The sequence below is a fragment of the Rhodopseudomonas pseudopalustris genome (genome assembly GCF_900110435.1).
Lineage (GTDB): Bacteria > Pseudomonadota > Alphaproteobacteria > Rhizobiales > Xanthobacteraceae > Rhodopseudomonas > Rhodopseudomonas pseudopalustris.
In genome coordinates this window covers 1-56,470 of sequence record NZ_FODT01000009.1, presented here as the reverse complement: position 1 = coordinate 56,470, position 56,470 = coordinate 1, and the positions used below count along the sequence as shown (strand labels likewise).

Annotated in this window: 53 protein-coding genes and 3 pseudogenes (1 of these 56 cut by a window edge); 45 read left to right on the top strand and 11 right to left on the bottom strand. The window is 63.8% G+C overall.

All coding sequences use genetic code 11. The features are described from left to right. From BMY71_RS17440 to BMY71_RS17420, 5 genes are all read left to right on the top strand, one after another. Positions 1-188 carry the final stretch of a TetR/AcrR family transcriptional regulator gene (locus tag BMY71_RS17440; protein ID WP_092685423.1) on the top strand. The gene continues 463 nt to the left of window position 1, outside the view, so only the last 188 of its 651 coding nucleotides appear in the window; its start codon lies off the left edge, out of view; the stop codon is at positions 186-188. Positions 189-405: 217 nt separating this feature from the next. Next, positions 406-1,131, top strand: coding sequence for a Spy/CpxP family protein refolding chaperone (locus BMY71_RS17435; RefSeq protein WP_092685595.1), 726 nt, complete (start codon positions 406-408; stop codon positions 1,129-1,131). 261 nt (positions 1,132-1,392) lie between these two features. After that, positions 1,393-2,709: a tetratricopeptide repeat protein gene (locus BMY71_RS17430; RefSeq protein WP_202190397.1), complete on the top strand. Its 1,317-nt coding sequence runs from the start codon at positions 1,393-1,395 to the stop codon at positions 2,707-2,709. An 11-nt stretch (positions 2,710-2,720) separates the two neighbouring features. After that, positions 2,721-4,466, top strand: a complete 1,746-nt coding sequence (locus tag BMY71_RS17425; protein ID WP_092685419.1) for a FecR family protein — start codon at positions 2,721-2,723, stop codon at positions 4,464-4,466. A gap of 287 nt (positions 4,467-4,753) precedes the next feature. Beyond that, complete coding sequence (locus BMY71_RS17420) at positions 4,754-7,030, top strand: CHASE2 domain-containing protein (protein ID WP_092685417.1); 2,277 nt, start codon at positions 4,754-4,756, stop codon at positions 7,028-7,030. Positions 7,031-7,143: 113 nt separating this feature from the next. On the opposite strand, the gene BMY71_RS17415 is transcribed toward BMY71_RS17420, so the two are convergent. The 5 genes from BMY71_RS17415 to hemP form a co-directional block, all read right to left on the bottom strand. Next, entirely contained in the window at positions 7,144-8,559 is a 1,416-nt protein-coding gene (locus tag BMY71_RS17415) for a sensor histidine kinase (protein ID WP_011502761.1), read from the bottom strand. A gap of 342 nt (positions 8,560-8,901) precedes the next feature. Next, on the bottom strand, positions 8,902-9,687 hold the full coding sequence (locus BMY71_RS17410; protein WP_092685415.1) for a heme ABC transporter ATP-binding protein: 786 nt from the start codon (positions 9,685-9,687) through the stop codon (positions 8,902-8,904). Beyond that, complete coding sequence (locus BMY71_RS17405) at positions 9,684-10,769, bottom strand: FecCD family ABC transporter permease (protein WP_092685413.1); 1,086 nt, start codon at positions 10,767-10,769, stop codon at positions 9,684-9,686. The genes BMY71_RS17410 and BMY71_RS17405 overlap by 4 nt, the downstream gene beginning before the upstream one ends. Beyond that, positions 10,766-11,737, bottom strand: coding sequence for a heme/hemin ABC transporter substrate-binding protein (locus tag BMY71_RS17400; RefSeq protein ID WP_092685411.1), 972 nt, complete (start codon positions 11,735-11,737; stop codon positions 10,766-10,768). Before BMY71_RS17400 ends, BMY71_RS17405 begins: the two co-directional genes overlap by 4 nt. Next, the gene (gene hemP, locus BMY71_RS17395) at positions 11,734-11,931 is read right to left on the bottom strand and encodes a hemin uptake protein HemP (protein WP_244526102.1); all 198 of its coding nucleotides are present in this window, start codon (positions 11,929-11,931) and stop codon (positions 11,734-11,736) included. Before hemP ends, BMY71_RS17400 begins: the two co-directional genes overlap by 4 nt. 331 nt (positions 11,932-12,262) lie before the next feature. Between hemP and hutW the strand changes: the two genes are divergently transcribed. From hutW to BMY71_RS17355, 8 genes are all read left to right on the top strand, one after another. Next, the gene (gene hutW / locus BMY71_RS17390) at positions 12,263-13,705 is read left to right on the top strand and encodes a heme anaerobic degradation radical SAM methyltransferase ChuW/HutW (protein WP_092685407.1); all 1,443 of its coding nucleotides are present in this window, start codon (positions 12,263-12,265) and stop codon (positions 13,703-13,705) included. Positions 13,706-13,766: 61 nt separating this feature from the next. After that, on the top strand, positions 13,767-14,438 hold the full coding sequence (locus BMY71_RS17385) for an SDR family oxidoreductase (RefSeq protein WP_092685406.1): 672 nt from the start codon (positions 13,767-13,769) through the stop codon (positions 14,436-14,438). Between the two features lie 212 nt (positions 14,439-14,650). Then, positions 14,651-16,987 carry a TonB-dependent hemoglobin/transferrin/lactoferrin family receptor gene (locus BMY71_RS17380; RefSeq protein ID WP_092685404.1) on the top strand — a complete coding sequence of 779 codons (2,337 nt, stop codon included), beginning with the start codon at positions 14,651-14,653 and terminating at the stop codon, positions 16,985-16,987. A gap of 79 nt (positions 16,988-17,066) precedes the next feature. After that, on the top strand, positions 17,067-17,402 hold the full coding sequence (gene hmuQ / locus BMY71_RS17375) for a heme-degrading protein HmuQ (protein WP_092685593.1): 336 nt from the start codon (positions 17,067-17,069) through the stop codon (positions 17,400-17,402). Between the two features lie 20 nt (positions 17,403-17,422). Next, a complete protein-coding gene (gene hutX / locus BMY71_RS17370; protein ID WP_092685402.1) occupies positions 17,423-17,950 on the top strand; it encodes a heme utilization cystosolic carrier protein HutX in 528 nt (175 codons plus the stop codon). Then, a complete protein-coding gene (gene exbB, locus BMY71_RS17365; RefSeq protein ID WP_092685400.1) occupies positions 17,943-18,740 on the top strand; it encodes a tonB-system energizer ExbB in 798 nt (265 codons plus the stop codon). The genes hutX and exbB overlap by 8 nt, the downstream gene beginning before the upstream one ends. Positions 18,741-18,749: 9 nt before the next feature. Then, entirely contained in the window at positions 18,750-19,187 is a 438-nt protein-coding gene (exbD, locus tag BMY71_RS17360; protein WP_092685398.1) for a TonB system transport protein ExbD, read from the top strand. Beyond that, positions 19,184-20,020 (top strand): TonB family protein, encoded by an 837-nt coding sequence (locus BMY71_RS17355; protein WP_092685396.1) that lies wholly within the window; start codon positions 19,184-19,186, stop codon positions 20,018-20,020. Before exbD ends, BMY71_RS17355 begins: the two co-directional genes overlap by 4 nt. Before the next feature lie 40 nt (positions 20,021-20,060). Here BMY71_RS17355 and BMY71_RS17350 read toward each other — a convergent pair whose 3' ends face one another. Continuing rightward, positions 20,061-20,852 (bottom strand): IclR family transcriptional regulator, encoded by a 792-nt coding sequence (locus BMY71_RS17350; protein ID WP_092685394.1) that lies wholly within the window; start codon positions 20,850-20,852, stop codon positions 20,061-20,063. 174 nt (positions 20,853-21,026) lie between these two features. Between BMY71_RS17350 and BMY71_RS17345 the strand changes: the two genes are divergently transcribed. From BMY71_RS17345 to BMY71_RS17290, 13 genes are all read left to right on the top strand, one after another. Then, the gene (locus tag BMY71_RS17345) at positions 21,027-22,178 is read left to right on the top strand and encodes an ABC transporter substrate-binding protein (RefSeq protein ID WP_175557704.1); all 1,152 of its coding nucleotides are present in this window, start codon (positions 21,027-21,029) and stop codon (positions 22,176-22,178) included. A 64-nt stretch (positions 22,179-22,242) separates the two neighbouring features. Next, the gene (locus BMY71_RS17340) at positions 22,243-23,118 is read left to right on the top strand and encodes a branched-chain amino acid ABC transporter permease (RefSeq protein WP_092685390.1); all 876 of its coding nucleotides are present in this window, start codon (positions 22,243-22,245) and stop codon (positions 23,116-23,118) included. 4 nt (positions 23,119-23,122) lie between these two features. Next, positions 23,123-24,100 carry a branched-chain amino acid ABC transporter permease gene (locus tag BMY71_RS17335; RefSeq protein ID WP_092685388.1) on the top strand — a complete coding sequence of 326 codons (978 nt, stop codon included), beginning with the start codon at positions 23,123-23,125 and terminating at the stop codon, positions 24,098-24,100. Then, positions 24,097-24,834 (top strand): ABC transporter ATP-binding protein, encoded by a 738-nt coding sequence (locus BMY71_RS17330; RefSeq protein WP_092685386.1) that lies wholly within the window; start codon positions 24,097-24,099, stop codon positions 24,832-24,834. Before BMY71_RS17335 ends, BMY71_RS17330 begins: the two co-directional genes overlap by 4 nt. Then, entirely contained in the window at positions 24,821-25,528 is a 708-nt protein-coding gene (locus BMY71_RS17325; RefSeq protein WP_011502779.1) for an ABC transporter ATP-binding protein, read from the top strand. The genes BMY71_RS17330 and BMY71_RS17325 overlap by 14 nt, the downstream gene beginning before the upstream one ends. Before the next feature lie 20 nt (positions 25,529-25,548). After that, complete coding sequence (locus BMY71_RS17320) at positions 25,549-26,865, top strand: aspartate aminotransferase family protein (RefSeq protein ID WP_092685384.1); 1,317 nt, start codon at positions 25,549-25,551, stop codon at positions 26,863-26,865. Between the two features lie 85 nt (positions 26,866-26,950). Next, positions 26,951-28,612, top strand: a complete 1,662-nt coding sequence (locus tag BMY71_RS17315; protein WP_092685382.1) for a hydantoinase B/oxoprolinase family protein — start codon at positions 26,951-26,953, stop codon at positions 28,610-28,612. 11 nt (positions 28,613-28,623) lie between these two features. Continuing rightward, complete coding sequence (locus tag BMY71_RS17310; RefSeq protein ID WP_092685591.1) at positions 28,624-30,666, top strand: hydantoinase/oxoprolinase family protein; 2,043 nt, start codon at positions 28,624-28,626, stop codon at positions 30,664-30,666. A gap of 52 nt (positions 30,667-30,718) precedes the next feature. Next, on the top strand, positions 30,719-30,874 hold the full coding sequence (locus BMY71_RS24975; RefSeq protein WP_175557703.1) for a hypothetical protein: 156 nt from the start codon (positions 30,719-30,721) through the stop codon (positions 30,872-30,874). A 623-nt stretch (positions 30,875-31,497) separates the two neighbouring features. Next, a complete protein-coding gene (locus BMY71_RS17305; protein ID WP_092685380.1) occupies positions 31,498-33,711 on the top strand; it encodes a DUF1522 domain-containing protein in 2,214 nt (737 codons plus the stop codon). 72 nt (positions 33,712-33,783) lie between these two features. After that, positions 33,784-34,350 (top strand): flagellar biosynthesis repressor FlbT, encoded by a 567-nt coding sequence (locus BMY71_RS17300; RefSeq protein ID WP_244526092.1) that lies wholly within the window; start codon positions 33,784-33,786, stop codon positions 34,348-34,350. A gap of 130 nt (positions 34,351-34,480) precedes the next feature. After that, a complete protein-coding gene (locus tag BMY71_RS17295) occupies positions 34,481-35,227 on the top strand; it encodes a helix-turn-helix transcriptional regulator (protein ID WP_011502786.1) in 747 nt (248 codons plus the stop codon). 324 nt (positions 35,228-35,551) lie between these two features. Beyond that, the gene (locus BMY71_RS17290; protein ID WP_244526091.1) at positions 35,552-36,190 is read left to right on the top strand and encodes a helix-turn-helix transcriptional regulator; all 639 of its coding nucleotides are present in this window, start codon (positions 35,552-35,554) and stop codon (positions 36,188-36,190) included. Between the two features lie 327 nt (positions 36,191-36,517). On the opposite strand, the gene BMY71_RS17285 is transcribed toward BMY71_RS17290, so the two are convergent. Next, on the bottom strand, positions 36,518-37,480 hold the full coding sequence (locus tag BMY71_RS17285; protein ID WP_139202668.1) for an MBL fold metallo-hydrolase: 963 nt from the start codon (positions 37,478-37,480) through the stop codon (positions 36,518-36,520). Positions 37,481-37,795: 315 nt separating this feature from the next. Here BMY71_RS17285 and trxC point away from each other — a divergent pair, with 315 nt between their 5' ends. From trxC to BMY71_RS25320, 15 genes are all read left to right on the top strand, one after another. After that, on the top strand, positions 37,796-38,227 hold the full coding sequence (gene trxC, locus BMY71_RS17280; RefSeq protein WP_092685587.1) for a thioredoxin TrxC: 432 nt from the start codon (positions 37,796-37,798) through the stop codon (positions 38,225-38,227). Positions 38,228-38,349: 122 nt separating this feature from the next. Continuing rightward, positions 38,350-38,931, top strand: a complete 582-nt coding sequence (locus tag BMY71_RS17275) for a Tll0287-like domain-containing protein (protein ID WP_092685374.1) — start codon at positions 38,350-38,352, stop codon at positions 38,929-38,931. Positions 38,932-39,193: 262 nt separating this feature from the next. Further along, positions 39,194-41,473, top strand: a complete 2,280-nt coding sequence (locus BMY71_RS17270) for an ATP-binding protein (protein ID WP_092685372.1) — start codon at positions 39,194-39,196, stop codon at positions 41,471-41,473. Between the two features lie 80 nt (positions 41,474-41,553). Beyond that, positions 41,554-43,281: a potassium channel family protein gene (locus BMY71_RS17265; protein ID WP_092685585.1), complete on the top strand. Its 1,728-nt coding sequence runs from the start codon at positions 41,554-41,556 to the stop codon at positions 43,279-43,281. A gap of 185 nt (positions 43,282-43,466) precedes the next feature. Continuing rightward, positions 43,467-43,691 (top strand): hypothetical protein, encoded by a 225-nt coding sequence (locus tag BMY71_RS24970; RefSeq protein WP_175557702.1) that lies wholly within the window; start codon positions 43,467-43,469, stop codon positions 43,689-43,691. 45 nt (positions 43,692-43,736) lie between these two features. Further along, on the top strand, positions 43,737-44,183 hold the full coding sequence (locus BMY71_RS17260; protein WP_175557701.1) for a hypothetical protein: 447 nt from the start codon (positions 43,737-43,739) through the stop codon (positions 44,181-44,183). 364 nt (positions 44,184-44,547) lie between these two features. Next, positions 44,548-45,864 (top strand): NAD(P)/FAD-dependent oxidoreductase, encoded by a 1,317-nt coding sequence (locus BMY71_RS17255; protein ID WP_092685583.1) that lies wholly within the window; start codon positions 44,548-44,550, stop codon positions 45,862-45,864. 12 nt (positions 45,865-45,876) lie between these two features. Beyond that, positions 45,877-46,251, top strand: coding sequence for a DUF5368 domain-containing protein (locus tag BMY71_RS17250; protein ID WP_092685370.1), 375 nt, complete (start codon positions 45,877-45,879; stop codon positions 46,249-46,251). 140 nt (positions 46,252-46,391) lie between these two features. Next, positions 46,392-46,865, top strand: coding sequence for a PaaI family thioesterase (locus BMY71_RS17245; RefSeq protein WP_011502795.1), 474 nt, complete (start codon positions 46,392-46,394; stop codon positions 46,863-46,865). Positions 46,866-47,290: 425 nt separating this feature from the next. After that, positions 47,291-47,548 (top strand): hypothetical protein, encoded by a 258-nt coding sequence (locus BMY71_RS24965; protein ID WP_175557700.1) that lies wholly within the window; start codon positions 47,291-47,293, stop codon positions 47,546-47,548. A 179-nt stretch (positions 47,549-47,727) separates the two neighbouring features. Further along, complete coding sequence (locus BMY71_RS17230; protein WP_092685367.1) at positions 47,728-48,363, top strand: PadR family transcriptional regulator; 636 nt, start codon at positions 47,728-47,730, stop codon at positions 48,361-48,363. Positions 48,364-48,714: 351 nt separating this feature from the next. Beyond that, positions 48,715-49,179 carry a tol-pal system-associated acyl-CoA thioesterase gene (gene ybgC / locus BMY71_RS17225; protein ID WP_244526099.1) on the top strand — a complete coding sequence of 155 codons (465 nt, stop codon included), beginning with the start codon at positions 48,715-48,717 and terminating at the stop codon, positions 49,177-49,179. After that, a complete protein-coding gene (locus tag BMY71_RS17220; protein WP_092685363.1) occupies positions 49,173-49,547 on the top strand; it encodes a NifB/NifX family molybdenum-iron cluster-binding protein in 375 nt (124 codons plus the stop codon). The genes ybgC and BMY71_RS17220 overlap by 7 nt, the downstream gene beginning before the upstream one ends. A 227-nt stretch (positions 49,548-49,774) precedes the next feature. After that, entirely contained in the window at positions 49,775-50,260 is a 486-nt protein-coding gene (locus BMY71_RS17215; protein WP_011502799.1) for a hypothetical protein, read from the top strand. A 189-nt stretch (positions 50,261-50,449) separates the two neighbouring features. Next, positions 50,450-50,629, top strand: a complete 180-nt coding sequence (locus BMY71_RS25320; protein ID WP_244526089.1) for a hypothetical protein — start codon at positions 50,450-50,452, stop codon at positions 50,627-50,629. Between the two features lie 118 nt (positions 50,630-50,747). Here BMY71_RS25320 and BMY71_RS17205 read toward each other — a convergent pair whose 3' ends face one another. Beyond that, positions 50,748-51,137 carry a hypothetical protein gene (locus BMY71_RS17205; RefSeq protein ID WP_092685361.1) on the bottom strand — a complete coding sequence of 130 codons (390 nt, stop codon included), beginning with the start codon at positions 51,135-51,137 and terminating at the stop codon, positions 50,748-50,750. 167 nt (positions 51,138-51,304) lie between these two features. Between BMY71_RS17205 and BMY71_RS17200 the strand changes: the two genes are divergently transcribed. Beyond that, entirely contained in the window at positions 51,305-53,152 is a 1,848-nt protein-coding gene (locus BMY71_RS17200; protein ID WP_092685359.1) for an ABC transporter ATP-binding protein, read from the top strand. Between the two features lie 66 nt (positions 53,153-53,218). Here BMY71_RS17200 and BMY71_RS17195 read toward each other — a convergent pair. Then, a pseudogene (locus BMY71_RS17195) lies at positions 53,219-53,507 on the bottom strand (IS3 family transposase); the annotation flags it as partial. A gap of 525 nt (positions 53,508-54,032) precedes the next feature. On the opposite strand from BMY71_RS17195, the gene pufB reads away from it, so the two are divergent. From pufB to BMY71_RS17180, 3 genes and pseudogenes are all read left to right on the top strand, one after another. Then, on the top strand, positions 54,033-54,188 hold the full coding sequence (gene pufB, locus BMY71_RS17190) for a light-harvesting antenna LH1, beta subunit (RefSeq protein WP_011443307.1): 156 nt from the start codon (positions 54,033-54,035) through the stop codon (positions 54,186-54,188). A gap of 12 nt (positions 54,189-54,200) precedes the next feature. Further along, positions 54,201-54,398 (top strand): light-harvesting protein, encoded by a 198-nt coding sequence (locus BMY71_RS17185; RefSeq protein WP_011502805.1) that lies wholly within the window; start codon positions 54,201-54,203, stop codon positions 54,396-54,398. A gap of 294 nt (positions 54,399-54,692) precedes the next feature. Further along, positions 54,693-55,094 (top strand): annotated as a pseudogene (locus tag BMY71_RS17180) (response regulator); the annotation flags it as partial. A 159-nt stretch (positions 55,095-55,253) separates the two neighbouring features. On the opposite strand, the pseudogene BMY71_RS17175 reads toward BMY71_RS17180, so the two are convergent. Together BMY71_RS17175 and BMY71_RS17170 are read right to left on the bottom strand one after the other, a co-directional pair. After that, positions 55,254-55,441 (bottom strand): annotated as a pseudogene (locus BMY71_RS17175) (IS5/IS1182 family transposase); the annotation flags it as partial. Between the two features lie 367 nt (positions 55,442-55,808). Then, positions 55,809-56,246, bottom strand: coding sequence for a hypothetical protein (locus BMY71_RS17170; RefSeq protein ID WP_092685355.1), 438 nt, complete (start codon positions 56,244-56,246; stop codon positions 55,809-55,811). Between the last annotated feature and the right edge of the window lie 224 nt (positions 56,247-56,470).

Below are 56,470 nucleotides of genomic sequence, written 5' to 3'. Positions count from 1 at the left end.
TGCTCGCCGAGGCGCTACGCCGCGTCGCTCCGCTGGCGCCGGAAGCGGCGCTTCGGGATTTCGCGCAGCTGATGATCGTCCTGATCGCCGCGACCGTCCGCCACGCGATCACGCTGCCGCCGCGCGAAGCAAAGCGTGTTCTGGCGCTGTTCAAGCGGACGCTGCCGAAGGATTTCGCGGCGCTTTAGGGGCTGATCCCGAAAAGCGGATACGGGTTTTCGGACGATGATCATGCTTGAACGACGATCTGGAGCAGGATGAGGGTTCGACGATCCGTCCTTCTGCTCCGAACGCTTTGGGGGGCGGCGGCTTCACCGCGGTGCTGCGCTCTGCCAGACTGTCGGCCGAATCGACCTGCATGATCCATCCGTGCCGCGCAAAGGCGCGGACGACGGAGAATTTGAAATGCCCGGACTTGCCAAGCGTCGCCGCTTTGTTCCCCTGGCCGTCCTGTCGGTCGCCGCGCTGGTCGGGCTTGCCGCGTTGCAACCGCCCGCGCAGGCCCAGGGGCTGGTGCAGGGGGTGGAGCAGGGCGCCCGCGCCGGCAACAAGGCGGCGGGGCCGGTCGGCGGCGTGCTGGGCGGGGCCATCGGCGGCGTGGTCGGGGTGGTCGGCGGGGTGCTGACCGGCGTCACCGGCGGCAACACCGCGCGTGGGCCGGTCGGCGCTGCGCGCGAGCAGACCGCGCCACCGCGCTCGGCCAAGGAGGCCCGCAAGCAGGAGAGGGAGGCGAAGCGCAAGGCGAAATCCGGAACGGCTGCGCCGGTGGTGCAGCTCACCGCCGAGCAGATGGTCGCGAACTCCGACGCCCATATCGAGCGGATCAAGCGCGAATTGAGCCTGACGCCGGAGCAGGAAAAGCACTGGGGTCTGTTCTCCAGCGCAATGCACTATCTCGGCCAGCACGGCGCGGAACGGCTCACCCTGCGTAAGGCGCGCGCGCAGCGTGATCCGCCTGACGACATCGTCGAGCAGATGCGCAACGAGGCGCAATTCCTCTACGACCGCGGCGCAGACCAGCGCGCGGTGGCCGACGCGGCGGAGCCGCTCTACGCTTCGCTCGACGACAAGCAGAAGGCGTTCTTCGTCGCCGAGATGGTCCGACTCAGCACCGAGCGCGGGCTGGATTAAGCCTGCGCGCCTGCTGGACTACGCCCGCGCGCCTGCACAATCGCGCGGCATTTTGTGTGATCTCGTTCAATTTCAGGACATTTCCCTGGCTGCGGCGTGACACAAAAGCCACGACGGCCTCCAATCGCGTCGCGTCGGCGCAGAAATGGGTACCGCTGTCCGAACGTTGCCCGCAAAATCCCGACCAATTAGCTCGGACCACCGAGCAATCAGTTTCGAGATTATTTGATTTCGGGGTGCAGCGTGACGTTTCGAGTGACGATGCTTGTCTTGTTGGCGGCGATCGGCCTCACCGTTCCGGGGGCCTCTGCGCAGCAAGGCGCCGGCGGGCCGGTGCCGGCTTCGGCCGTGCAGCCGGACTACGACGCGCTGTTCAAGGAGATGTATCAGCGCCCGACCGATCTCGACATCAGCTTCAAATTCGCGCATCAGGCGGTGGAGCGTGGCGACTACGAAGCAGCGATCGGCGCGCTCGAGCGGATGCTGTTCTTCAATTCCGATCTGCCGCGGGTCAAGCTCGAACTCGGCGTGTTGTACTTCAAGCTGGCCTCGTACGAAATCGCGCGGGGCTATCTGATCGACGCGATCAAGGGCGGCAACGTTCCGGACGATATCCGCGCCCAGGTGATGGCCTATCTCGCCGAGATCGACCGCCGGCTCGCGACCTACGAATACAGCGTGTTTCTCCACGCCGGGATGCGCTATCAGACCAACGCCAATATCGGCCCCAACGGCCTGCAGGTGCGCGCGCTCGGCCAGGACGCCATTCTCGACGGCCGCTACGGCCGCAAGCCGGACTGGAGCACGTTCCAGACCGTCGCGGCGAGCTACGCCTACAAGCTCAATCTTCGCGGCGACGCGATCGAGACCACTTTCCTCGGTCTCAACTCGCGGCAGATGACGCTGAGCCAGTTCAACCTCGGACTGGTCGAAGTCACCCTCGGCCATCGTGTCGGCCTCGGGCAGAATGCGTCGTTCAAGTATTACGGCATCGGCGACAAGGTCTGGCTCGGCGACTACAGCTACTTCAGCGCGCTCGGCGGCGGCCTGTCGGCGCGCACCACGCTCGGCAATCTCGGCCTCGTCGAAGGCTATGTCGAGACCCGGCACCGCCGCTTCAGCGACTCGACCTACTTCCCGACCGCGGGCGACCAGACCGGCGATCTGCTGAGCGCGGCGATTCTCACCGACTTCCGCTGGGGCGGGGTGCACTTGACCACGCGGGCCGGCTATGACGGCAACAAGGCGATCGCCGACTACAACAACTACAAGCGCTATTCGATCGACGTCGCGCTGCCGATCGAGTTCGTGCTGCCGGTGTTTGGCGCGCCGCGCGCCTTTGTGTTCGCGCCGACTGCGGGCTTCAGCCAGGCGAATTATGAGACGCCGAATTTCATCGTCGATCCGGTCATCATCCGCCGCGACCAGGAATATCGCTACGGCGCGATCTTCGACGCGCAGATCGTCGACAATGTCGGGCTGCGCACCCAGGTGACCTACACCAAGATCGATTCCAATCTGCCGAACTATCGCACCAACAACCTGTCGGCCTCGATCGGCCCGACGCTGCGTTTCTGAGGAGATCGGCGATGCGACGGTTGTCAGGACAGCGGATCGGACAAAGTGTGATGGCGGCGCTGGCCGTGGCGATGTTCAGCGCCAGCGCTTTGGCGCAGGAAGTCGGCAAGGCCTCCGCGGTCAATCCCAATGCGACCGCGAATTTGCGGACGATCACCATCGGCGCATCAATCACGCACAAGGAGCGGATTCAGACGACCTCGGCCGGTTCGGTGCAATTGCTGTTTCTCGACAAGACGTCGATGACGGTCGGTCCGAACAGCGATCTGACGATCGACGAATACGTCTATGATCCGAACGCCGGCAGCGGCAAGCTTGCGGCGACGCTCGGCAAGGGCGCGTTGCGCTTCGTCGGCGGCCAGATCAGCCACACCGGCGACGCCGAGATCAGGACGGCATCCGCGACCGTCGGCATCCGTGGCGGCGTCGCGTTGATCGGGACGCATCACGTCTATGCCGGCTACGGCAGTTCGACGGTCTCCTCCGGCGGATCGACGGTGACGCTCGGGGCCGGCGAATACACTGCTCTGCAGGGTGGCCAGCCGCCGTCGCCGCCCGGCCCGCCGCCGCCGAATTTCGTCCTGAACCAGATCCAGCTGTTCCAGAGCGGCAGCGGCCAGTTCGGCGGCGTCGCGCGGGGGGCTGCATCGCAGGGCAACGTCCAGCGCGCCGAGAACCGCGCCACCGGCACGCCGGGCGGCTCGGTCGCGGGATCTCTCACGCCGCAGCCTCCGCCGCCGCCGACCCCGCGGATCAATCCTGTGGTCTCGACGCTGAACCAGACCATTCAAACCTCGACGCAGCAGTCCGCAGTGCAGCCTGTGGCGCAGCAAATTCAGCAAGAGCAGGCCGCCAACGCGCGGCCGTCGCTGACGCTGACCGGCTTCGTCGGCGGGTTGATGACCAGCGTGTTCAACGCCTCCACCTATTACGCGCCGTCTTCGACCGGCGTGGCCGGCGGCACCGCCAGCGTCGCGCTCGACGCGACGACGGGGCGGATGCAGGCGAATTTCAACGGCGATGTCGCGCACGGCCCGAATTCGTATTATCTGCCGACGACGTTCAACTATCAGTTTGGATCGACCGATCCGAATCTCGACGCGCAGGGCGCCTATGGTGACTACAATCATTTCGGCGGGGCGGCCGCGGAGGACAAGACTGGCAAACCATTGTCGACCATCAACGGCCTGCCGGTCACCAACCAGGTCGGCGCGATGCTGACGGTCACGCGAGAGCAGGCGCGACAACTGACGTCGGAGGACGGCTCGGCAGCGGCGACCAATTTCTGCCAGTGCGACTACACGCGCTGGGGGCTATGGGCCAATCAGAGCGCGCGATCTTCGTACGCCGATACGATCCTCGGCTTCTGGGTCGCCGGCCGCCCGACCACGGCGACCGAGGTGCCGACTTCGGGGCAGGCGACCTATGCGGGGCATGTCATCGCCGCGATCGACAACCAGGGCACCCAGTACGTGTCGACCGGCAATTTCAGCAACACGGTGAACTTCGGAACGCGTAGCGGGCAGGTGACCGTGACGGGTCTCGACAGCACCAACTATACGGGACAGGTGCAATTCCTGCCCGACCCGCGCAACTTTGCCGGCTCGCTCGCGGGCGACACCGGGGCGCGGCAGATGGCGCTGACCGGCAGCTTCTTCCGCGGCGCGAACAGCCCGGTCGGCGAGATGGGCGGCGCCGTGGCGATTTCCGGCGCCAATTATCTCGGCGGCGGCATTTTCGCGGCGCAGAAGAAATAGGCGCTACGCGCCGCCTATCCGAGGTCGGTCTTTTGTGGGGCCTCGTGGGCGGGAGGACGTTTTCGCGTCGGTTCGAAGCGCGGGTTCGCGGCGGGACTCCGGTGAAATCAGTAGCGAGAACCGGCTGTTCTTTCTAGCATTGCGGCGTCCACCGCCGCTGTCCGGCGACGTCTGGTCCACCAACGAAGCGACGTTCCGCCGATGTGTCAGTTCCATCTCTCTCAGAGGCCGCTGCCGTGGAGCCGGGTGGTTCCGCGTGACGTTCGTGGAACGGCCGAGGCTGCGCCGTGCGGCGGCTGAGCCGTGCCACGCATCCGATCCTCAGCCGGGCCGCATTGTCGTGGCTGCGGCTGCGGCGGTCGACGCGCGGCAAGTCGATCCGCGCCGTCGCCGCGGCGCTGCTGACGCTGATCGCACTGACCGGGCTGCGTACCTACGACCCGCGGCTGGTGAACGAGACCAAGGAGCGCGCGTTCGACGCCTATCAGCGATTGTCGCCGCGGCCCTACGCCGATCTGCCGGTGCGGATCGTCGATATCGACGAGGCATCGCTGGCTGCCTACGGGCAATGGCCGTGGCCGCGTACGCGCCTGGCGGCCCTGACCAAGCGGCTCGGAGAACTCGGCGCAGGCGTCGTCGCCTACGACATCATCTTCTCCGAGCCTGACCGCACGACGCCCGGACGGCTCGCCAATGAACTCGGCGACGCCGATCTGCCGGACCGCGATCTCACGGTCGCGCTGCTGAAGAGCCTGCCGGATCACGATCAGAGTTTCGCGCAGGCGATGCGGAAGACGCCGACTGTGCTCGGCTTCGCCGCCCACCGCTTCGCCAACGCCACGCGACCGTCCGTGAAAGCCGGGCTCGCCGCGGTCGGCGTCACGCCGAGCGCGGTGCTGCCGCCGTTCCAGGGCGCCGTCTCCAATCTTCCGCTGCTCGATGAAGCCGCCGCCGGCGTCGGCGCGATCAATCTGTCGGCGCGCGACAGCGGCGTGGTCCGCCGATTGCCGATGCTGATGTCGGACGGCGCGCAGGTGTATCCAAGCCTCGCGATCGAGGCGCTTCGCGTGGCGCAGAACCAGAAGGGCATCGTCGTCCGCGGAACCGGCGCCAGCGGCGACGCCGACACCGGCAAGGCCGCGCTGCTCGACATGCGGGTCGGTCAGTTCAAGCTGCCGCTGACGCCGGACGGCGAGGCCTGGGTGTACTTCAACCGCGACCGCCCGGATCACTACGTCTCGGTCAAGGACGTGCTCGATCCCGCCAAGGATGCCGAGATGCGCGGACGGCTGGAGGGCATGATCGTCCTGGTCGGCACCTCCGCGTCGGGCCTGCTCGACGCGCGCGCCACGCCGCTCGGCCAGGTGGTGCCCGGCGTCGCGATCCAGGCGCAGATGATCGAGCAGATCATTGCGCAGGATTTCATCGAGCGACCGGATTGGGCGGATGGTTTCGAAATCGTGTTGACGCTGCTGCTCGGCTCGCTGGTCGCGGCGCTGCTGCTGATCGCCGGCGCGCGATTCTCGCTGATCGCCTGCGGCGTTGTGTTTCTCTGCGCGATCGGCGGGTCGTGGTTCGCATTCTCGCATTTCCGGCTCCTGATCGATCCGGTGTATCCGTCACTGGCGACGCTCGCGACCTATGTGGCGGTCGAGCGCGTGCTGCACATGGCGACCGACCGCGAGAAGAAATTCGCCCGCCAGGCGTTCGGGCAATATCTGGCGCCGGAGCTTCTGGCCAAGCTCGAGCAATCACCGGACGGGATGCGGCTCGGCGGCGAGACCCGCGACCTCAGCGTGATGTTCATGGACGTCCGCGGCTTCACGCCGATCTCGGAGACGCTGAGCGCGACCGAACTGGTCGATTTCATCAACACGCTGCTGTCGCCGCTGTCCGACGTGATTCAGGACGAGTTCGGCACCATCGACAAATACATCGGCGACTCGATCATGGCGTTCTGGAACGCGCCGGTCGACGTGGCCGATCACGCCGCGCGCGCCTGCCGCGCCGCGCTGAAGATGCGCGCGGTCGTCGAGCAGCTCAACGACGGTGATATGTTCGGATTCGTGGCGAGGGGCATCGCCGACCCGGTGGTGCGGATCGGCGTCGGCATCAATACGGGTTCAGCCTGCGTCGGCAATATGGGGTCGGCGAAGCGGTTCAACTACTCGGCGATGGGTGACGTGGTGAACGTCGCGGCGCGGATCGAATCCGCGTCGAAGAGTTTCGGCACGGATTTGTTAGTCTCCGAAGACGTCGCGCGCGCAGCGCCGGGCATTGCGCTGCTCGAAGCCGGCGAAATCTTGCTGAAGGGCAAGTCGCGCCCGACACGGCTCTATGCGCTCGTCGGCGACGAGACGGTTGCGGCGACGCCCGAGTTCGCCGAGCTGAAGCGGCTGCACCGCCGGTTGCTCGATGCGCTGGCTGGGGGCGACAACAAGGCTGCTGCCGATGCGTTGGCGGAGTGCTGCGCTGCCGCGCCTCAGGCGCTGCAAGGGTTGTACGATCATTTCGCCGAGCGGGTGGGTGCGAAGGACGGTGTGCAGACGCTGGGCGTGGGGTAGGGGGTGGCGCTTGCTACGGCGCGATGATGACGGTTCGGATCGTCATCCTGCAGTCGATTTTTGTTTGAGCATGATCGTTTCGAAAACCGGGATCTCGTTTTCGGGATCATGCTCTATACGGCTGCGGCGGTCTGAACCTCGGACAGGGCGAATTCTGCCTGCGGGAGTGTGAACCGGAACAGCGTGCCACCGCCCGGCGCGGGTTCGGCCTTGATCGAGCCGCCATGGGCCTGAATGATAGTCTGTGAAATCGACAGGCCGATGCCCATGCCTTCGGGCTTGGTGGTGGTAAACGGCTGAAACATCCGATCGGCGATCTGCGGATCGAGCCCGGGGCCCGAGTCGGTGACCACGACTTCGATCAGGCCATCGGCGGCGGCGCTGCCGTCGATCGTGAGACGGCGCTCCGGCTGTTCCCGCATCGCCTCGAAGGCGTTGCGGATCAGATTGAGAAAGACCTGCTGCAATTGCACCTTGTCGACCAGAACGCGATCGACCGCGGGGGCGATCGCGAGTTCGACGTCGACCGGGCAATCGCGGGTGACGACCGATGCGAGCGCCAGCGCGTCTTCCGCGATCGCGCGCAGGCTTTCGATCGTCTTGTCGGTCTCGCCACGGCCGACGAATTCGCGCAGGCGCTGGATCACCTCGCCGGCGCGCAGCGTCTGCTGCGCGGCCTTGTCCAGCGCCGCGCCGATCCTGGTCTTGTCGGGATGGTTGCTGGCGTCGACCAGGCGGCGCGAGCCTCGCACATAATTGGTGATGGCCCCGAGCGGCTGGTTGAGTTCGTGGGCCAGCGCGCTCGACATTTCGCCCATGGTGCTGAGCCGGGCCACACGCATCAGCTCGGCCTGCAAGGCCTGCAGCCGTTGGTCGGCCTCCTGCTGCCGCGACACCGCGCGTTGGTGCTCGAGCAGGAACGCGGCGATCGCGGCGCTGGCGACGGCGAGGATCAGCAGGCAGGCGGTGATCAGCGCCGCGGCAAGACTTTCCTGGTCGTGCCGGGACATCCGCTCCGCGAGCAGACCCTGTTCGGTCTGGGTCAAGCCCGCCAGACTGGCTTCGACGCGTTCGGTCAGCCGGTCGGTGCGGGCCTGTTCAAGAATGTCGAGCGCCTCGCGCAACCGCTCGGGCCCGAGTTCGATGACGCGACCGAGCTGTGCGGTTCGCATGTCGATCAGTTGACGTAGTTCGTCGATACGCGCGGCATGCTCCGGATTGTCGGCGGCGGTGGAGCGTAGGTTGTCGAGCCGGGACGCCAGATCGTCTCGCTTACGGCTATAGGTTTCGCGGTAGCTGTCGATGCCGGTGAGCAGGTAGCCGCGCTCGTTTGTCTCCGCTTCCAGCACCGCCTGCTGAATGCCGGAAATCGAAAGCAGCACGTCGTTGGTGTGCTGCACCCAGGAGAAGCTGTCGCGCAGCCGCATCAGATTGAGGAACAGGGCGCCGGCGATGACAATGAATAGCAACAGGGTGGCGCCCAGCAACCAGGGCGCCAGAGTTGCGTTTGCGAATGATTTTCGATTCATCTGTATCGTCAAGAAACTGGACCGGGCCAATCTGGGTCGCGTGATAGTTCAGCTCCGCTTGTGAGCCGGCGATCGCGTAAGCGCAATCGCTGTGGGGCACGTCAGCAACTGGAGCCGACGACCTATGCTTCGGGCAAGACACATGAAATCCCGCGGAAGCAGCGGGAAGGGCTGCCACTTTAGCGCAAGATATTGATTTAACCGCACAATGTGCAGATTTCATTTGTTGTCGGGTGAAGTTGATGTCCCATTTTCAGGGCGAATGTCAACAATCGCGCCCGCAGTGACGGGGTGCGGAAACGACTGCGCGAGGCAGTTTCCGTCAGACACTCAGGGGAGCTGTCACCGCTTCGCCAATTGCGGCAGCACGAAGGGGGCTCCTGTCGAGTCTCGGCTCACCGACAGCTCGACATCGAACACCCTGGCGAGCAGGTCTGGGCGGATCACGGCGGACGGCGTACCATCGGCGGTCAGCGCGCCTTGATGCATCATCAGGATGCGATCAGCGAAGCGGGCCGCCAGATTGAGGTCGTGCAGGATTGCGATCACCGTGGTGCCGTCTCGCGCGCAACGCCGCGCCATCTCCGCGAGATCGAGCTGGTGACGGATGTCCAAGCTCGACGTCGGCTCGTCGAGCAGCAATAGCCCCGGACCATAGGAGGCTTCGCCGCACCACAGTTGCAGCAGGACGCGCGCGAAATGCGTGCGCTGCTGTTCGCCGCCGGACAGGGTGGTGACGTCGCGATGGCGGAATGCTTCGAGCCGAACTTCGCGGATGGCGCGATCGAACAGCGGTGCAGCCTTGCGGCGATCGATGTCGGCGCCCATCCAGACGATCTCCTCGACCGAGAACGGAAAGCCGACATTGGTGTGCTGCGCCAGCACCGCACGCCGCCCGGCCAGTTCACGCGGCGAGTAGGTGGAAAGATCGCGGTTCGCCATCCGGACCGCGCCGGCCGTCGGCCGAACGTCACCGGACAACATCCGCAACAGTGTCGATTTTCCGGCGCCATTCGGGCCGACGATGGCAATCAGTTCACCGGGTTCGACGCGGAGGTCGACGCGCTCGACCAGCGCGACGCTACCGATCGCAAACGACGCGGCATTTGCCGTCAGTGCAGCGCTCATAGGCCGACCAGCTTGCGCTGCCGCAGCAGGATGGCGAGAAAGAACGGTGCGCCGATCGCGGCCGTGAGAATGCCGATCGGCATCTCGGCCGGCGCGACGATGGTACGCGCGACGGTGTCGGCGGCGACCAGCATCACGGCGCCGAGGCAGGCGGAGGCGGGCAGCAGCAGCCGATGCGACGGGCCGATCACCAGACGCAGCAGATGCGGCACCACGATCCCGACGAATCCGACGACGCCGCAGACCGAGACCGCGACGCCGGTCATCGCCGACACCAGCACGATCGATAGCAGCTTCATCCGCTCGACGTCGACGCCGGTGTGGAACGCCTCCGACTCGCCGAGCACCAAGAGATCGAGATGCCGCGCGACCTTGACGAAGACCAACAGCGCGATCAGCAGCACCAGCGCGGTCGACGACGCCTTGGCCCAGTTCGCGCCGCTGAGCGATCCCATCATCCAGAAGGTGATATCGCGCAACTGCCGGTCGTCGGCGAGGAACACCAGAACGCCGATCCCGGCATTGGCGATGGCGGCGATCGCGAGACCCGCCAGCAGGAACAATGCGATCGAGGTGTTGCCCGCGCGGCTGGCGATCCGGAACAGAATGATCGTGGTGACCAGCGAGCCGCCGAAGGCGGCGATCGGCAGCAGATGGTCCTGCAGGAAACGCAAGTTATGACCGAGCGTGTGATCGAGCAGCACGATCGACGCCGCGGCCGCGAGAGCGCCGCCGCTGGAGACGCCGACCAGCGCCGGATCGGCGAGCGGATTGCGGAACAGCCCCTGCATCAGCGCGCCCGACGCCGCCAGAAGGCTGCCGACGATCGCGGCGGTGAGGATGCGCGGCAGGCGGATCGACCACAGTACCAGCTGATCGCGCGCCGCCAGCGGCCCTGCGTCGGCATCGGGCAGCAGCCGTAGCGCGGCGGGCAGTCGCGAGAGCGGAATGCCCGCCGCGCCGACCGTCAGAGCGAGCGCAAGACAGATCGAGAGCAATGAGAGCAACACGGCGATGGTCACGCCGGACCGCGGCCGAAACGACCGTGCGACCCGCCTGCGTCCGATGTCCATGACGGTCATGAGCGGCAATCGGCGGACGCCGCCTTCGGTTTGAAATTGCCGGCTGGAGTTGCGAGCTGTGGATACAGCGTCGCCGCGACGTCGCGCGCAGCCGCCGGGGTGCGCGGCCCGAAGCCGAGCAGATAGAGGCCGTCCATCGCCACGAAGGAGCGGGTCTTGGCCGCCGGCGTCAGGGCAAAGCCCGGATGGGCGTAGAACGCATCGGCCTCGAACGTGTCCCGGCTGCGTTGGATCGTCAGCACGGCGTCCGGTTTCGCGGCGACGATCGCCTCGTCGTTGATCGACTTGTAACCCTCGTAGCTGTCGATGGCGTTGACGCCGCCGGACAGTTCGATGATCTCGTTGGCCGCGGTGTTGCGGCCGGCCGCCATCGCCTGGCCGTTGACCAGCGACATCACGAACATCACCCGCATCGGCCTGGTGATCCTTGCCCTGAGCTGCCTGAGCTGCTCGAAATCCTCCGCCACGGCGGTCGCAAGACATTTTGCGGCCGCGTCGGCGTTCATCACGTGGCCGATCAGACGGATCTTCTCCAGGAGTCCCTGCTCGGTGAAGTTCTCCGGGATCGACACCATCGGGATTTTCGCCGCCTCGATCGCCTGCATCGTCTGCTTCGGACCGGCGCTGTCCATCGCGAGGATCAGCGTCGGGTTCAATCCGATCACGCCTTCGGCAGAGAGCTGCCGCAGATAGCCGACATTCGGCTTGTCCTTGACGACGGCGAGCGGATAGGTGCTGGTCGAATCGACGCCGGCGATCCGTTGGTCGAGGCCGAGCGCAGCCAGCACTTCCGTGATCGCGCCGCCGATCGACACCGTGCGCGAGCTGTCGTTGATCACGACGTTCCGTCCATGCGCGTCGCGCACTGCGATGTCGCCGGCAAAGCCGGGGCTCGCTGTGAGAGCGGTCACCGCGAGTATCGAGACGATCGTGCGGCGCACGGGCTTTGAAAGAGCTGAGGCGATCATTTCGTCAGGATCAGCTTGTTCTGAGATGTCAGGCGCAACCGGTATCTGTCGCCGCCGTGGGCAATGACGATCTCTCGCCCCAGCGAAAACAGATCGCGACTCTCGACTTGATTGCCGATCACATGGATGGCGCGTGCGGTCGCTGAGTCCGCCGCTTCGTCAGCGGTGTCGTTGTTATCAGTGTATGCCGTCATTTTACCCGTCATGATCTTCGAACTGTTAGCTGACGTCGTTATAAGTGCTCCCGTCGGAATGTGTATTATAATCACTTTAAAGCGGGACGCTTCGGCTTGACGCGCGGCGGCCGTGGCGTCAGGTTCAGGTGACGGCGATCCGCGTCGCGGTCGTCATGTCCGTTTTCGCCAGCCAGCTCCCTGCATCTGCAGCGCCCGCCAGCCCATCACCGATAATCTGATTGGAATTCAGAATGGTCGTGCTGGTCAGTTACCTGCGCGCGCTGGCGCGCGCCCCGGTGTTGCGGCCGATGTCGATCGGCTGCGTCGCTTCCGAACGAGGGCGCTTCCGATGACGATGGCGAAGGCGAGGATGAGCGGCGGATCGGCGCATGGCGCGCACGACCATCATGGCGCGCAGGGGCGCCATCCGGCGCCGGCCGCGGCGGCGCGGGTCAGCGATTACTTCGTACGGATCGGTTGCGATCCGCTGACAGGGGCGTTCGAGAGGCGGTCGTTCTCGCCGCCGTGGCGCGGCAGCCGGCCGGTCGACACCGAGGATGTCGACGCAGTGTTCAAGAGGATCTTCGCGACACCGCGGCAGGAGACGGCCGTCGCCTACGTCCACGTGCCCTTTTGTCAGACGCGCTGCCTGTTCTGCGGCTTCTTCCAGAATGCCTGGCGTCCGGAGGCCGGGGCCGCTTATGTCGACGATCTGCTCGCCGAACTCGCGACCAGATCCACCACTGCGCTGGTGTCGTCGGCGCCGATCGACGCGGTCTATATCGGCGGCGGCACGCCATCGGCGCTCGCAGCAGACGATCTCGCACGTCTCGTCGAGGGCCTGCGGCATTATCTGCCGCTGACGAGCGATTGTGAGATCACGCTCGAAGGACGGGCGTTCGGATTCGATCTGGCGAAGGCTGTGAAGGTGGCGGATGCCGGCGTGACGCGGCTGTCGATCGGGGTGCAGACGTTCTCGACCGAGGTGCGGCGTCGGCTCGGCCGCAAGCTCTCCGGCCCGGAGGTGAAGTCGTTTCTGGCCGATCTGGTCGCGCTCGGCCGCACGGCGGTTGTCTGCGATCTGATCTATGGGCTGCCGGGGCACGACCGGGCGGAATGGTGTCGCGACATCGAGATCGTCGACCAGATCGGAATCGACGGCGTCACGCTCTATGCGCTCAACACGTTTCCCGGCGGGCCGTTGGCGAGCGCGATCGAGAAGGGCAAGCTGTCGCCGCCTGCGACACCTGGCGAACAGGCGCGCGCTTATGCTGATGCGGTAGAGCGACTCGCTGCGCTCGGCTGGCTGCAGGTGTCGCAGTCGCATCTGGTTCGCTCGGTGCGCGAGTTCAACCGCTACAACGCCGCGATCAAGCGCGGCGTCACGTGTCTGCCGTTCGGCGCCGGCGCCGGCGGCCAGGCGCACGGCTATCGCTGGCGCAACGTGATCGAGATCGCGCAACGTCGCGAGATGATCGCACAGCATCGCGAGCCGGTTGAAGCGCTGGCGCTGGTGCCGCCCGATCACGCCGCCCATGCGATGATTGCTGCAGGACTTGAAACCGGACGGCTCGACCTCGTCGCGATCGAGGCGCTGCGCCCCGGATTCCGCGTTGCGGTGGCGCCGCTGCTCGCGAACTGGGCGGCGGCCGGCCTCGGCGAGTTGAGCGGCGACGGCTTCAAACCCAATCATGCCGGTGCGTTCTGGATCGGCAATTTGACCAGCGGCCTGTCCGCTGGTTTGCAGTCCGCGACGCAGGCGGAATCAAACGCCTGCTGCGGTTCGGTGTGAGGTCGGCTATGCTGAGATCGCTCGCGCGGGCAGACCGCCTTTTGAATGTGGATGGGGCTGTATGAAGATTCTGGTATTCGGCGCGACCGGTCGGACCGGTCGGCATCTGGTGTCTCAGGCCGCGGCCATCGGCTGGAGCGTACACGCCGCCGGCCGCAACGGGGAACGCCTGCAGGACCTCGGCGACGCGGCGGCGATCTCCATTGTCGATCTCGCCGATGCTGATCAGGTCGCCGATGTCGTGACGCGCGTCGCGCCGGATGCGATCATTGCAACGGTCGGCGGCGCTCTGCCGGATGGGCAGCTGGTCGACGAATTCGGTAACAACGCGATTTCCGATGCCGCAGTGATCGGTGGCGTGCGGCGCCTGGTGCAGATTTCGTCGCTCGCCTGCGGCGACAGCCGGCCGTTCGCCTCCGAGCGGATCATCGCCGCGATCGGCCCGGTGCTCGAGGCCAAGACCCGCGCGGAGGATCATCTGCGCCGGCTCGATCTCGACTGGACCATCATTCGTCCCGGCGGGTTGACCGACGGCGAGGCGACCGGCGCCGGCGCGCTGTATGACGATCCCCGTGTGCATGGATGGATCGCCCGAATAGATCTCGCAGCGCTGGTGCTGCGTTCGGTCGCGGCCGCTGCTACGCACCGCCTAACACTGTCGGCCGTCAATCGGACGACGTTGCCGGCAGAGCCTTCCGATCTGCGTGAGTTCGCCCTGCCGCCGAGCGCTTGATCGTTGTTCATCATCAGCGCTGCGTCGTCGCGCTGGTGATCTGAGGCGCGTCTTCCTTACAATTACTTTAATCGGCGATCGCGCGACGTTGACCGCCTGTTTCCGTTCCGTTACCAAATCGCAATCCGTTGGCATTTGCCGACGGTCTCTGCCAGCCAGCTGCCCTCGGGCGAGCCCGCCAGCCGCAATCAACAAACTCGATCGGGGTTGTCATGGTGGGGCTGAACTCGCGCATCTGTGCGCTGTTGCTATCCGTATCCGTTATTGCGCTGGCGGCCACGCCGAGCGCGGCGCAAACCGCGGTGCTGTCGCCGCAATCCAAAAAGCAGAAGCCGGTCACGCGAGACCAAGTAGCAAAGCCGGCTCTACAGATGCCGGCGACTGACCCGCTAGACGCCTATGCGCAAGCTGGTCCATCGACCCAGTCGCTCGATGCGATCACCGTGGTCTCCACCAAAACCGAAGAGCGCGCGATCGACGCGCTTGCGCCGGCGAGCGCGATCACTGTCGACCAGATCCAGCGGCTTCAGCCGAACCGGCTGCAGGACATCTTCGTCGCCACGCCGGGCGTATCGTTCCAGGATCGCGGCGACGATCCGTCGACCGCGATCAACATCCGCGGTCTGCAGGATTTCGGCCGGGTCGGCGTCGTGGTCGACGGTGCGCGGCAGAACTATCAGCGCTCCGGCCACAATGCGCAGGGCTCGTTCTTCCTCGATCCTGAAATGATCGGCGGCGTCGATGTCGTGCGCGGTCCGAGCGCCAACATCTACGGCTCGGGCGCGATCGGTGGCGTGGTCTCGTTTCGGACCAAGGACATTGACGACGTATTGCGGGCCGGTGAACGCTGGGGCGTCGACATGACGGGCTCCTATGGCAGCAACAATTCCCGTGGGCTCGGCTCGGTGTTCGGCGGCATCCGGGTCGATCCGACCGTCGACGTGTTCGGCGGCGCGCTGTACCGCACGCAGGGCAACTACAAGGACGGCGCCGGCACCGAGATCGGCAATACCGGCAACGACCTCGCCGGCGGGTTGCTCAAGCTCACGGTGCGGCCGGCCGAGGGCCACGAGGTCAAGATAGGCGGCCTGTTCCAAGACTACAATTACAACATCGGCCAGTTCAACCGCGGACCGGTGCTGACCGCGGCGCAGCGCGCACTTTACCAAGGCTCGTCGGTCTACGACTCCAACGTGCGGAATTCGACCGGAACGTTGAGCTGGAAGTACTCACGGCCGGACGACATGCTGTTCGACTGGAACATCAGCCTGTACGGCAACCGCACCGACAACGACCAGACCAAGACCTATCACAATTCCACCAGCGGTTCGGCCTATTGCGGCGCCGGAAACTACGGCAACAACATCTCGGGTTGCATCGGCGACAAGCGCGGCTACCGGCTCGATACGATCGGCATCGACGCCAACAACACCACGCGGTTCGACTACGGCGACTGGCGCACCGCGGTGACCTACGGCTTCGACGCCTTCAACGACAAGGTCACGACCGCGGATTCGCGGGGCAACTCCAACATCACGACCCCGAGCGGCGAGCGCACGGTGTCCGGCGGATTCGTCCAACTCAAGAACAATTATGCGAGCTGGCTCGAGGTGATCGGCGCGGCGCGGTTCGATCATTACGAACTCAATTCGCAGACCAACTCCGCGAGCGGTAGCCGGCTGTCGCCCAAGATCACGCTCGGCGTTACCCCGCTGGCGGGCCTCACGCCCTATCTCAGCTATGCCGAAGGCTACCGCGCGCCGTCGATCACCGAGACGCTGATCGCGGGCTCGCACGCCACCGGCGGCGGGCCGGCGCTGTTCGCCTGTGCGGACGGCGCGACCGGTCTGTTCTGCCTGATCCCGAACACCGGGCTGCGGCCCGAAGTCGGCAAGAACAAGGAAGTCGGCATCAACCTCAAATACAACGACGTGTTCATCGCGGGTGACAGCTTCCGGGGCAAGATCAACGCCTTCCGCAATGATATCGACAACTACATCGACCTGGTCGGGTCGCCGCCGCAGGCGTCGCGGCTGGGGGCTGCTTACGGCCTCTATAGCAAGAATTACCAGTACCAGAATATCCCGCACGCGCGGATCGACGGCGTCGAACTCGAGACGTCCTACGATGCCGGGCTATGGTTCGTCGGCGTCAGCGCTTCTGCGCTGCGCGGCACCAACCCCGATACCGGAATCGGTCTCGCCGCGGTTCCGTCGCGAAAGGTCGTCACCTCGGGCGGCGTCCGCTTGCTCGACCGTCAATTGACGATCGCGGCGCAATGGGCATCTTATGCGGGCAACTCCAATCTTCCGACCGGCTATCTGCCGGCGACATCCTATGATCTGGTGAATCTCAACGTGTCGTACCGGCCGACGTCGGACGTCACCGTGAACTTCTCGATCGATAATCTGCTGAACAATTACTATCGTCCCTATGCGATCCCGGGATCGTCGTCGGACGGAACCACGCAGAACGACGTTCTGTTCAGCAGTCCCGGGCCGGGCATCGTGTACAAGGGCGGGATCAAGGTGCACTTCGGAGGTGCATAGCAATCCGCCGCGAGCCGGGGCGTCGGCAACGGCGCCGCGGGTGGCGGCCTATCAGGTAAACAAAGGCAAGGGAGATGAAATGTTCATAGCTATGAATCGGTTTCAGGTGAAGCGTGGCGCAGAGGCGTCGTTCGAGGCGATCTGGAGCGCGCGGGAGTCCTATCTTGGCGAGATGAAAGGGTTCATCGAGTTTCATCTGCTCAAGGGACCGGTGAGCGACGACCACACGCTGTATTCGACCCACACGACCTGGGCCGACAAGGCGGCGTTCGAGGCCTGGACCACGTCGGAGCAATTCCGCCGATCGCACGCGCGCGCCGGCAATGACACCGGGCAGAGCCTGTATCTCGGCCATCCCCGCTTCGAAGGATTTGAAGTCCTTCGCACCGAACGCAAGTCCGAAGCGGCCGCCTGAGCGGCAATGGAGTGAGGTTGATGGTGACGTCCGAGTTGAAGTTGAAGCCCGCCGATCTTCGGGCCCAGATGGCCGAGAACCCGGCCGCGGTGATCGAGGACGTCGCGCGGCAATGGAGTGTGTCGCCGCGCGACGTGATCGAGGCGCTGCCGCCGGGGATGGTGCGGCTCGGTCCCGGTGACGCCTTCGTCCCGGCGATGAACGACATCGCGACCTGGGGCGAGGTGACGCTGATCGTGCACACCGAGGACGCCATCTTCGAATTCACCGGAGAGGTGCCGGCCGGCGAGATCGGTCGCGGTTACTTCAATCTGATCCAGCCCAAGGGGCTGCACGGCCATCTGAAGCACGACAATTGTGCCGCTGTGGCTTTCGTCGAGCGGCCGTTCATGGGCAAGGCCAGCGCGTTCGTGGCGTTCCTCAACCGCAATGGCGGCATCATGTTCAAGGTGTTCGTCGGCCGCGATTCCAATCGCCAGTTGCGCGCCGACCAGATGGTGCGGTTCAACTCGCTCGCCCGCCGGTTCAGTGGGGAACCCGTTGACTAGGCCTCGCCAAAACGGCGTCACGCGTGGCGCGCTCGCCGCCGCGTGGCTGGCTGCTGCCTCGCTGCTATCGACGAATGCCGCCATCGCGGCGAGCGCGGACATGGCGGCGCTGCCGCGCGACCTGTCGCCCTGGGGCATGTTCGTCAACGCCGACATGGTGGTCAGAACCGTGATGATCGGTCTGGCGCTTGCGTCGCTCGCCGCCTGGACGGTGTGGCTGGCGAAATCGATCGAACTGCGCCGCAACGTCACGTTGGCGCGGCGCGGGCTCGACCTGCTCGACAATGGCGCCACGCTGGCGCAGGTCGAAGCGGAATGCGGCGAGGATAGCGACACCGTCGCGCAGATGATCCGCTCGGTGGCGCGCGAGGCGAGCCTGTCCGGCGGGATTCAGGACGATGGCTTCGCCGATCGCGTCAGCTTGCGGCTGGAGCGCGTCGAAGCCGCCGCGGTGCGCCGGGCCGCGATCGGCACCGGCCTGCTCGCGAGCATCGGCGCAGTGGCGCCGTTTGTCGGGCTGTTCGGCACGGTGTGGGGCATCATGAACGCCTTCATCGGCATCTCGAAAGCCAACACCACCAATCTCGCCGTGGTCGCGCCGGGCATCGCCGAGGCGCTGCTGGCGACCGCGCTCGGTCTGGTCGCAGCAATCCCGGCGGTGGTGATCTACAATCATCTGTCGCGGCGGATCGGATCCTATCGGGCGCTGCTCGGCGACGCATCCGCGCAATTGCTGCTGCTGATCGGCCGTGAGGCGGCCCGCCAGCGCTGCGGCCGGCGCGCGGCGTGAGATAAGGCCATGGCGGTGAAGCTCGGCGCAAAGCGGGCAGGCGGCGACGACGATCTCGCCGAGACGCACGAAATCAACGTGACGCCGTTCATCGACGTGATGCTGGTGCTGCTGATCATCTTCATGGTGGCCGCGCCGCTCGCCACCGTCGATCTCGGCGTCGATCTGCCGACCAGTACGGCCGAGCCGCAGGCCCGCCCGGACAAGCCGATCTTCATTTCGCTGAAACCCGATCTGTCGCTGGCGCTCGGCGAACAGGTGATCGCGCGCGAGGCGGTCGGCGCGGCGCTCGACGCAGCGACAAGCGGCAACAAGGACGAGCGGATATTTCTGCGTGCCGACAAGGCGGTGAGCTACGGTGAATTGATGGCGGTGATGAATCTGCTGCGCGACGCCGGCTATCTCAAGGTGGCGCTGGTCGGGCTCGACGGCAGGAGTGCGCCATGAACGCCTGGTCGCTGCATGGCCGTTCCGAGCGCGGCGCTGCGTCGCGTTGGCTGCTGTCGGCGGCGGTGATCGTCGGCGTCCACGCCGCGGCAATCGCGGCGGCGCTGGCTTACTACGCGCAGACACCGCCGCCGGGCGAGACAATGCCGACGATCATGATCGACATGGCCCCCGCCACTGCGGCGCCGCAGCCGAGCCGGTTCGATCTGCCGTCCGGCCCCGAGATGCAGGAGGCGGAGACGCCGGATGCCGAGCCCGAGCCTCGGGAAAGCGCCGCCGCGCCGCCTGAGATCGCGGCAACGCCGCTGCAGCCTGCACCGCAGGCGCCGATACCGCCCGAATCCAAGTCGAGCTCGGACGCCGACAAAGCCGAACCGACGCAGGCAAAGGCCGAGCCGGTGCGGGCAAAGCCGGTCAAGCGCCAAGTCGCCAAGCTGCATCCGTCGGATACGCCGCCGGCGCCGCGAAGCAGCGCGCCCCAGCGCGCCGAACGCCGCGCCATGACCGAGACGGCAGCACTCGCCGGCGCTGACGCAGCCGCTGCGCTACCGACCTATCGGCAACGCGTCGCCGCGCATCTGCAGCGGTTCAAGCGTTACCCGGCGAATGCGCGCGCCGCCGGCGAGCAGGGCACCGCGACGCTGGCCTTCACCGTCGGACGATCCGGGCAGCTGCTCGGCGCGCGGCTGGTGCGATCGTCCGGAGACGCCGGGCTCGACGCCGAGACATTGTCGATGGTTCGCCGCTCAGAGCCGCTGCCGCCGTTCCCGCCTGAGTTGCCGCAGGCCACTCTCAGCTTCAGCGTACCGGTGAACTACTTTGTGCGGCAGTAGCCGTGAACGTTGAACTCCGGCCGGAAGCGGGCGTTTTCGATCAGGAGGAACTCCGCTGCTTGATCGTCGAGCCGAGCGCCAGCGCTTTTGCCAAGGTCGCGGCCGTGGCCCGCAGTGCAGCCAGTCTTGTGGACAACTGCTTGTTCATGATGCGCTCCAGCGGGCCTGTCATGCCGACCGAATGAAGCACCGCTCCGTTCGGCAGCCTCACCGGCACGGCGATCGCGGCGAGTCCTTCGTCGATCTCCCCGATACAAGTCGCGTAGCCGTTGGTCCTGACCTTGGCGAACTCCTGCTCGATCCATTTCCTGCTGGTGTGTGAATTGATCGTGGGCTTTGGCAATTCGTGCGAGAGCGCTTCCGCGATCAACGCCTTGCTCTGGAACGCCATGATCGCCTTGCCAGTGGCGGCGGCATTGACCGGCATTTCGATGCCCGGCTGCACATAGCCGCGCCATCTGACATCCGGCGAGTAGGAGAGGGCGACGACCACGCGGGATCCGATCAGCCGTGCGAGATAGCAGGTTTCCGTCGAAGCCTCCGTCAGCGCGCGTAGATGCGGCCCGGCGAGCGAGGCGTACCAGCCGTCGTCGGCTCCGGCATGCAGCAGTCGCGTCAAGCGTTCGCCGACGTAATAGCTGCGGCCCGCATCGCCTTCGACCGCAAGCCCCGCGCGCACCAGCCCCTTGAGAAGCCTGTGCGCCGTCGTCTTCGGCAGATCGAGAATGGACGACACGTCAGCCAGCGTGATCGCGCCGGAAAACGCCGCGATCACCTCCAGGACGTCGATATAGCGTGCGAGCGGACCGGGCGAGGCATCATCTGTGGACATCGGGCTGACCAATTGCTGGGCGGGGGTGCGCCGATTTGTTCGGCTTGACTCTTGGTATCGTCGCCGATTACCGTTTCAGTAATCGGAATAATGTTCCGAAAAACGGAATGGCTTGTCAAGAGGCCTCGGATCGCCGGGGCCGGGAACACGCAATTTCTCTGGAGGAGGCGCAACGTGGGTATCACACGGAAAGAGTTTCTGAGTTCGATGGTGGCGGCGACGGTGTTGTCGTTCGTCGGAGCGGCGAATGCGCAGCAGGCGGGACCGATTCTGATCGGCGCGACAGTCCCGATCACGGGGCCGCTGTCGTTGACCGGCAAGCAATATCAGAACTCCCTGGCGATGGCCGAAGAGGACATCAACAAGGCAGGGGGCATCAACGGCCGCCAGATCAAGGTCGTGTTCGAGGACACGCAGGCGTCCAACGGCACTGCCGTCAACGCCTTCGTGAAGCTCGCCCAGGAAACCAAGCCGGCGTTCTTCTTCCTGTCGAGCTATTCGACGCAGAATCTCGCGGTCGCGCCTGAATTGAAGAAGATCGGGGTCCCGGCGATGTATGCGGGCGGCGCCGACGCGGTGGCCGATGGCGGCAACGAATGGATGTTCCGTATCCGGCCGGCCGACAGTGTCTCGGCCGCGGGGATGGTGAGAGCTGCGGTCGACGTCATCAAGGCGAAGAAGCCGGGCATTCTCTACATTCAGAACGATTTCGGGCAGGGCGGTGCGCAGACGGCTGCCAAACGCTTCGAGGCTGCGGGCATTCCGGTTGTCGGCATGGAGGCCTATGGCCAGAACGACAAGGACTTCTCGGCACAATTGCTCAGCCTGCGCAGCAAGGGCGCCGACACCATCCTGATCTTCAACTATCCGCAGGACGGCGCGCTGGTGCTGCGCCAGGCCAAGCTGCTCGGCTTCAAGATGCCATTGGTCACATCGTCGGCCGCGCTGGTGCCGGCCGCGATGCAATTGCTGTCGCCCGCCGATCTCGAGGGCGTCTGGGGTGTCGTCGATACGTTCATGGACGCCACCGCCGGCGACCGCATGAAGGACTATGTCGAGCGCTTCAAGGCGAAGTTTGGAATCGATCCGGATCCCTATGGCCTTGCTTACTACGACGGCGCATTTCTGATGGCCGACGGCATGCGCAAAGTCGGCACCGATCCGAAGGCGCTGCGCGAGTGGCTCGCCGCTGTGAAGGATTGGCAGGGAGTTGGCCACGTCTACAGCTACGACGCCAAGGGCAACGGGGTGCGCGATCTCGCCGTGGTGAAGGCCAAGGCGGGCAGCAAGACCCTCGAGCTGGTGCAGCGCGTCAACCTCGACTGATCCATCGACCGAATTGGCCTCGCGACCGGCTCGACCGGTCGCGAGGAGGAAAGAGAGCGGCATCATGGCGGACTTCGTCCAGCTACTTGTCAACGGACTGGCGATCGGAAGCGTTTACGCGCTGGCTGCGATCGGATTCGTGATCGTCTATTCGGCGACCGGTGTGGTGAATTTCGCGGCTGGTCAGTTCGTGATGTTCGGAACGTTCGCCGGCGTTGCGACCCTTCTGAATGCGCAGCTGCCCTGGCCATTCGCCTATAGCGCGGCGCTCCTCATCATGGCGCTGTTCGGAGCGCTGTTTTTCTGTGCCGTCTATCTGCCGCTGCGGCGCGGATCCGTCGTCACGATCATCATTGGCACCGTCGCCATCAGCATTACCATGCAGAACGCAGCGCTGCTGTCGTTCGGCTCATGGCCGTTCCGGCTCCCGTCGCCGGTGGAAGACAGCGCGGTGACTCTGGGCGGCGCGATCATCTCGACCCATGCGCTCGGCGTCGTCGGCGTGACCGCCATCATGGTGGGCGGCCTCTGGCTGTTGTTCAATCGCACCTCCGTCGGCGTCGGCATGCGCGCGGTCGCGCAGGATTTGCAGGCCGCCAAACTGATGGGTCTCAAGGTCAACCGACTGCTGGCCCTGTCATGGGTGCTCGCCGCCGTTCTCGCCGGCGTGGCGGGCCTGATGCTGGGACCGATGTGGTTCGCCGACGTCAATATGGGTGATCCGATCGCGTTGAAGGCGTTCGCCGCGACGATCATCGGTGGTTTCGGCAGTCTGCCGGGCGCGATCGTCGGCGGTCTGTTCGTCGGCCTCAGCGAGGTGCTCGGCGCGTCCTATGTGTCGTCCGCCTATAAGGACCTGATCTCGTTCGGCATCATGATCGTCTTCTTGCTGGTGCGTCCGCAGGGCGTTTTCGGCGAAAAGATCCAGGACCGGGGTTGATCCGATGGCGATACGCAATGCGCTTTCGATCGCCGCGGCGATCCTCGTCATCGGCGGCCTGCTGTCGGCGGTTCTGCCTGAATACTATCTACGGCTGTTGAATCTGTCGGCGATCTCCGCGGTGGCCGTGATCGGTCTGAATTTCGCGTTCGGCTATGCCGGCCTGATCTCGCTCGGCCACGCGGCTTTTGTCGGGGTGGGGGCTTATGGACTGGCAATTCTGACGGTGACCAGCGGCTGGTCGCCCTGGCTCGCGGCGCCTGCTGCGATCGCCGCCACTGCGGTGCTGGCAGCGCTGATCGGCTATCCGCTGCTGCGCCTGCGCGGCCACTATCTTGCGCTGGCGACGCTGGGTCTCAACGTGTCGTTCTACATCGTGACGTCGAACTGGATCGACCTGACCGGCGGCACCAATGGCATCGCGCGGATCCCGGAACTCACCATCGGCACGCTAGCCGTCGCCGGCGAGCACCGTTTTCTGTGGTTGGCGCTGGTGGTTCTCGCGATCGTCGCTGCGCTCGCCGCCATCCTGCACGGCTCCCGTCATGGCCGCGAGATGATGGCCGTGCGCGATGACGAGATCGCGTCCGAGATGATCGGCATCGATACCACGCGGGTGAAGATCACGGCCTTCGTGCTGTCGGCGGTCTGCGCCGCCATCGCCGGCTGTCTGTTCGCGCTGCATGTCCGCTTCGTGGCACCGGAGGACTTCACCTATGCGCATTCCATCACCTATCTGGCGATGCTCATCGTCGGCGGGGAGAGCACCATCGTCGGTGCGATCCTCGGCGCGATCCTGCTCACCTTCCTGCCGGAATGGCTGCGCTTCCTCGGCACCGCCTATCTGTTCTTCTTCGGATTGCTGATGCTCTGCATCCTTGTCTTCCTGCCGACCGGGCTGGTCGGTCTCGGCCAGCGTTTGCGCCGGTCACGCAAGCCGTCATCCGCTGCGTCCGTCCGCGTTCCGGAGGCGAAGCCATGACCGTTCTGGAAGCGCGCAATATTCACAAGCGCTATGGCGGTCTCGCGGCATTGACGGATGTCGATCTGACCGTGTCGAAGGGACAGTTCGTCGCCGTGATCGGGCCGAACGGCGCCGGCAAATCGACGCTGTTGAATGTGCTGACCGGTCTTGCGATGCCCGATGAAGGGCAGGTCGTGCTGGGCGGCCGGGCGATCACCCGAATGGCCACCAACCGGCGCATCCGTGCCGGTCTTGGCCGCACCTTCCAGCACGGCCGGGTGTTTCCACGGCTGAACGTGCTGGAGAACGTCATGACCGGCGCCGCTATCCGCGGCGATCTCAGCGAAGCCGCTCTGCGCGAAGTTTCGATGGAGGTGATCGCCCAGATGGGACTCGCCGAGGACGCGGATGAGGCGATCGGTTCACTGTCTTATGGCCGCCGCCGCATGGTGGAGCTCGCGCGGGCGCTGGCCTGCCGGCCGCAGGTCCTGCTGTTGGACGAGCCGGCCGCAGGTCTGAATTCCGGAGAGGTCGATCAACTGGTCGATCGGCTGACGGAGCTACGCGCCAGGCACGGGCTCGCCATCGTGCTGATCGAGCACAATATGGGCATGGTCATGCGCCTCGCCGAGCGGATCTTCGTGCTCAATTTCGGCTGCAAGATCGCGGAAGGCACGCCGGCGGAGATACAGGCCGATCCTGCCGTGCTGTCGGCCTATCTTGGCGAAGGTTATGTCCATGCTGACGTGTAACGATCTCGTCGTCGCTCATGGCGACATCCTGGCGTTGCAGGGCGTTACGCTGAAAGTCGCTACCGGCGAGACCGTCGCGCTGATCGGCGCCAATGGCGCCGGGAAGACGACGCTGCTGCACACGATCTCCGGGCTCAATCGCGCGTCGTCCGGCGACATTCAACTCGAGGGCGTGTCGATCTCGGAGTGGTCGACCGACCGGCGCGTCGCCAAGGGCATCTCGCAGGCGCCGGAGGGGCGGCGCATTTTCCCCGGTCTGACGGTCGAAGAGAATCTGTCACTGGCCTCGGTGAGCTGGCGGCGTTGGGGCGAGTCCATCGCGGCCGATCTCGATCGTACGTTCGAACTGTTTCCTCGCCTCAAGGAGCGTCGCAAACAGCTCGGATGGTCGCTATCCGGCGGCGAACAGCAGATGCTCGCGATCGGGCGCGCGCTGATGGCGCGGCCGAAGCTTTTGTTGCTCGACGAGCCTTCGCTCGGTCTGGCGCCGCGGCTCGCCGAAGAGGTTTATGAACGCGTCAAGCTGATCAGCGAGAGCGGCCTGACCATTCTCGTCGTCGAACAGAATACCGTCTTGGCGCTGTCGGTCGCCGATCGTGCCTACGTGCTGGAAACCGGGCGCATCGTGCTCGAGGGGCCGGCCAGCGAACTCAAGCACAATGCGCGCGTGCGCGAAGCCTATCTGGGCCGTTGAAACCGGAGTCACGAGGTAGCATGTATCCTGACAATCACGCGAAGTCCCGCGATCTGTACCAGCGTGCGATGCACAGCCTGCCGGGTGGCAATACGCGCACCACCGTGTTCATGAAGCCGTTTCCGATCTATGCGGCGTCGGGCGCCGGCTGCCGCGTCAGGGATCTCGACGGCAACGAATATATCGACTGCATCAACAACTTCACCTCGCTGATCCACGGCCATTCGCATCCCGTGCTGATCGAGGCCGCGACCAGGCAGCTCGCGCTGGGTTCAGCCTTCGGTATGCCCACGGAATCCGAGGTCGATCTCGCCGAACTACTCGCGGCGCGACTGCCTTCTGTCGACCAGGTTCGCTTCGCCAATTCCGGCACCGAGGCCGTGATGATGGCGCTGAAGGCGGCGCGTGCATACACCGGGCGCCCGAAGATCGCGAAATGCGAGGGCGCCTATCACGGCTCCTACGACTATGCCGAAGTCAGCCTCGATCCGACGCCTGCGGCCTGGGGCGGCAACGCGCCGGTCTCCGTCGCTTACGCCAAGGGGACGCCGGAGAACGTGCTCGCCGATGTCGTGACCATTCCGTTCAACGACATCGAAGCAGCCGTGAGCCTGATCCGCGAACACGGTCCGGAGCTCGCCTGCGTTCTGGTCGATCCGATGCCGAACCGGGCAGGGCTCGTTCCCGCCGACAAGGCCTATTTGGAAGCTCTGCGTCAGGTGACGCGTGAAGTCGGAGCGCTGCTGATCTTCGACGAGGTCATCACCTTCCGGCTGGGTTATCACGGCGCACAGGGCCTTTGGGGGATCTCGCCGGATCTCACCACGCTCGGCAAGATCATCGGCGGTGGCTTCCCGGTCGGCGCTATCGCGGGCGGCAAAGAGTTCATGGCGGTGTTCGATCCGTCGTCCGGCAAGCCGGCGCTGCCCCATGGCGGCACGTTCTCGGCCAATCCCGTCACCATGCGCGCCGGCCTCGCTGCGATGGAGTTGCTCGACGCCGCCGCCTTCGCGCGGCTCGATACGATCGGCCAGGCGGTGCGTGACGGCATCGACGCGGCGTTCCGCAACACCGGCGTGCCCGGCGGTACGGTCGGTCTCGGCTCGCTGCTGAAGATTCATTTCACCGATCGCAAGATCCGCGATTATCGCACGGCCTATCTGAACGAGGTCGAGACGAAGCGGCAGACCGCGTTCAATGCCGGGCTACTCAATCACGGAGTTTTCGCGGCAAACTACGGTTTGTTGGCGCTGTCGACGCCGATGACCGATGCCGACGTCGAGACGATCGTGAAGGCCGCAGCGGCGGCGCTGGAACAGGTCGCAGCGCTCGGCTGATCGTACGGCCTTTCCGTTCTCAACGCTCCGACCGGCGTCGCGATGACGCCGGACCGGACTCCTCATTCTTGCAGGCAGGCTCGCAATGACCCTGAAGATCGATCCTATCACCCGCTCCGTCGTGCAGCATCGATTGAGCTCGATCGTGAACGAAATGGGCGAAGCGATGTTGCGCACGTCGTATTCGCAGATCCTGAATTCGAGCCGCGATTTCTCGCTCGGCATCTGCGACGTCGACGGGCGCCTGATCGCGCAGGCCGATCATATCCCGGTGCATGTCGGCGCGCTGTCCTGGGCGACGCTCGCTGTTGAAGAGCGCTTCAAGGACATCAAGCCGGGCGACGTGGTCCTGCTCAACGATCCTTATCACGGCGGCAGCCATCTGCCCGATCTCACGGCATTTGTCCCGGTGTTCGACGGCGACCGGCGGCTCTACTGGACCATCGTGCGGGCGCACCAGAGCGATATCGGCGGCGCCACCCATGGCGCGTACAATCCCGCGGCGACGGATATCTGGCAGGAGGGTCTGCGGGTGCCGCCGATCCGACTCTACGAAGCCGGAAAGCTGCGCGACGATCTGCTCGACATGCTGGCGCTGAACGTGCGGAACCCGCGGGATTTTCGCGGCGATCTCGCGGCGATGGTCGGCGCGGCGCATCTCGGCGAACGCCGCGTGCGCCGCCTGTTCGGGGAGTTCGGCGGAGAGACCGTGGAGGCGGCGGTCGAGACCATTCTCGATGCGGCCGAACAGCAGACGCGGGCGGTGCTGTCGACCTGGAAGGACGGCGTGTTCTACGGCGAAGCGTTTCTCGACGACGACGGCCACGGCCGCACCGACATCAAGATCGCCGCGAAGGTTACGAAGAAGGGGACCGACATCGAAATCGACCTGTCGGATTCGGACCCGCAGACCACAAGTTTCGTGAACTCCTCGCACGCGAATATGCAGGCCGCCGTCGTGATGGCGTTCGCGTATCTGATCGATGCCGATATTCCGAAGAATGCCGGCGCGCTGCGCCCCCTCAAGGTCGTGGCGAAGCAGGGCACCATCGTCTGGGCCGATCCCGGCCTGCCGGTGACGATGTGCACCAGCCATCCCTCCAACGAGATCGTCGAGGCCATCGTCAAGGCGTTGTCGGCGTCCTGTCCGGACCGCGCCATGGCCGGCTGGAGCCGTCGCTTTCGGATCGCCATTCAGGGCGAAGATCCGCGCAACGGCCGCAGCTTCATCTGGCACATGTTCCAGGCGCGGCCCGGTGGTGGCGCATCGTCGGGCGGCGATGGCTGGTCGTCGATCGGTGAGTGGCACACGGTCGGCGGCATCAAATTCGGCAGCATCGAGGTCGCCGAAGTACGCTTTCCGCTGCACTTCCGCCATCACGAATTCCGCGCCGATTCCGGAGGCGAGGGCAAGCATCGCGGCGGCCTCGGCGTCTCGCTCGATCTCGTGATGGAGACGGCGAAGCCGGCGCGCGCTAACACCGCTGGCGAGGGCACACGGCACGGCGCTTGCGGCATGTTGGGCGGCAGCGACGGCAAGCCGCATCACTACACGTTGATCTCAAAAGGCCGCGCGCCGCGCGTGCTGCGCACCAAGGAGGTCGGCATCGAGGTGTTGCCCGGCGACTGCTTTGAAATCCGTTCCAGCGGCGGCGGCGGCTGGGGGCCGCCGAAGCAGCGCTCGCAGCAGGCGCGATCGCGCGATGTGGCGCAAGGCCTGACGACAACCGACGCAACGACCGAGTGAGTATCCTGAAGATGTTTACGATTGGAATCGATGTCGGCGGCACCTACACCGACCTGGTCGCGATCGATCGCGAAGGCAAGACCGTGTTCGCGAAGTCGCCGTCCACGCCGTCGGATCAGTCGATCGGCGTGATGACGGGGCTCGACGAGCTGGCGCGCCGGCTCGGCCTGTCGCGCGCGGAGATGCTCGGCCAGACCGATCGCCTGGTGCATGGCACGACGGTTGCCACCAACGCGCTGCTCGAGCGAAAGGGCGCAAAGGTCGCCTTGCTGACGACGCAGGGACATCGCGACATTCTCGAAATGCGCGAGGGCCTGAAGGGCGATCGCTACAATCTACGGACGGCGCCGCCGGAGCCGCTGGTGCCGCGCGAATTGCGCTTCGGCGTGCGCGAACGCGTCAAGCCGGATGGATCGGTGCTGGTCCCGCTCGACCAGGACTCGCTCGGCGAGGCGATCGCCGCGGTCCGCGCATCAGGCGTGACGTCGGTGGCGGTTTGCTTCCTTCATGCCTACCGCAATCCCGCTCATGAGATCGCAGCGGCGGAACGGTTGCGGCGCGAGTTGCCGGAGGTCGGCGTCTCGCGGTCGAGCGACGTGCTGCCGCAGATCAAGGAATACGAGCGCATCTCGACGACCATCGTCAACGCCTATGTCGAGCCGGCGGTGCGGCGCTATCTCACCAATCTGGAGGCGCGGCTGAAGCAGGCCGGCCTCGCCAGCGGTCTGTTCATCATCCTGTCCCATGGCGGCATGGCCCCGGTCGAGGAAGCCGCGCGTCTCGCGGCCGGTACGGTGCTGTCCGGTCCCGCCGGTGGCATTTCGGGCTGCCGCCGCTGCGCCGACCTGCTCGGGATTCCGGATCTCGTTGCGTTCGACATGGGCGGCACCAGCACTGATATTTCGCTGATCACCGATGGTCGGGCTTCGCTTTCGGCCGATGGCGGGCTTGCCGATCAACGGATCGCGTTGCGCAGTCTCGACATCACCAGCATCGCCGCAGGCGGCGGCTCGATTGCGGCGATCGATGCGGGCGGCACCTTCCGGGTCGGCCCGGAAAGCGCGGGCTCCGTGCCTGGACCGGCTTGCTATGGCAATGGCGGAACCGAGGCGACGGTGACGGACGCCAATGTCATTCTCGGCTACCTCGACGCGGCTGCGTTCATGGGCGGCAAGCGGCCGCTGGATCGTGCGGCGTCCGAGGCGGCCGTCGACCGGCTGGCCCGTTCGCTCGACCTGTCGCGCGATGAGGCGGCCGCCGGCATCTATCGCATGGTCAATCTGCGGATGGCCGACGGCATCCGGCTGATGACCCTGCGCCGCGGCGTCGATCCGCGCCGCTACGCGCTCCTGAGCTTCGGCGGGGCCGCCGGTCTTCATGCGGCAGAGGTGGCGCGCGAGCTGGAGATCAAGCGCATCATCGTGCCGACCGCCGCATCGGTGCTGTCGGCCTGGGGGATGCTGACGAGCGACCTGCGTTACGAGGTCAGCAGCACGCATTACAGCGCGGGCCAGCGCATCACGCCGGCGGAAGTGCGGGCGATCTTCTCCGATCTCGAACAGCAGGCGACCGGGCGGCTGACATCCTGGTTCGGCGGCGAGGTCGCGATCGAGCGCTCCGCCGAGATGCGCTATGGCGAGCAGATCTTCGAGATCGACGTTGCGCTGAACGATCTCGACTGGACGTCGGACGACATCGTCGATCGTATCGAGGAGTTGTTCCATCGCCGGCACGAAGAGCTCTACACCTATGCGTCGCCGGATCAGGAAGTCGTCTTCGTCAATGCCCGCGTCGCCGCGATCGGCGTGATTCCGCAAGGCGCCGATGTTGCCCGCGACGACGCTGTCGCAACCGCCTGTGCGCCATCAGGCAAACGCAAGGCGTTTTTCGGGGCATGGCGGGACGTGCCGGTCTATGCGGCGGACAGGCTGAAGCCGGGTCATGTCATCCCAGGGCCCGCGATCGTCGAGGCGGAAACCACGACAGTTGTGGTCAATGACGGCGATCGGATCGCGGTCAACGATCTGGGCTGGCTCGATATCGCGTTGGCGTAGCGGGGCGGACTGGTTCGGGGCGCCGCACGTGCGATCTGTTTCCGGCGCGAAGATGATCACCGACGGCGACGCCGGTGGTCAGCGATTGATACTCGATTTGTTCGGTCAGTTTGAGGTCATCATCCGATTCAATCCGGAGACATCCATCGCGCAAGGCGTACGGTCGTCGCTGTTGATCGACGCCTTGCCCCAGGTGTTTCGCTCGTGACCGAGGTCGCTCCGCACAGGAAAGCTAACCGCCGAGACCTATTGTTCGCGACTACAGGATGCCGAGCGATTGCGGGCGCTCTGAAAAGTAGTTCGCCATTTTCGAGACAACGCTGAATCTGTCCGGTCCGGCGTTCCGGTCGAATCCGCGACATGCAGCCCGTCGTTTTCATTGAACGGTGATCGCCTGTTCCGGGGATGGCGCCGTCGCCGTCGTCGAGACTCCGTCGCCTGATCTTCCTTTTCAGCAGCCATTCGATTGCTCAGGCAAGGCGGCGTCCATTCAATGACGACCGCAAGACGGCTCGTCGCCAGGGTACGCTCGCAAGCAATGGTCGTTGATGCTGCTCGCCATGAAGCCGGCCGCCGAATGAAATTGCGCGAGCGGCCGTTCGGCAAGGCCAGCGATATCGCCGCCTCATCGAGCTGACCTCCTGGTCGCCGGCTTGCGTGCTTGGGCAATCCCCGAGATCCGAGGCGACGGTCGGGCATCCGAATGGGTGAAGATGTCACCCGAAGTGATGGATATCGCTTCAGCGATCATTTCCGCGCGCAGAAGGACGATGCAGAGCCGACAGAAACGATCGGCGCAAACGACACGTACTGCCCAGAAAGGCAACGTCCATGTCAGGTATCGTTCTCTCCAATGCGGTCCGCCAGAATCTTTCCTCGCTGCAGGCCACCGCGGACTTGCTCGCCACCACCCAGAGCCGGCTGTCGTCCGGCAAGAAGGTGAACTCGGCGCTCGATAATCCCACCAACTTCTTTACCGCAGCTTCGCTCGATTCGCGCTCCAGCGACATCAACAACCTGCTCGACGGCATCGGCAACGGCATTCAGATCATTCAGGCCGCCAACACCGGCATCAGCTCGCTGACCAAGCTGGTGGACAGCGCCAAGTCGATCGCCAACCAGGCGCTGCAGTCGGTCGCCGGCTACAGCAGCAAATCGAGCGTCACGACCACGATCGCCGGCGCCACCGCGGACGATCTGCGCGGCACCTCGACCTATTCCAACGGCCTCGCGCAAAGCATCGGTCTGCAGGACGGCCAGGGCACGCCCGGCGTTGTCGACGGTGATACCCTGCTCGGCGGCGTCGCTGCGACCAAGACCGGCGGAACCGTCGGTGGGAGTGGCATCACCGCAGGCACCGCGCTGAGCGCGCTGGGCGCGAACAAGCCGGTGGCCGGCGACACCATGACGGTGAACGGTCGCACCATCACCTTCGCAAGCGGCGGCGCTCCGGACAAGGCCACCCTGCCGACCGGCTCGGGTGTCGAAGGTCAGCTCGTCACCGACGGCAAGGGCAACTCCACGGTCTTTCTGGACAGCGGTACTGTTCAGGACGTGATGAACGCGATCGACCTCGCCAGCGGCGTTCAGAAAGTGACGATCACCGGTGGCGACGCTACGCTGGCGCCCAGTTCTGGTACTGCCGCTGCAGTCACATCGAACGCGCTTGTGCTGTCGACCTCGACGGGTTCGGATCTGTCGATCTCCGGCAACAACACGCTGTTGTCGGCGTTCGGCTTGAATTCGGGCGCCACCGGGGCCGGTACCTTCAAGGCCGAACGCACTGCCAGCCCGGCTGCAGGCGACGGCGTCAGCCGCGCCAACATGATCCAGGCCGACTCGACGCTCAGCATCAACGGCAAGACCATCACCTTCAAGGATGCCGCGATCCCTGCAAACGCTGACTATGGCTTCGGCAAGGTCGGCAGCCAGAACATCATCACCGACGGCAACGGCAACTCCACTGTCTATCTGCAGGGCGGCACGATCAAGGACGTGCTCACCGCGGTCGACATCGCGAGCGGCGCGCAGACCGCGCCGGTCAGCAACGGCGCAGCCTCCCTCGCTGTGACAGCGGGCAGCGAAGCCTCCAAGGTGCTCAGCGGCGGTCAGTTGCAGATCAGCTCCGGTCTGGCCGGCGATCTGAAGATCAGCGGCACCGGCAATGCGCTGTCGGCGCTGGGCCTCGCCGGCAATCAGGGAACCGCGACCAGCTTCTCGGTCGCGCGGACCGCCACTGCCGGCGGAATCACCGGCAAGACGTTGTCGTTCGAAGCCTTTAATGGCGGCACCGCGGTCAACGTGACCGTCGGCGACGGCACCAACGGCACCGTGAAGTCGCTGGCCGACTTGAACTCGGCGCTGTCGGTCAACAATCTGGCGGCGTCGATCGACACCACCGGCAAGCTGACCATCTCGGCGTCCAACGACTATGCCTCCTCGACGATCGGCTCGACCGAATCGGGCGGCAAGATCGGCGGCACCGCGGCGTCGCTGTTCTCGACGGCTTCGGCTCCTGTTGCCGACGTCAACGCCCAGAACACCCGCGCCAATCTGGTGACGCAGTACAACAACATCATTCAGCAGATCAAAACCACTGCTCAGGATGCGTCGTTCAACGGCGTCAACCTGCTCGGCGGCGACACGCTGAAGCTGGTGTTCAACGAAACCGGCAAGTCCACCCTGAGCATTCAGGGCGTCACCTTCGACCCGGCCGGCCTCGGCCTGTCGAGCCTGAAGTCGGGCAAGAACTTCATCGACAATGCGAACACCAACAAGGTGCTGTCGTCGCTGAACACCGCGTCGAGCACGCTGCGTTCGCAGGCCTCGGCGTTGGGCTCGAACCTGTCGATCGTGCAGACCCGTCAGGACTTCTCGAAGAACCTGATCAACGTGCTGCAGACCGGCTCGTCCAACCTTACGCTGGCCGACACCAACGAGGAAGCGGCCAACAGCCAGGCGCTGTCGACCCGCCAGTCGATCGCGGTGTCCGCGCTGTCGCTGGCCAACTCGTCGCAGCAGAGTGTGCTGCAGCTACTGCGTTAACGACCTCGAACGGGTCGGCGGCGGCATGGACGCCGCCGCCGACTCGCCGCACTGAGACAAGGAGATGAGACAATGACGGCCACCGAGATGCTTCAAACTGGCGCTGCTGCGAAGAAGCGTCCAACTCGGGGGGCGTCGTCTGGCCTGAAAGTCACGCTGAAGCCGTTCGAACGGATCGAGATCGGCCCGCTGACGCTGATCAACGGCTGGACCGAATCGTCGACGTTCTCAATTGAGGGCCTCGCGCCGGTGCTGCGCCAGGCCAACTTCATGCCCGAAGATCGCGCCGACACCAGTCTGCGGCAGGTCTATTTGTGCTTGCAGAGACTGTATCTGCGACGCGACGGCACCAGCATCGAACAATACAGCGTGAAGGCTGAGCAACTCCTCCAGGAGATGCCCGCCGCCGCCGAGACAATCCGCAAGGCAGGCGAGGCCATCGCCGAAGGCCGACTCTACGCGGCGCTGAAAGCCTATCGCGATCTGCTCGATACGACCGAGCCCGACAAGGCATGGTCGGCAACAGCCACAGAATCAGCTCCGCTGAAGCAGGGCCATTCGCAAAAGCCGCTATCGGTTGAATTCGTGCGTGATCGCCGGCGCTATCGCGCTGCCAGCGCGAGCGCGTCAGCTGGCTAGTTGCGTGAATCGTCATCGCCAAAATTGGGGATGACGACTCTCTTCGGCCAAACTTACTGTCTAGTAGAATTACGAGTCCCGCCACGCATCGCTCTGTCCGTTGCAGGGACACATCGCGAGTCAGTCAAGCGTGCTTGCCCGTATCAAACTGTCGGAGATCATCAAAGGGGTCGGGATCAGTGCCGTCGTCGTTGACCGATCCGGCAAGATTCTCGAGGTCAGCGAGGGATGGACCGGTCTCGGTTCGGCAAGAACGGCGATCAAGCTCGGCAAGAGCTATTTCGAAACCTGCATTCGACCGGACCGGCATTCGCTTGATCTGTTGCGCGGCTTCAAGAATCTCGCCGAGAACAGCATCGATTTCTTCGCAACGGTGAGTTGGCGGGAGGAAGCTGGCGAGCGGAAGCACTTCTTGATCGCCGCGATGCCGCGAACCGACGCGTCAGGCACGATCCTCGTGTTGCACATCGATCTTTCGGTGCTGCTCGGGGGGCGGCAGGAGCTCTCCGCGCTGATGATCGGGCAGGGCGCCGCTGCTGCGGCTCAAGCAGAAACTGCGTTGCTGGGAGTCGTCCGCGGAGCGATCGTCGATGCCCTCGCGGCATCGCAGGCGCGGCCTTCAAATTTGCCGATGCCCCGACATCGGCCTGAGGATCCAGCCCTCGACGAACTGACGCGCCCCCAAATCGAACTGCTGTCGTATCTGGCGAACGGGATGAGCAACCGGCAGATCGCCAAGGAACGGGGCATGAGCATCAACACCGTCAAATCCCAAGTTGCGACCGTCATTCAAAAGCTGAACGTGACCAATCGAACGCAGGCCGCACTTTTCGCGGTTCGCAACAGCGCCGCTTTGGGATTGCAGGTTCACGCATAGGCCGAATTGCGCGCAACCCAGCTATGCAGCCATCAACAGGCGGCCGCGCGATTCAGCGATTATTCAAGCGCGCCGCTTGCGTCAGTCGACCCGACTCCGGGAAAGGACAGATGCGATCCGCGCAATAGAGCTGTTTTGTCGCGCCATCTCGTATTTGGTTTGTGCTAGTGAGCCTTTGATTGCAGGTTGTCCTGCCCCACATTCGAGACTGAATTTCGGTGTCGAGAATGCTGCGATGAACACGCAGTCGAAATGCTCCGCGTAGCTATGTTGAAAAAGCGGTCGGATGCTCGTCAACCGGCACCCTGCAATCCCGACGAATGGATGACCGCTGTTGACGCGGGAACACGCGTCTTGGCAGGTGCGCTGGATTCCTTGTCCATCCACACCATCGTCCTCGACGGCAGTGGCCGCTGCTCCCAGGTCTCGCCGTATGCTGAGACACTGCTAGCGGACAGCACGGTGCTGACGATTCGCCAGAATCGCCTCCGCCGCAGTCAATCGTCACGAGCCGTCGCCGACTGTCGATGCGCCGGTGGCCCGATCGAAATCGATCAAGATCTGCAGCCGTGCATCGACTGCGTGACGCGATCGGCGTCGGCGCGCGACCTTGGTTCGTCAGCCTGTTCGATCTCAGTCAGTGGAGACCGTGGTCTCGTCCTGCATCTTCGACTGTCGTCGATTCCTTCCAACGCGGACGAGACCTCATTCGCCGCCGCCGCGATCCTGGTGATCGAGTCGCAGACGTTGACGAACTCGGCCGAGCTGTTGCCCGACGTTGCCGTGTTGCTGACTGCGGCGGAAAGGGAGGTTGCAACGGAATTGCTGAGCGGCCGGCGCCCCGCCGAAATTGCACTTCGAAGAAGCGTTTCCATCGGAACGATTCGATCGCAGATCAAACGAATCTACGCGAAACTGGAAGTCTCAGGATTCGTCGAGTTCATTGCGAGAGCAAGACGCTGAATCTTCTGCCCAAGTGGGCAGGTGGAGCCGCCCGGAACGGTTTTGGAAATCTGAACAGGCGTGGCGGAAGGGGTAGGCCGCCCGGACAGAACCGGAGGATTGGCACCGATACTACAACGAAGAACGCCCCACATGATGTAATCGGGCAAAGAGCCCCGATTGATTTGATCAACCGCGATGGCGCCACCAGCCCGCCATCGTGACAGAGCCGGAAAAACTCTAACCGCCGGTGGTCCAAAGTTCGGTCTCAGAGCAAAAATGCCGAGGCTCTAACTGGAGCTGGATGAAAGTTTAGGGGCAGGTCAGCGGCAATGCCGCGCGTTCCCCTCAGCCGAACGTCACGGAATCGCCGTTGCCGACGTACAGGTCGCTGATCGAGCCATCGCGGCCACTGCCGCGCACGACAGGATAGCCGAGGTCGATCATCAGTCTGACGGCCGGAAGTCCGGTACAGTGATTGCAGGCAATACGCTTGAGCCGATACTTGCTCATGTCGCGAACGATGGCCTCCGTTGCAGGCGCCAACGGTCCAAAAGGGGCGAGATGAAGGCCGCCGTAAAGGCCATAGAAATCCGTTCCATCGACCAGATGGTCGCGGGCAAAAGCCATGATGCGATCGACCGAATGGTGGCCACAGCCGGTGACGGCTACCAGGCCCTTGTCTTCGACCCGAACGTAGAGCGATTGCTCGCCTTCAATGCCGAGCATGATTGGAAGGTCAAAGCCAACGGCGGCCAGTCCGGGCATCAGCACATGAACGCGGCCGGTTTCGAGCCGGATCAGTTCGCCTTGATGGGGCGCGGCGTTGCTCGCATGGGCATCGGGGAATTCAATGCCGGCGATGAAGTGGCAGGCGTCGTCGGTGAAGGTCGAGGGGATATAGATCGAAACGTCGGGCTTCAGCTCCAGCACCGCTTGCAGGCCGAACAGATGATCCATGTGCTCATGGGTAAGAAATACGCCTTCGATCTTGCCCGTACGCAGCAATCGGTCGACGCCAGTCGCGGCAAAGCGGGCGCGCATATAGTCTCTGTTCCAACCTGAATCGATCAACAGTCGCCGGTGCGAACCGTCGAGATCTTCGACTTCGAGCAAGCTACAGCTGCCGCGCGCGTTTTCCTCGCGCCAGGGAATATGCCATTGATTTGCCGCGATGCCGCCGCTGCCAGCGATGTCCTGCATCAATGTATCATTGCTGGACCAACCGATCTCCGAGACGCAGGTCAGTTTGACCGCTCGGCAGGCGCCGAAGTCGATCTTTTCGGCGGTAGTCCGAGAGCTATCAGGCATGTTGGCCTCCACCACAGTGCAAAGCCGTCGCTGCGCTTCGACAATCAGCGTTTCTTTGCTCGATAAATCGTACCCGACTCCTCGACAATCTACTTCCCTGGTCCGCCACCGCCTGTGACTCGGTCACAGACGGAGGAAGCGGCGTACGAATATTCTTGAAGCTGAAACAATCGGTTGTGAAGGATCGCGCGGGCGAACCGATCCAAGAGGATGAAGAGTGGCGCGGCCCCCGGGTCTGCTGTCCAGGCTGTTCGGCCACTGAAGTGCGGGCAGATATTGCTCGGTCGTGGGGCTGGAAAGCGAAAGGACTTAACAATGGATATGCACATCGTCTGCGGGAAATGCGCAGCGACGAACCGCGTTCCGGCCGGCCGTCCCGCAGCCACTGCAAAATGCGGCAAGTGCAGGCAGGTCTTGTTCGCCGGGCACTCGGCAGAAGTCGACGGCCAAACCTTCGACCGCCATATTGGGCACGACACTATCCCGGTGCTCGTCGACGTCTGGGCGCCTTGGTGCGGGCCCTGCCGCGCGATGGCGCCGGCCTACGAGGCGGCGGCTCGCGAACTCGAACCCGATGTTCGACTGCTCAAGCTCAATTCCGACGTCGAACAGAGCGTCGCTACCCGGCTCAGGATCAACAGCATTCCCACCATGATCCTCTTCCAAGGCGGGCGCGAGATCGGCCGGCAATCGGGAGCGATGTCAGCTAATCAGATCGTACAGTGGGTACGCCAGCTTGTGCCCTGAACTTTCTCACAACATCAGCGCGAAGGATTTTGCGTGTAGTTTTCGTCACAAAGGACAATGGCCAGTTGCGCGATAGGCGTGACGACCGCACTCGATCAACGTATACCGTATAGAGGATATTCATGCCCCCGAAATTGTTTCTCGCGATCCTCGCCGGCGCCGCCGTTGCGGTGGTGCTGGTCTCCTCCCGTCCCAAAGCTGTGGACGAGGTGGCGCTTCAAGCGGAGGCAGCCGTGTTGACGAAGGACTTCGGCGCGTCGCTGCTCGGCATTCTCAAGGGGGCGCTCGAGACTTCGGGTCCGGAGGGCGCCGTTGACTTCTGCAACAAGGAAGCGCCCACCATCGCCGAAGGGGCGTCCAAACGCAGCGGGTGGAAGATCGCCCGCACCAGCCTGAAACCACGCAACCCAGCCTCTGCGCCGGACGAATTCGAGCGCGCCGTGATGACCGAATTTGTCGCCCGTATCGCCGCCGGCGAGCCGGCCGTCTCGCTGAAGCGCGCCGAGATTGTTGAGCACGACGGCCAACGCAGCTTCCGCTATGTCCAAGCGATCCCCACCGCCGAACTGTGCCTCACTTGCCACGGCAGCGAGCTGAAGCCGGCGGTGGCCGCCAAGATCAAGCAACTTTACCCCGCTGATCAGGCGACGGGTTTTAGGGCGGGTGACATGCGCGGGATTTTTACGCTCCGCAGAGAGCTGTGAGGTCGTCGCGAAGTTGCTCGCGCCAGGCGAGTAAGTGGGGCCGGTCGTCGCAATCAAAGCCGCAATGTTGTCATCGAGATGTCGGTGATCGCGGCGGAAGAAGAGGCGGCGCGAGGACGCGTGGTAGCCTTGCAGATGCCGGAGGATTTCGCGGCGGCGTGAACCAGGTAGCCTAGCCATCGCGGAGATGAGGATGACGCTCGCGACAGCCGTCGGCCGGCGGTATAAGTCTGGCCGAGGCGTATAGAGCGAAGGGATTCCCATGGATCCGGTCAAGGCCGATGGCGTCGTCACCGCCAAGAATGTCGACCTGTCGACCTGCGACCGCGAACTCGTGCAGTATCCGGAGGCGATCCAGCCGCACGGCGCCATGCTCACGGTCGACGATCAGTCGCACCTGATCATGCACGCCAGCGCCAATTGCGCCGAATTCCTCGGCAAGCCGCTCGAGGCCGTGGTCGGGTCGACGGTCGCCGCGGTGCTGGGACCGGCTTGGCGTGACCTGACGGCAACGCTGCACCGGATGCCGCTCGACAGCGGACCGGTCAATATTGCCCGCGAATCGTTCGTCGGAACGGAGAGGGGCTTCAATCTGTTCGCCCATCGCTGCGGCGGACTGATCATTCTCGAGTTGGAGAAATCCGCGGCGGATGGCTCCGGTGTCAGTCCCAATCTCTATTCGGAGGTGCGGGCCGACCTGGCACGGCTGCAGGATGCCAATAGCCTGAAGGACTTCTTCGACCTCGCGGTCGCGCGGATTCGAGCCTTCACCGGCTACGACCGGGTGATGGCCTATCGCTTCGATGTGGACGGCAGCGGTCACGTCATCGCCGAGGCCAAGCGCGGCGACCTCGAGGCCTATCTCGGGCTGCACTATCCCGCGACCGACATCCCGGCTCCGGCGCGCCGGCTGTTTTCGCTGAGCTGGGTACGGCACTTGCCGGATGTGGACTACACCCCGGTGCCGTTAATCGCGGCAAAGAACCTTCTGGTCCCCGGCCCGGTGGACATGAGCGTCGCCAGCCTTCGCAGCGTTTCGGTGATGTACACCGGTTACCTAAAAAATATGGATGTGCGTTCGACCCTGGTGATGCCGCTGGTCAAGGAGGGCAAGCTGTGGGGGCTGATCTCTGCCATGCACCATGCCGCGCCGCGCCACATCACCCACGAGACCCGCATGGCGGCCGAATTCCTGGCTCATACGCTGTCTCTCCTGATGTCCGCCAAGGAGGACGCCGAACTGTTCGGCCTGATCACGGCGATGAAGGCCACATCGGACCGGCTGATCCGCGCTCTCGCCGTCGACGCCAACGTCGCCAGGGCGCTACGCGCGCCGGATGCGCTGCAACTGCTCTCGACCCAGGTCGAAGCCGGTGGCGTCGCGATTATCTCCGATCAGAACGTGACGTTGAGCGGCAAGACGCCGTCGCGCGACGAAGTGCGCGACCTCGCGGGATGGCTCACTGACCGCACCTCGCCGCTGTTCGCAACCGACCGGCTGCCATCGCTCTACGCGCCGGGCGAGGCTTTTGCCCGCGATGCCAGTGGCGTGCTGGCCGTACGGATCTCGCCCAAGCTGCCGGACCTCGTGCTGTGGTTTCGTCCCGAGCAAGTCGAGATCGTTGCGTGGGCCGGAGATCCCCACAAGCCGGTCGACGTCAGCGAAGCCGACGGTATGTTGCGGCTCAGGCCGAGGAATTCGTTCGCGCTGTGGAAGGAGAGCGTCCGGAACCGCTCAATCCCATGGCGGGACGACGAGAAGGAGGCGGTCGCCCGCCTCGCCGCGGCGATCGGCGACATCGTTGCCGAACGCGCCACCAGGGTTGAACGGATCAGCCGCGAGCTCGGCGGTGCGCGATCCGAACTCGGCCACTATGCGGACACGGCGTCCCACGAGCTGAAGGAACATCTCAGGGGCATCCACCACCTCACGACGGCTCTGCGACGCCGACACGGAGACGTGCTCGACGACGAAGGCCAGCAGCAGGTCGTGACCATCCTGAAGTTGACGCAACGGATGGAAAGTCTAGTCGACGCTCTGCTCGAGCAGGCGCAGACCAGCCGATCCGAGCTCGCGCTGCAGACCGCAGATCTGGACGCCGTTGTCGACGAGGCGATGCTGCCCTTTGCCCGCCAGTTCGCCGAGGAGAATATCGAAATCCGCCGTCCCGGACCGTTGGGCACAGCGACCTGCAACAAAGAATGGGTCGGCGAGGTATTCTCCAATCTGATCGGCAATGCGATCAAGTACAACGATAAACCCGCGCGATGGATCGAGATCGGCGTCGAGCAGGGCCATCCGGCGCGCTACTACGTCCGGGACAACGGAATTGGGATCGAGGAGACCGACCAGCAACTCATCTTCCAGATGTTTCACCGTCTGAACGAGCCCGAGCAATATGGCGGCGGCGCCGGCGTCGGCCTGGCGATGACGCGAAAGATCATCGAACGTCACGGCGGACGGATTTGGGTCCGTTCCAGGCCGGGCGATGGTTCGACTTTCTACTTCACCCTCAGCCCGGACGACGGCAACGGCATCTGACATGATCCGACTTCGCCAGCCAAACATTAATTCGCTCGAGCGGACTGCCGTTGCTGGTGCGGGCGTTCGGGGGCAGCGCGGTGGGTAACGTCACGTTCATCGCGCTGCGGCGGCTGCGCGCTCCCTTGATCCTGATCGTGCTGGTGTTCGCGCTGTCGACGCTGGGGCTGGTCCTGATCCCGGGCGTCGATGCCGAAGGCCGGCCGTGGCGAATGACGCTGTTCGAGGCGTTCTATTTCGTCACCTACACCGCAACCACGATCGGTTTCGGCGAGCTTCCCCACGCTTTCACCGATCAGCAGCGCGTGTTCGTGACGGCGATCATCTACCTGTCGGTGGTGGGATGGGCCTATCTGCTCGGGTCGCTGCTGAGCCTTGTTCAGGAGAAGGCGTTCCAGCAGGCCCTGATCAACCGGCGATTTCGGCGGGCCGTCGAACAGCTCGGCAAGCCGTTCTATCTGATCTGCGGCCTCGGCGACACCGGCATGACCGTGGTCCGCGCGCTCCAGCAACTCGGCTGCCACGTCACAGCAATCGACAAGGACGAACGCAAGATCCAGCAGCTCGAGATCGACGGTCTGTCGAACGCCACGCCCGCCATCGTCGCCGACGCCCGATCCCCCGAAACACTGACGGCGGCGGGGCTGATGAAACCGGAATGCAAGGGCGTGCTGACGCTCTGCAACGACGACGAGGCCAATCTCGCGGCCGCGATCTCCGCCTCCATCTTGCGTCCAGGACTTCCCGTCATCGGCCGGGCCGATACGCCGGCGACCGCCAGTTCGATGGCGTCGCTCGGCACCTTCCGGGTGATCAATCCCTTCCGCGAATTCGGCGGACATCTGGCGCGGGCGATGCGCGCTCCCGACGTTTATCGGCTCATCACCTGGCTGACGAGTGCGCCGGGCGCGTATCTGTTTCCAAGTTCGCCGACCCGGATTCCGGCGGCGCCGGGGCACTGGATCGTGTGCGGCTACGGCCGGTTCGGCCAGGAAGTCGTCGCCGCCGTTCAGCGCGGCGGCTTTACGGCGACGGTGGTCGATCCGGCCGGTCCGCGGATCGATGGTCATCACGCCATCAAGGGGCGCGGCGCTGACGTCGCCGTTCTCGACGAAGCCGGCATCGACAGAGCATCCGGCATCGTTGCCGGCACCGACGACGACGCCGAGAACTTGGCGATCGGAATCGCGGCGCGCCGGCTCAAGCCGGACATCTTCATCATTGCGAGGCAGAATCTCCGTTCCAGTCGCATGCTGTTCACGAAATTCGGCGCGAACATCACGATGGTTCCCAGCGAGATCGTCGCCAATCAATGCATTGCGGCCCTTCGTACCCCGCTGTTGGCCGACTTCCTCGATGCCGTCAGAGCCAAGGATGATCTGTGGGCCTATGCGCTGTCCGAACGATTGCGCGCCGCGGTCGGCAACGAAACGCCGCGGTTCTGGAGCGTGACCTTCGATCGCAACGAGGCTCCGGGCCTGATCGCAGTGATGGACGGCCCTCAGCCGGTCACCGTTGCCGATCTCTTGAAGGAGGGCGGCTCGAAAACGGCGGGTGCGCTGGATAGCCGGAGCCAGCCGCTGGTTCTGAGGGTGCTACGTGCGACCACGGTCCATGAGATGCCGGCCCCGGATTTCGAGCTGATAGTTGGGGATCAATTGCTATGTGCGGGATCGGCGATGGCGGAAGCCAGCCAGCAAAGCTTGCTTCAGAGCCCGCTCGCCAGCGCTTGGAGCCTCGGCGATCGGATGGGGCCGGCGGACCGACCCTGGCGGAAAATTACACGGGCGCTGGGGCTGGAGAAGTGAGCCGCAAAGGGCAAGTCGGTATTCGTCGAGATGGGCCCTGTTGTTAAGACGTACCGGTGGACGACGTCGAAACACTGAACTCCGTTGAAAGACTTGGAAATGACGGACCGCAGCGACATTCAATTCTAGGACCGGGTAGCTGACAGGTACGCGGCACGCCCGATCAAGGACACGGTGGCCTGCTGTTGAGCAAGACGTTCTGCTTCGGCGGCGATGAACATCGTGCTGCGCCGCGCGATCATTTCTGCGCTTCAGACGGTCAGGTTCGTGCCTCCGGTGACCGTTTTCTCGGCAGAGTGTCTTCGCCAAGCCATTGTCGGGCGGGGTTCGACGTCGAGACCGTCCGTAGCTTCGGGCGCAATCGCCATAGCCACTATATCGTCGCGCGGACCGGTGCGTGGCGGCAATGATGAAGTTGGGCAGATGGCGAGGCGGTCGATGTTTTCAAAGCGAATATGATCGAGGCCGACCGGTTTCGCGCTGAGCATTCGGAGGTCGCGTTGCGGCAGCCGCAACAGCGCAAGGCGGAGATGAACGAACTCGCTCACAAGTTTGAGGCGGCGGTCGGCCAGATTGTCGAAACGGTGACTTCAGCGTCGACAGAGCGGGAAGCATCCGCTGCTGCACTGACGTCGACGGCCGAGCGGTCGTTGAATTTGGCCACCGCCGTTGCTTCGGCTTCGGAGGAAGCTTCGACGAACGTGCAATCGGTGGCGTCAGCGGCGAAAGAGATGACCTCGTCAGTCAACGAGATTGGCCACATCAACTACGTGCCGCGCGGCGCCACGGAGACCGAATCGGCTTCGACCAACGTTCTCGCCGGCGCGCATTCGCTGTCCGACGAGAGCAGCCGGCTGATGGTTGAGGTCGATAGAGTCCTGGAATCGGTGCGCGCTGCCTGAGCGGCACGCTGCCTCGGTCGAGTTGGGTTGAAGGTCAGTGAGGAACAGGGTGCGCTCCGGCACGGCCGGTTTGGTGACATCATCACAGATCATCTTCGCCAGACCGCATTATATCTCACGGTCGGAAAAATCGGCAGTCGGTCGCCCCTGAAAACACAAAACCGCGCTGTGCAAACGCGGTGGTACCAGTTTTCGATCTGCTCTTCGCGTATTCCGTTCAGAGATAGAGCAAATCTCCCTTTTCCCCGGGCCTGGTGTGGTGCGGGCGAGACCCGGAGGTTGAGGCAGTCCGACGCTGGTGGAGTGTCGCGAAAGACGACAGGCCGATCGCGGCGCGCGACGGTCATTGAAACGGGAGGTCGACGTGGATTGGAAGCACGACAGTCTCGCCTCGCGGCGGATGATCCTGGGCCTGGCTGCAGGCGCCGTTGCGACGGCGTCGCTCGGGCGGTCGGCAATGGCCCAGCGCATCAAGACCAAGGCCCGGATCGTGATCATCGGAGCCGGCGCAGCTGGCACCGCGATCGCCAACCGGCTGGCTTTGCGATTGCAGGACGCCACGATCACCGTCATCGACGGGCGTCGCAATCATGTCTATCAGCCTGGACTGTCGTTGGTCGCCGCCGGGCTTCGTCCTGCCGCCTATGTGGTGTCGCGAACGACGGATTGGCTGCTGCCGGGCGTCACGCTGATCGAGGAGCCGGCCTTGGCGATCGATCCGGTGGCCAAGACTGTGGCAACGGCAGGCCGCAACACCCTCCCATATGACTACCTGATCGTCGCGCCCGGCCTGGTGCTGGACCACGAGGCGATCGAGGGCTTCTCGCTCGACCTGGTCGGCAGCAACGGCATCGGCGCGCTCTATGCGGGTCCCGAATATGCGGCCAGGACCTGGGCGGCCGCATCGCGCTTCGCGGAGAAAGGCGGCGTCGGGGTGTTCACCCGCCCGGCCACCGAAATGAAATGCGCCGGCGCGCCGCTGAAACACACGTTTCTGATCGACGACATCGCCAGCCGCGCCGTCGGAGCGGGGCGCTACAAGATCACTTATGCGGCCAGCGCGGACTCCTTGTTCAGTGTGCCGATCGTATCGGAAAAGGTGCGGATGCTGTTCGATGAGCGCGGCATCAAGGCAAGCTACAACCATGTCTTGAAGGCGGTCGATCCGGGACGCAGGATCGCGACCTTTACCACCCCGACCGGTGACAAGGAGCTCAACTACGACTATCTCCACGTTATTCCGCCGCAACGCGCGCCGGGGGTGATCCGCCAGTCCGGGCTGTCATGGGCCGAGAAGTGGAAAGATCAGGGCTGGGTCGAGGTCGACCAGGCGACGCTGCGCCACCGGCGTTTTCCTGAGGTGTTTGCGCTGGGCGACGTCGCCGGCGTTCCCAAAGGCAAGACGGCGGCGTCGGTGAAGTGGCAGGTGCCGGTGGTCGAGGATCATTTGGTCGCCGCCATTCAGGGGCGCGAGGGAACCCAGACATTCAATGGCTACACTTCTTGCCCGCTGATGACGCGGGTCGGCCGCGCGATGCTGGTTGAGTTCGACTACAAGAGCAATCTGGCGCCGTCGTTCCCGGGTGTGATCGCGCCGCTGGAGGAACTGTGGATCAGTTGGCTGATGAAGGAGGTTGCGCTGCGGGCGACCTATAACGCCATGCTGCGTGGTAAGGCCTGAGGGGAGGGCGCGATGAAGGATCTGACTCTTGAAACGTTGGTCGCGGTGTTCGAAGAACTCTACGGCGCCACGCTGTTCTGGTCGCTGGTAGCGGTCGCGGCGCTGGTGACGGCGGGCTATCTCTATGTGCTGATCCGTGACCGGGCGATGTCGATGCGGCGGTTTCTGTGGGCGCAACTGTCGATGCCGTTTGGGGCGATTGCCGCGGTGTTGTTCGTCCTGGCATTCACGCATTCCGGCCTTGGCGACCTTGGAGGTCCGATCGATTGGATCGTGTTGTTCGGCGTTGCGTTGTTGGGGGCCGGCGGCACGGCGATTTTGGTCTACACGTCGCAGACACTGTTGCGGGCGAGCCCGGTTGTGATCAGGCGGCGCGGTTCGCTGTAGGCCGAGGATCGCATAGTCCAAGAGTCGGTCTCGGCAACAGACCGGCTTCAGGTAATCAATGCATCCGATGGCCGGGCTTTGATCCGGTCGTCGACGATTTCACCCGGCATCGCGCCGGATCAACCGGCGGAACGTTTCACATGGATGCTTTCCAGGATCACTATCCTGAAAACGTCGCGCATTGCTTCGGCTGCGGGCGATTGAACCACGAGGGCCACCAGATCAAGACCGCCTGGGAGGGCGAGGAGACGGTCACCCATTTCACCCCGGAATCCTATCACATCGCGGTTCCAGGCTTCGTCTATGGCGGGCTGATCGCCTCGCTGGTGGATTGTCACAGCACGGCGACGGCCGCCGCCGCGATGTATCGCAGCGAAGGCCGCAGCCTCGACAGCCAGCCTGCCTTCCGCTTTGTCACCGGCTCGCTGCACGTCGATTTCCTCAAGCCAACACCGCTCGACGGCGCGCTCGAACTGCGCGGGCGGGTGACGGAAATTAAGGGTCGCAAAGTGGTGGTCGAGACTTCTGTGCTGGCCGCTGGGCAACTCACCGCGCGCGGACATGTCGTTGCCATCCAAATGCCCGACGATTTCGGCGCGCCGCAGGCTCCGTGAGGCTTCATCCGATTCCGGAACAGCACGCTGGAAATGGTCTGGAATAGCATGATCGCTTATTTCCGGGCACGGCGATCATTCGCTGCGGTCGTCTAGAGCCGAGCCCCGACAAGAAGTGTACGGCGGGGCTCGGCCGAAGTGGAAGTTAGAGCGTGCGCTTGGAGAAATACCAATCCGTGGTTTCGAGTCCTTCGGACATCCGCGTAGCGACTTCGGCGACGGTCTTGGGCGGGCCGACCATGATCTTCTCCCCGGGCTGCCAACCTCGGGCGTGGCGACGTCGTTGCTGAGGCTGGTCTGCAGACCCTGTATCAGGCGCAGGATCTCCGCCACGCTGCGCCCGTTGGTTATCGGATAATAGACCATCGCGCGCAGGATGCCGTCATGAAGGTGGCGCGCACCGCGGAGGTGTCAGACGCGTCGGGATGAATCCTCCCATAGGCTTTAGCCACGGTCATCGACAGATCCTCGATGACCAATTGCCGGAGCCCGATGCGTCCGGCACGCGTATCCTCCAAGTGCCGCTGAATAGCCTTTGCCCCATCCCCACCCTCGAGCAGGACGATCGCCAGATCGGCCTGGCCTGGCGCCAGCAATCGGCGCGCTCGGAAGCGTTCATCGAGATGGGCCATCTGTTGAGAGATTGGGCCGCGGCGAATGTGAAAGCGTTCAAGGAACGCTAGTTCGCCGCGCCACCCGCTTCCAAATCTCCAAAAGCCTTGGTCCGAGAAGGACCGGAGGGCGATGTCGCCGCGAAGTTGCTGAAAGCGGTTTTTCAAAGATATGTCTTCATAAGCGAAAGATATATCTTTATATCGACTGCCGGGCGGTGTATCTAAGATATATCTTAGAGGAGGACTTTATGAACATGTCAGAACACAATTCCCAGGGAGCCGACGCCTCTCCAGGCGGATTTCGCGGTGGTCGGGGCGGCGCTGGTGGGCGTGACATGGGCGGGCAAGGAATGGGCGGGAGCGGCGTGGGCCGTCGGGGCATGCGCGCCGGCCGGATGCTCGGTCAGGGCGATCTAAAGCTCCTGGCGCTGGCGTTGATCGCCGAGTTGCCCCGTCACGGTTACGACATCATCAAGGTCGTGGAGGAAGCTACCGGCGGCAACTATGCGCCGAGTTCCAGCCTGGTCTATCCGACCCTCACTTTGCTTGAAGAGCTCGGTCACCTCAGGTCGCAATCCGAGGGGAGCAAGAAGCTCTATGTCATCACCGACGAGGGGCAGGCTCATCTCGCCGCCAATCGCACGGTCGCCGACGTGGCTTTCAAGCGGCTCGCGGCATACCGAAAACGCGGGTCGCTGCCGTGCCGGCATCATCGCGATGCCGAGCCCAACGAGGTTGAACACGCCGGATTGCCAGCGCTGATGCGCGCGGCGCTCGACAATCTGAGCGACGTCGCCGGCAAGCGGATCCTCCAGGATCCAGCAACCGAAGCGGAGTTGGTGGCGATCGTCGCGCGGGTGGCCGGCGAACTTCGCAAGGTCTAAGCCGGTTCAAAGCGCTAGTGAGACCTCGATCGGAACGGCGGGCAATTGCCCTCGATCGTTTCTCTCCGACACAATGTTCGCATCGGCACTGGCTGATCCTGTGGCTCGCGCCCGCGTCTCCTCTTCGGGCCTACGACACGACACGGCCGCGCGATTTCGCGCGGCGTGCCCTCCCGGCGGCGCTCGATTGGATTGAAGAAAATGAACGCATCATGGCCCGGCAGGAAAACGCCACGCTTTCGGATGTTCGAAGGAGCACATGGTATCGATTTGCCGAAGCGAAGGGCCTTGGCAATCGCCGAACCGTCCCATGCTCAACTCGATGGCGAGGTCTGCGATGGCATCCATCGCATGCTCGTCCGGGTCTACTACGAAGACACCGATTTCTCCGGAATCGTCTACCACGCCAACTATCTCCGCTTTCTTGAAAGAGGTCGCAGCAACTATCTTCGATTGCTCGGCGCCGACCAGCGAGCGCTGTTCGCGGACGGCAGCGGCGCACCAGGATACGCGTTCGTCGTTCGTGCCATGCAACTTGAGTTTCTCAAGTCGGCAAGGATGGACGACGTGCTTGAGGTCGTCACGACGCCGCTCGAGGTCAAGGGCGCTTCGATCACGATGGGGCAGCAAATCCTTCGCGGCGGGATCGTCCTGTGCGACGCCAAGGTCAAGATCGCCTTCGTCACGGGCGGGCGGGCGCGCCCGATTCCGAGAAGAATCCGGGCCGCGATGGCCACCGGTCGTGTCGTCCCTAGCTCTCCGTTTTCAATCGCCATCGTGCCGACATCAGATTCGGACGGAAAGCCATCATGCTGATCGCCGTCGCCAGCCAGAATTTTTGGACCGTCACCGCTCATGCCGGCAAGAGCCGCCGCTTCCTGGTGTTTAAAGTCGCACCGTGCCGGGCTCCTTTGGAGGTCGACCGGTTGGAGTTGCCGAAGGAACTAACGATTCACGAGTTCAAGGGGGAGGGTGCCCATCCGCTCGATGCGGTGGACATCGTGATCGCAGGCAGCGTTGGGACGGGATTTGTCAGCCGGATGGCCGAGCGCGGCGTGCGTGCGGTCGCGACCTCTGAAATCAATCCGGCGATCGCTGTCGCACGCTTTGTCGTCGGGACGCTCACCCCGCCGCCGACGCACCTGCAATTTGAAAACGACAACTGCGAATGCCGGTGTAGCTGAGATCGCCGGCGCAAAGTCTGCTGGTGCTCGTCCACGCACGCTGAATGAACCGATCGAGTGTCCGTCTCGGCTGGTGGTATTGAGCGCGGAACCACATTTTGTTTTTTGCGTCCAACACCTAAACGTCGCCGGCAAGTGAGATAGATCAATGGTTTCAGGCGATCTTGCGCTATTCTCAGTGCAACGTTGTTCTTCGGCGGACATGCGTCGGCAACAGGAGAACTGAAATGCGGTATGTTCAGAGCTGTGCGGCTCTAGCACTCATCGCGGCCACCACGTTTGGTGGTGCGGCGTTCGCGCAAAAAGGTACCGGCGAGGCGACCGGGATGGCGCAGCGCGCTGAAAAGCCCGCGATCATCTCGATGTCAGGAACCGTCAAGGATACGAAGATCGGTCCCTGCAAACTGACCACGGGGCGGAGCGCGGAAGGCGCTCATCTGATCGTCCAGTCACAAGACAAGGTCGTCAACCTTCACCTCGGTCCGTCCGAGGCCGTGGGCGATGTGCTGAAAGCGGCGCCCGTGGGGCAGCAGATCACATTCGAGGCCTTCCGGACTGATCGTATGCCGCCTGATGCCTACGTCGCCAAGTCAGTGAAGACCGCCGACCAGACGTTCACGCTCCGTGGTGACAACCTCAGTCCAAGTTGGGCGCGTGGTCGGGGCGGCGGACGTGGACAAGGAATGGGTCGCGGGTTCGGCGGCTGCTTCTGAACAGTGGGAGCATTGGAGTTGGGAGCAACGAAAGCGAAAGCAGAGGGCGGAGCGTTAAGGCGCGCCGTTTTCTCGGCGTTGCTCCTGGGACTATCCGCGACAGCTGTGGCCGCCGCAGACAATTTACGGACGGTGATCGAGCTGCCGCCCGAAGTGCGGACGCAGTTTCTGGAGCACATGCGAACCCACATGACGTCGCTCGACAACGTCATCCAGTTGATAGCGGACGGCAAGCTCAAGGAGGCCAGGGTTCTCGCGCGCAGCGAGATGGCAATCGGCCAAGGCTCGGGACTCGGCCGGCATATGCCGCGTGAATTCCGGGAAATCGGTTTGAGTTTCACCGTGCGGCGGACGACTTTGCGCGAGTAACAGACGAGATGGTTGAACCTTTCGATGCGCAGGGATGGCAGAAGGTGGTCGCTAGCCTCGGCAAGATAACGATGCGCTGCAACGGTTGCCACGTGGCGTTTCGCGTCAAATGATGCAGTTACATCCTGCCGTGTAACCGAGCCACTATTCGTCCGAGCGCTGCGGCCTGATGAAGATGCTGGCGCCATATTGCGGCAACTACATGCGGCAACGCGATTCCCAACATCGCAACGAGAATCATGTCTTGCGCGCTCGACAAGCTCTTGGCGAGGTGGTCCGTCTGGCCGAGCAGACGAGGAATATCGAGAAGCGTATTGCCACTTCCAGGCGCCAGCACCGAGCTCAGCGTCGCCAGCAATACTGCGATCAGCCGCGGGCACAGCAGACGGTGGATGACCTTGGCGACAAAATCGAGGGCGATGAAACCGACAAATGTCGCCCAGTTGAGAAGAGATACGAGGGCGTCGTGCTCGATCGTCTCTTTGCCTGCGGTTCTGACGGAAATCATCTGCTCGTCGCAATTCTCTGAGGCGGCGCGGAAGGCCGCACGACGTTATCCGTTTCTACCTACCATTGCCGCACTCCGGTCTGTGACGATGTCACCCCCGTCCGTCGATGTCCAACTAGCTGCCGCAGAGCGGTTTCGCGCAGATCATGAAGGGTTTACTTAGCTCGATGCAGATGTCCGACAGGCGATCAATCAGAGAACGTGTCGGGGCGCTGAGAAATCTGCGGCCCTTCATCGCGATGGTCTGGCGCACCAGCCCGTCGCTGACACTGACCTCGCTCTTGCTTCGCCTATTGCGGGCGGTGCTTCCGGTGGCGACGCTGTTCGTCGGCAAGCTGATCATCGACGAAGTGGTGCTGCTGGTGCAATTGCCCGACAAGCCTGGCACGTTCGGGCAGTGGCTGGAGGGAGGCCTTCTCAACCGGTTGGGCCTGCTGCTTGCGGCCGAGCTGTGTCTGGCGATCGTGGCCGATGTATTGGGACGGATTGTTGCGCTGGTGGACAGCCTGCTCTCCGAACGCGTGACCAATGCCTCCAGCGTTCGCCTGATGCAGCACGCCGCGACGCTGGATCTCGAAGACTTCGAAGACTCCGATTTCCAGGACCAGTTGGAACGCGCACGCCGGCAGACCAGCGGTCGGATGACGCTGATGGCCCAATTGTTCGGCCAGGCGCAGGACATCGTCACCGTCGCCAGCTTCGCCGGCGGGCTGATCTTCTACGCGCCGTGGCTGATCGCGTTGTTGCTGCTGGCGCTGGTGCCGTCGTTTCTCGGCGAGGCGCATTTCAGCGCCAAGAGCTATTCGTTGGATTTTGGGCGAACGCCGGAGCGGCGCGGGCTGGACTATGTGCGTCAGACTGCCGCCAGCGTCGAGACCGCCAAGGAAGTGAAGATTTTTGGGCTCAGCGGCTTTCTGATCGACCGCTACGTGCAACTGGCCACCAAATTCTATGCCGCCAATCGCGACCTTGCGCTGCGTCGCGCCGGCTGGGGCAGCCTGTTCACCGCGCTCGGTACCGCCGGCTATTACCTGGCCTATGGCTATATCGTCTGGCGCACATTGACCGGCGAATTTTCCGTCGGCGATCTCACCTTTCTGGCCGGCTCGTTCCGGCGCCTCAGTACGCTGCTCGAAGGGCTGCTGACGAGTTTCTCGATCACCGCCAGCCAGGCGCTGTATCTGAACGACCTGTTTGCCTTCTTCGATGTCAAGCCGGAGATCCTGTCGCCGCCCGATCCGCGGCCGTTCCCGCAGCCGATTCGCGAGGGCTTTGTGTTCGAGGATGTCGGCTTCATCTATCCCGGCGCGGAACGCTGGGCCGTGCGGCATCTCAGCTTCGCCTTGCGGACCGGCGAAATGCTAGCACTAGTTGGCGAGAATGGTGCCGGCAAGACCACCTTGGTGAAACTGCTGGCGCGTTTGTATGATCCGGACGAAGGCCGGGTGCTGCTCGATGGCCACGATTTGCGCGAGTACGATTTGGAATCGCTGCGCGGCAATATGGGCGTGATCTTTCAGGATTTCTTCCGCTACAACCTCACCGCCGCCGACAATGTTGCGGTCGGCAAGATCGACGCACGCGACGACCGGGATCGGATCGAGCGCGCCGCGCGGAGCAGTCAGGCCGACGAGGTGGTCGCGCGGTTGCCCGGCGGTTACGACCAGATGATCGGCAAGCGCTTCCGCAACGGCATCGAACTATCCGGCGGGGAATGGCAGAAGATCGCGATCGCCCGCGCCTATATGCGCGAGGCGCCCGTGCTGATCCTGGATGAGCCGACCGCGGCGCTGGATGCGCGCTCCGAATTCGAAGTGTTTCAGCGCTTCAAGGCGCTCAGCGCCGGCAAGACCGGCATTCTGATCTCGCACCGCTTTTCCAGCGTACGCATGGCCGATCGCATTCTCGTTCTCGCGGACGGCAAGGTCGAATCCGCGGGCACGCATGACGAGCTGATGAGGCAGGGTGGCCGCTATTCCGATTTGTTCGAATTGCAGGCTGCCGGCTACAGATAGTTGCATGCCTACTCACTGTCTGTCGGGCTCACTCTGGTAGATTGACAGGAAAGCAGAGTCAAAATCAGCTTTGCTTTTGAACCGGCGGTTGACGTGATCGAGCGGACACGGCGCGGCTTTGTCGCGGATCGTGGTCTTGATGGATTTGCCGCGGATCACCCCCTTGCAAGCCTATCTCGCGCATCAACCGAGCTACCGTGCGCGCGGCGTCGAAGCCCTTACGCTTCGGCTGCCGCCACACCTTGCGCACGCCGTAGACTTGGAGGTTCTCCTCGAACACGCGCCGAACTTCGATCGTCAGGGCGGCATCCTGCTTGGCGCGCACCGACAGCGTGGCGGGATCGCGCCGCTTGGCGGCATGGATTCATCGTCTTTCATTGAGCTGACCGAGTTTTTGAACTGGGTGCGCTTAGGGCTGCTCAAGTCTCATTTCGATTGGCGGCTTACTGATAACCCAATTCGTGTCAGGCGTTCATGGCTCTTTGCTCGTTCTAAGGCGTCGTTTTCCGCTGTCGCGTTCCAAAACGATCGACTTGGGTCGAATAGTTGCGAATCGAAATTAGCGTGGGATTTCCTGACGATACCCTGCCGCATCAGGGATGAAACGGACTGTTGGATAAGGTCTTCCCAAATTGACCGTGGGAAGGCGTCGGATAGTCTGTTGCTACTCTCTGAGTTGGGCTGGTGTAGGTGCGATCGTCCAGATCTCGCTGGTGGAGTCCGCAATCACGTTCGAAGGTCAGTTCGAGCGAGGCAACGCGGACTCCACACCTGCTTCCGACCAGAAGTGACGTGCCGTGGTCGGGTTCGACCGCTGCAAGTATCAGACGAGCGGGTGCGGGTGGCACAACGCTCAGTGACCTATTTTGGGAGTTTTCGCATGGCAGAAGATCTGAACAAAGTCTGGCCGACGGGCCTGACAATCGCGGAGTCGGAAGAACTCCACAAGCACGTGATTGACGGAACGCGCGTGTTCGGCGCAATCGCGATCATCGCTCACTTCCTGGCGTATGTTTATTCGCCCTGGTTGCATTGAGGAGGATCGATCATGAACCAAGGTAAACTCTGGACCGTCGTCAATCCCACCGTCGGCTTGCCGCTGCTGCTTGGCGGCGTGGCAACGATGGCGTTCCTCGTGCACTATGCCGTCCTCGAAAACACCACATGGGTCTCGGCGTTCATGAACGGCAAATCCGTTGCCGCAGTGGCCGCCCCGGCCGCTCCGGCGGCGCCCGCCAAGAAGTAGTCGACCTCGGAAGCGGCGTCCTCTCCGGGAACGCCGCTTCCCTGTCTCTCGACAGACAGAATCTGATCCGCCGCAGGTTTGAGCCTGCAAAAGCAGCTCGTTTGGATCCGCCGGAGCACCGTGTCGGCTCGAAGGTTTCGCCGATCGGTCAGGCGCGGGCTTTGTCGTCTTCGATGCAAGCCCGCCGTTTCATCAGTGAGGACAGGCTGGTCGCAGCGGCGGCGACGCGCCGGGACGGATGGTGTCGCTCGGCCGTCCCTTCTGTCCCACTTTGCGTCGTTGAGGACCTGGAACATGGATGGTCGAGCGAGCCCTCGTCTGCGCGTCTTCCTTGCCGACGATCATCCCCTTGTCCTCCGCGGCATGAAGATGCTGATTGCGAACGACGCAGGTCTCGAGCTTGTCGGCGAAGCCGCTGACGGACCGAGCGCCCTCGAGCGCGCGATCGAATTGAAGCCGGACGTCGCCGTTCTCGACCTGTGGATGCCTGGCCTGAAGGGCCTCGATGTCGCCCGTCAATTTCTGTCGGCGTGCCCCACTTCGCGTGTGCTGGTTCTGACGGTGCACGAGGACGAGGCCTATCTGCGGAAAGTTCTGCAGTTCGGAGTCACGGGATACATTCTTAAACGCTCGGCGACCGACGAACTCGCGCGCGGCATTCACGCGGTGGCGGCGGGAGACCTTTATCTCGATCCCTATTTCTCAGCTCACAAACCCGACAATGAGTTGGCTCTCCGGCAATTGGCTCGCCTCGTGGGCCTCGAGGCCTTCAACAGGACTGTCGACGGCCTGAAGAGAGACACGATCCACTAGTTTTCGGTCCTGATTGTTGCAGGAACGACCGCATCAGTTTCTCCGCAGCAGTTTCTCCGGCGTGATGGACGCGCGGCCGAATGCGGCGTCGAGCGCCTCAAGGTCTCTCGATGGATTGACCAGCGCCGCTTTGGCGAGCCTTCGGATCGTCAGTAGTGGGTGGTCGGCGCGAACCCGATCCTCAGATCAACGTAACTGAACAATGAGCCCGTCGGTCCGTCGCTCCGCACCTCAATCCCCTCAAAGCGGCCGCATCGATGGGACTCAGGTCGATGACGGCTGCGCTGGGGAGTCTTTCAACAGCCTGCTGGATCCGGGCAGATGCCGGAGCGTCGGATGCGCCAGACAAGATTGCGCCCCTCCGCAGCGCGCTCCGGGAGCTCACTCTTTGGTTTCTCCCGGGTCGTGAGCGCTGGCCTCTGGAGTGATCGGGAGGGCCGCGTTGGGAAACGAGGTCGCCAGTTCCGCAGCGCCGCTTCCGTCAGGCGCCGCCATGACACACAAGCAGCCTCCCCGAAAAGTCGGGGAGGCTGCTTGTGCCGTGTAGTAACTCGGGAGGTGCGAGCAAGTGGTGACGTCCTGGCTCGTTTGGTCCAGTTACTGCATGAGCGTCGGCAAGCCAAAGAGCGACGAGAATGGCGTTGGCCGGTTGATCAGCAAGGGCCAGCCCGAGAACGACCGGTACGGTCCCTTCTGCTGCAGGATCAGCGGAGTTCCGGACATCGACTTGTAGGGGCCTGACGTTCCGATAAGAAGCGGAGTCCCGGAGAATGACTGATAAGCACCGCTCTGGTTCAGAAGCAGGGGAGTGCCCGAAAACGATTTGTAGGGACCCGCACCGTTGAGCAAAAGCGGAACGCCGGAAAACGAATAATAAGCTTTCAACCGAGGCAGCAAGATCAGCGAGCCCGAATAAGGCTTGTACTCACCCTTCTGTTCGATGATCAGCGGACGACCAGAATACGATTTATAGACACCGGTCGTATTCAAGAGCAACGGCGTTCCGGAGAACGATCGATAGGTTTCTTTTGACATCGAACTTCCTTTCGGCGGATGGCCTTGACCATCCGCCAGAGATGACGATCGCCGTCGCGTCAGAAGCCGAGCAGCAGCGGATAGCCGGAGAAGGACTTGTACTCGCCTTCCTGCTTGAGCAGGAGCGGCGTGCCGGAGAACGACTTGTACTCGCCTTCCTGCTTCAGCAGCAGCGGAGTGCCGGAGAAGCTCTGGTACTCACCCTTCTGCTCGAGGATCAGCGG

Excerpts from the sequence above, each read along its gene's own strand:
- BMY71_RS17435 (WP_092685595.1), top strand. The coding sequence starts at position 406 with ATGCCCGGACTTGCCAAGCGTCGCCGCTTTGTTCCCCTGGCCGTCCTG.
- BMY71_RS17430 (WP_202190397.1), top strand. The coding sequence starts at position 1,393 with ATGCTTGTCTTGTTGGCGGCGATCGGCCTCACCGTTCCGGGGGCCTCT.
- BMY71_RS17425 (WP_092685419.1), top strand. The coding sequence starts at position 2,721 with ATGCGACGGTTGTCAGGACAGCGGATCGGACAAAGTGTGATGGCGGCG.
- BMY71_RS17415 (WP_011502761.1), bottom strand. The coding sequence starts at position 8,559 with ATGAATCGAAAATCATTCGCAAACGCAACTCTGGCGCCCTGGTTGCTG.
- BMY71_RS17410 (WP_092685415.1), bottom strand. The coding sequence starts at position 9,687 with ATGAGCGCTGCACTGACGGCAAATGCCGCGTCGTTTGCGATCGGTAGC.
- BMY71_RS17405 (WP_092685413.1), bottom strand. The coding sequence starts at position 10,769 with ATGACCGTCATGGACATCGGACGCAGGCGGGTCGCACGGTCGTTTCGG.
- BMY71_RS17400 (WP_092685411.1), bottom strand. The coding sequence starts at position 11,737 with ATGATCGCCTCAGCTCTTTCAAAGCCCGTGCGCCGCACGATCGTCTCG.
- hemP (WP_244526102.1), bottom strand. The coding sequence starts at position 11,931 with ATGACGGCATACACTGATAACAACGACACCGCTGACGAAGCGGCGGAC.
- hutW (WP_092685407.1), top strand. The coding sequence starts at position 12,263 with ATGACGATGGCGAAGGCGAGGATGAGCGGCGGATCGGCGCATGGCGCG.
- BMY71_RS17385 (WP_092685406.1), top strand. The coding sequence starts at position 13,767 with ATGAAGATTCTGGTATTCGGCGCGACCGGTCGGACCGGTCGGCATCTG.
- BMY71_RS17380 (WP_092685404.1), top strand. The coding sequence starts at position 14,651 with ATGGTGGGGCTGAACTCGCGCATCTGTGCGCTGTTGCTATCCGTATCC.
- hmuQ (WP_092685593.1), top strand. The coding sequence starts at position 17,067 with ATGTTCATAGCTATGAATCGGTTTCAGGTGAAGCGTGGCGCAGAGGCG.
- hutX (WP_092685402.1), top strand. The coding sequence starts at position 17,423 with ATGGTGACGTCCGAGTTGAAGTTGAAGCCCGCCGATCTTCGGGCCCAG.
- exbD (WP_092685398.1), top strand. The coding sequence starts at position 18,750 with ATGGCGGTGAAGCTCGGCGCAAAGCGGGCAGGCGGCGACGACGATCTC.
- BMY71_RS17355 (WP_092685396.1), top strand. The coding sequence starts at position 19,184 with ATGAACGCCTGGTCGCTGCATGGCCGTTCCGAGCGCGGCGCTGCGTCG.
- BMY71_RS17350 (WP_092685394.1), bottom strand. The coding sequence starts at position 20,852 with ATGTCCACAGATGATGCCTCGCCCGGTCCGCTCGCACGCTATATCGAC.
- BMY71_RS17340 (WP_092685390.1), top strand. The coding sequence starts at position 22,243 with ATGGCGGACTTCGTCCAGCTACTTGTCAACGGACTGGCGATCGGAAGC.
- BMY71_RS17335 (WP_092685388.1), top strand. The coding sequence starts at position 23,123 with ATGGCGATACGCAATGCGCTTTCGATCGCCGCGGCGATCCTCGTCATC.
- BMY71_RS17330 (WP_092685386.1), top strand. The coding sequence starts at position 24,097 with ATGACCGTTCTGGAAGCGCGCAATATTCACAAGCGCTATGGCGGTCTC.
- BMY71_RS17325 (WP_011502779.1), top strand. The coding sequence starts at position 24,821 with ATGCTGACGTGTAACGATCTCGTCGTCGCTCATGGCGACATCCTGGCG.
- BMY71_RS17320 (WP_092685384.1), top strand. The coding sequence starts at position 25,549 with ATGTATCCTGACAATCACGCGAAGTCCCGCGATCTGTACCAGCGTGCG.
- BMY71_RS17315 (WP_092685382.1), top strand. The coding sequence starts at position 26,951 with ATGACCCTGAAGATCGATCCTATCACCCGCTCCGTCGTGCAGCATCGA.
- BMY71_RS17310 (WP_092685591.1), top strand. The coding sequence starts at position 28,624 with ATGTTTACGATTGGAATCGATGTCGGCGGCACCTACACCGACCTGGTC.
- BMY71_RS24975 (WP_175557703.1), top strand. The coding sequence starts at position 30,719 with ATGATCACCGACGGCGACGCCGGTGGTCAGCGATTGATACTCGATTTG.
- BMY71_RS17305 (WP_092685380.1), top strand. The coding sequence starts at position 31,498 with ATGTCAGGTATCGTTCTCTCCAATGCGGTCCGCCAGAATCTTTCCTCG.
- BMY71_RS17300 (WP_244526092.1), top strand. The coding sequence starts at position 33,784 with ATGACGGCCACCGAGATGCTTCAAACTGGCGCTGCTGCGAAGAAGCGT.
- BMY71_RS17290 (WP_244526091.1), top strand. The coding sequence starts at position 35,552 with ATGACCGCTGTTGACGCGGGAACACGCGTCTTGGCAGGTGCGCTGGAT.
- BMY71_RS17285 (WP_139202668.1), bottom strand. The coding sequence starts at position 37,480 with ATGCCTGATAGCTCTCGGACTACCGCCGAAAAGATCGACTTCGGCGCC.
- trxC (WP_092685587.1), top strand. The coding sequence starts at position 37,796 with ATGGATATGCACATCGTCTGCGGGAAATGCGCAGCGACGAACCGCGTT.
- BMY71_RS17275 (WP_092685374.1), top strand. The coding sequence starts at position 38,350 with ATGCCCCCGAAATTGTTTCTCGCGATCCTCGCCGGCGCCGCCGTTGCG.
- BMY71_RS17270 (WP_092685372.1), top strand. The coding sequence starts at position 39,194 with ATGGATCCGGTCAAGGCCGATGGCGTCGTCACCGCCAAGAATGTCGAC.
- BMY71_RS17260 (WP_175557701.1), top strand. The coding sequence starts at position 43,737 with ATGATCGAGGCCGACCGGTTTCGCGCTGAGCATTCGGAGGTCGCGTTG.
- BMY71_RS17250 (WP_092685370.1), top strand. The coding sequence starts at position 45,877 with ATGAAGGATCTGACTCTTGAAACGTTGGTCGCGGTGTTCGAAGAACTC.
- BMY71_RS17245 (WP_011502795.1), top strand. The coding sequence starts at position 46,392 with ATGGATGCTTTCCAGGATCACTATCCTGAAAACGTCGCGCATTGCTTC.
- BMY71_RS24965 (WP_175557700.1), top strand. The coding sequence starts at position 47,291 with ATGAATCCTCCCATAGGCTTTAGCCACGGTCATCGACAGATCCTCGAT.
- BMY71_RS17230 (WP_092685367.1), top strand. The coding sequence starts at position 47,728 with ATGAACATGTCAGAACACAATTCCCAGGGAGCCGACGCCTCTCCAGGC.
- ybgC (WP_244526099.1), top strand. The coding sequence starts at position 48,715 with ATGCTCGTCCGGGTCTACTACGAAGACACCGATTTCTCCGGAATCGTC.
- BMY71_RS17220 (WP_092685363.1), top strand. The coding sequence starts at position 49,173 with ATGCTGATCGCCGTCGCCAGCCAGAATTTTTGGACCGTCACCGCTCAT.
- BMY71_RS17215 (WP_011502799.1), top strand. The coding sequence starts at position 49,775 with ATGCGGTATGTTCAGAGCTGTGCGGCTCTAGCACTCATCGCGGCCACC.
- BMY71_RS25320 (WP_244526089.1), top strand. The coding sequence starts at position 50,450 with ATGACGTCGCTCGACAACGTCATCCAGTTGATAGCGGACGGCAAGCTC.
- BMY71_RS17205 (WP_092685361.1), bottom strand. The coding sequence starts at position 51,137 with ATGATTTCCGTCAGAACCGCAGGCAAAGAGACGATCGAGCACGACGCC.
- BMY71_RS17200 (WP_092685359.1), top strand. The coding sequence starts at position 51,305 with ATGCAGATGTCCGACAGGCGATCAATCAGAGAACGTGTCGGGGCGCTG.
- pufB (WP_011443307.1), top strand. The coding sequence starts at position 54,033 with ATGGCAGAAGATCTGAACAAAGTCTGGCCGACGGGCCTGACAATCGCG.
- BMY71_RS17185 (WP_011502805.1), top strand. The coding sequence starts at position 54,201 with ATGAACCAAGGTAAACTCTGGACCGTCGTCAATCCCACCGTCGGCTTG.
- BMY71_RS17170 (WP_092685355.1), bottom strand. The coding sequence starts at position 56,246 with ATGTCAAAAGAAACCTATCGATCGTTCTCCGGAACGCCGTTGCTCTTG.